General features: G+C 58.3%; 40 protein-coding genes, 1 rRNA gene and 1 pseudogene (1 of these 42 running past the window's edge). 27 read left to right on the top strand and 15 right to left on the bottom strand.

Annotated elements, in window-relative coordinates; all coding sequences use genetic code 11:
• The first annotated feature begins 137 nt into the window (after positions 1 to 137).
• From rrf to recD, 4 genes are all read left to right on the top strand, one after another.
• Positions 138 to 253, top strand: a 5S ribosomal RNA gene (gene rrf, locus MO767_RS08095).
• A 156-nt stretch (positions 254 to 409) separates the two neighbouring features.
• Positions 410 to 3,862, top strand: coding sequence for an exodeoxyribonuclease V subunit gamma (gene recC, locus MO767_RS08090; protein WP_282480096.1), 3,453 nt, complete (start codon positions 410 to 412; stop codon positions 3,860 to 3,862).
• A complete protein-coding gene (gene recB, locus MO767_RS08085; RefSeq protein ID WP_282480095.1) occupies positions 3,859 to 7,545 on the top strand; it encodes an exodeoxyribonuclease V subunit beta in 3,687 nt (1,228 codons plus the stop codon). The genes recC and recB overlap by 4 nt, the downstream gene beginning before the upstream one ends.
• Positions 7,542 to 9,644 carry an exodeoxyribonuclease V subunit alpha gene (gene recD, locus MO767_RS08080; RefSeq protein ID WP_282480094.1) on the top strand — a complete coding sequence of 701 codons (2,103 nt, stop codon included), beginning with the start codon at positions 7,542 to 7,544 and terminating at the stop codon, positions 9,642 to 9,644. The genes recB and recD overlap by 4 nt, the downstream gene beginning before the upstream one ends.
• Here recD and MO767_RS08075 read toward each other — a convergent pair.
• Entirely contained in the window at positions 9,641 to 10,588 is a 948-nt protein-coding gene (locus MO767_RS08075; protein WP_282480093.1) for a LysR family transcriptional regulator, read from the bottom strand. The two genes, recD and MO767_RS08075, sit on opposite strands and share 4 nt — an antisense overlap.
• A 163-nt stretch (positions 10,589 to 10,751) precedes the next feature.
• Here MO767_RS08075 and MO767_RS08070 point away from each other — a divergent pair, with 163 nt between their 5' ends.
• Positions 10,752 to 12,278, top strand: a complete 1,527-nt coding sequence (locus tag MO767_RS08070) for a CoA-acylating methylmalonate-semialdehyde dehydrogenase (protein ID WP_282480092.1) — start codon at positions 10,752 to 10,754, stop codon at positions 12,276 to 12,278.
• Between the two features lie 10 nt (positions 12,279 to 12,288).
• Positions 12,289 to 13,176: a 3-hydroxyisobutyrate dehydrogenase gene (gene mmsB, locus MO767_RS08065; protein WP_282480091.1), complete on the top strand. Its 888-nt coding sequence runs from the start codon at positions 12,289 to 12,291 to the stop codon at positions 13,174 to 13,176.
• A gap of 160 nt (positions 13,177 to 13,336) precedes the next feature.
• Here the strand turns inward: mmsB and MO767_RS08060 are convergent, their stop codons facing one another.
• The 4 genes from MO767_RS08060 to MO767_RS08045 form a co-directional block, all read right to left on the bottom strand.
• Positions 13,337 to 13,681: a cupin domain-containing protein gene (locus MO767_RS08060; protein ID WP_007946320.1), complete on the bottom strand. Its 345-nt coding sequence runs from the start codon at positions 13,679 to 13,681 to the stop codon at positions 13,337 to 13,339.
• 109 nt (positions 13,682 to 13,790) lie between these two features.
• Positions 13,791 to 14,162: a MerR family transcriptional regulator gene (locus tag MO767_RS08055; protein WP_282480090.1), complete on the bottom strand. Its 372-nt coding sequence runs from the start codon at positions 14,160 to 14,162 to the stop codon at positions 13,791 to 13,793.
• A 46-nt stretch (positions 14,163 to 14,208) separates the two neighbouring features.
• Positions 14,209 to 14,784, bottom strand: a complete 576-nt coding sequence (locus MO767_RS08050) for an NAD(P)H-dependent oxidoreductase (protein WP_282480089.1) — start codon at positions 14,782 to 14,784, stop codon at positions 14,209 to 14,211.
• A 45-nt stretch (positions 14,785 to 14,829) separates the two neighbouring features.
• A complete protein-coding gene (locus MO767_RS08045; RefSeq protein ID WP_282480088.1) occupies positions 14,830 to 15,714 on the bottom strand; it encodes a LysR substrate-binding domain-containing protein in 885 nt (294 codons plus the stop codon).
• A gap of 160 nt (positions 15,715 to 15,874) precedes the next feature.
• Between MO767_RS08045 and MO767_RS08040 the strand changes: the two genes are divergently transcribed.
• Positions 15,875 to 16,639, top strand: a complete 765-nt coding sequence (locus MO767_RS08040) for a sulfite exporter TauE/SafE family protein (protein ID WP_282480087.1) — start codon at positions 15,875 to 15,877, stop codon at positions 16,637 to 16,639.
• Here the strand turns inward: MO767_RS08040 and MO767_RS08035 are convergent.
• The gene (locus MO767_RS08035; RefSeq protein ID WP_282480086.1) at positions 16,629 to 16,943 is read right to left on the bottom strand and encodes a putative quinol monooxygenase; all 315 of its coding nucleotides are present in this window, start codon (positions 16,941 to 16,943) and stop codon (positions 16,629 to 16,631) included. The genes MO767_RS08040 and MO767_RS08035 overlap by 11 nt on opposite strands.
• A 160-nt stretch (positions 16,944 to 17,103) precedes the next feature.
• On the opposite strand from MO767_RS08035, the gene MO767_RS08030 reads away from it, so the two are divergent.
• The 8 genes from MO767_RS08030 to MO767_RS07995 all read left to right on the top strand — a co-directional run bounded on the left by MO767_RS08030 (position 17,104) and on the right by MO767_RS07995 (position 25,672).
• Positions 17,104 to 17,694, top strand: coding sequence for an NAD(P)H-dependent oxidoreductase (locus MO767_RS08030; protein WP_282480085.1), 591 nt, complete (start codon positions 17,104 to 17,106; stop codon positions 17,692 to 17,694).
• A gap of 57 nt (positions 17,695 to 17,751) precedes the next feature.
• The gene (locus tag MO767_RS08025) at positions 17,752 to 18,663 is read left to right on the top strand and encodes a LysR family transcriptional regulator (RefSeq protein ID WP_282480084.1); all 912 of its coding nucleotides are present in this window, start codon (positions 17,752 to 17,754) and stop codon (positions 18,661 to 18,663) included.
• A 103-nt stretch (positions 18,664 to 18,766) separates the two neighbouring features.
• Positions 18,767 to 19,660 (top strand): NAD-dependent epimerase/dehydratase family protein, encoded by an 894-nt coding sequence (locus MO767_RS08020; RefSeq protein WP_282480083.1) that lies wholly within the window; start codon positions 18,767 to 18,769, stop codon positions 19,658 to 19,660.
• Between the two features lie 207 nt (positions 19,661 to 19,867).
• Entirely contained in the window at positions 19,868 to 21,313 is a 1,446-nt protein-coding gene (locus MO767_RS08015; protein ID WP_282480082.1) for a SulP family inorganic anion transporter, read from the top strand.
• Between the two features lie 185 nt (positions 21,314 to 21,498).
• Positions 21,499 to 22,848, top strand: coding sequence for a gluconate:H+ symporter (locus MO767_RS08010; protein WP_282480081.1), 1,350 nt, complete (start codon positions 21,499 to 21,501; stop codon positions 22,846 to 22,848).
• Between the two features lie 15 nt (positions 22,849 to 22,863).
• Entirely contained in the window at positions 22,864 to 23,724 is an 861-nt protein-coding gene (locus MO767_RS08005) for a MurR/RpiR family transcriptional regulator (RefSeq protein WP_282480080.1), read from the top strand.
• Between the two features lies 1 nt (position 23,725).
• Positions 23,726 to 25,183 carry a D-aminoacylase gene (locus MO767_RS08000; protein WP_282480079.1) on the top strand — a complete coding sequence of 486 codons (1,458 nt, stop codon included), beginning with the start codon at positions 23,726 to 23,728 and terminating at the stop codon, positions 25,181 to 25,183.
• Between the two features lie 120 nt (positions 25,184 to 25,303).
• Positions 25,304 to 25,672 (top strand): glyoxalase superfamily protein, encoded by a 369-nt coding sequence (locus MO767_RS07995; RefSeq protein WP_282480078.1) that lies wholly within the window; start codon positions 25,304 to 25,306, stop codon positions 25,670 to 25,672.
• Positions 25,673 to 25,732: 60 nt separating this feature from the next.
• On the opposite strand, the gene MO767_RS07990 is transcribed toward MO767_RS07995, so the two are convergent.
• Positions 25,733 to 27,652, bottom strand: a complete 1,920-nt coding sequence (locus MO767_RS07990; protein WP_282480077.1) for a methyl-accepting chemotaxis protein — start codon at positions 27,650 to 27,652, stop codon at positions 25,733 to 25,735.
• Positions 27,653 to 27,911: 259 nt separating this feature from the next.
• Here MO767_RS07990 and MO767_RS07985 point away from each other — a divergent pair, with 259 nt between their 5' ends.
• Both MO767_RS07985 and MO767_RS07980 read left to right on the top strand, forming a co-directional pair.
• Positions 27,912 to 28,583 carry a histidine phosphatase family protein gene (locus MO767_RS07985; RefSeq protein WP_282480076.1) on the top strand — a complete coding sequence of 224 codons (672 nt, stop codon included), beginning with the start codon at positions 27,912 to 27,914 and terminating at the stop codon, positions 28,581 to 28,583.
• 26 nt (positions 28,584 to 28,609) lie between these two features.
• A complete protein-coding gene (locus tag MO767_RS07980; RefSeq protein ID WP_282480075.1) occupies positions 28,610 to 29,443 on the top strand; it encodes a phosphatase PAP2 family protein in 834 nt (277 codons plus the stop codon).
• A 123-nt stretch (positions 29,444 to 29,566) separates the two neighbouring features.
• On the opposite strand, the gene MO767_RS07975 is transcribed toward MO767_RS07980, so the two are convergent.
• Positions 29,567 to 31,006 (bottom strand): glycosyltransferase family 39 protein, encoded by a 1,440-nt coding sequence (locus MO767_RS07975; protein ID WP_282480074.1) that lies wholly within the window; start codon positions 31,004 to 31,006, stop codon positions 29,567 to 29,569.
• Between the two features lie 345 nt (positions 31,007 to 31,351).
• Between MO767_RS07975 and MO767_RS07970 the strand changes: the two genes are divergently transcribed.
• The gene (locus MO767_RS07970; protein WP_282480100.1) at positions 31,352 to 32,224 is read left to right on the top strand and encodes a metallophosphoesterase; all 873 of its coding nucleotides are present in this window, start codon (positions 31,352 to 31,354) and stop codon (positions 32,222 to 32,224) included.
• A 12-nt stretch (positions 32,225 to 32,236) separates the two neighbouring features.
• Here the strand turns inward: MO767_RS07970 and rimJ are convergent, their stop codons facing one another.
• From rimJ to MO767_RS07935, 7 genes and pseudogenes are all read right to left on the bottom strand, one after another.
• Positions 32,237 to 32,803 carry a ribosomal protein S5-alanine N-acetyltransferase gene (rimJ, locus tag MO767_RS07965; protein WP_282480073.1) on the bottom strand — a complete coding sequence of 189 codons (567 nt, stop codon included), beginning with the start codon at positions 32,801 to 32,803 and terminating at the stop codon, positions 32,237 to 32,239.
• 57 nt (positions 32,804 to 32,860) lie between these two features.
• Entirely contained in the window at positions 32,861 to 33,883 is a 1,023-nt protein-coding gene (locus MO767_RS07960) for a HAMP domain-containing sensor histidine kinase (RefSeq protein WP_282480072.1), read from the bottom strand.
• A gap of 9 nt (positions 33,884 to 33,892) precedes the next feature.
• Positions 33,893 to 35,351: pseudogene (locus MO767_RS07955) on the bottom strand (ATPase domain-containing protein).
• A complete protein-coding gene (locus tag MO767_RS07950; protein WP_282480071.1) occupies positions 35,348 to 35,785 on the bottom strand; it encodes a hypothetical protein in 438 nt (145 codons plus the stop codon). Before MO767_RS07950 ends, MO767_RS07955 begins: the two are co-directional and overlap by 4 nt.
• A 271-nt stretch (positions 35,786 to 36,056) precedes the next feature.
• A complete protein-coding gene (locus MO767_RS07945; RefSeq protein ID WP_282480070.1) occupies positions 36,057 to 37,463 on the bottom strand; it encodes a DUF2252 domain-containing protein in 1,407 nt (468 codons plus the stop codon).
• 125 nt (positions 37,464 to 37,588) lie between these two features.
• Complete coding sequence (locus MO767_RS07940) at positions 37,589 to 38,512, bottom strand: hypothetical protein (protein WP_282480069.1); 924 nt, start codon at positions 38,510 to 38,512, stop codon at positions 37,589 to 37,591.
• Between the two features lie 409 nt (positions 38,513 to 38,921).
• Positions 38,922 to 39,590 carry a hypothetical protein gene (locus MO767_RS07935; protein WP_282480068.1) on the bottom strand — a complete coding sequence of 223 codons (669 nt, stop codon included), beginning with the start codon at positions 39,588 to 39,590 and terminating at the stop codon, positions 38,922 to 38,924.
• A 225-nt stretch (positions 39,591 to 39,815) separates the two neighbouring features.
• Here MO767_RS07935 and MO767_RS07930 point away from each other — a divergent pair, with 225 nt between their 5' ends.
• The 9 genes from MO767_RS07930 to MO767_RS07890 all read left to right on the top strand — a co-directional run.
• Positions 39,816 to 41,180 (top strand): hypothetical protein, encoded by a 1,365-nt coding sequence (locus MO767_RS07930; RefSeq protein WP_282480067.1) that lies wholly within the window; start codon positions 39,816 to 39,818, stop codon positions 41,178 to 41,180.
• 57 nt (positions 41,181 to 41,237) lie between these two features.
• Positions 41,238 to 41,468, top strand: a complete 231-nt coding sequence (locus MO767_RS07925; RefSeq protein WP_282480066.1) for an AlpA family transcriptional regulator — start codon at positions 41,238 to 41,240, stop codon at positions 41,466 to 41,468.
• Between the two features lie 372 nt (positions 41,469 to 41,840).
• Complete coding sequence (locus tag MO767_RS07920) at positions 41,841 to 42,542, top strand: inovirus Gp2 family protein (protein WP_282480065.1); 702 nt, start codon at positions 41,841 to 41,843, stop codon at positions 42,540 to 42,542.
• Positions 42,543 to 42,864: 322 nt separating this feature from the next.
• A complete protein-coding gene (locus MO767_RS07915; RefSeq protein WP_282480064.1) occupies positions 42,865 to 43,758 on the top strand; it encodes a WYL domain-containing protein in 894 nt (297 codons plus the stop codon).
• Entirely contained in the window at positions 43,758 to 44,537 is a 780-nt protein-coding gene (locus tag MO767_RS07910; RefSeq protein ID WP_282480063.1) for a hypothetical protein, read from the top strand. Before MO767_RS07915 ends, MO767_RS07910 begins: the two co-directional genes overlap by 1 nt.
• A complete protein-coding gene (locus MO767_RS07905) occupies positions 44,530 to 45,075 on the top strand; it encodes a BREX protein BrxB domain-containing protein (RefSeq protein ID WP_282480062.1) in 546 nt (181 codons plus the stop codon). The genes MO767_RS07910 and MO767_RS07905 overlap by 8 nt, the downstream gene beginning before the upstream one ends.
• 65 nt (positions 45,076 to 45,140) lie before the next feature.
• Complete coding sequence (brxC, locus tag MO767_RS07900) at positions 45,141 to 48,605, top strand: BREX system P-loop protein BrxC (protein ID WP_282480061.1); 3,465 nt, start codon at positions 45,141 to 45,143, stop codon at positions 48,603 to 48,605.
• Positions 48,605 to 52,066 carry a DNA methyltransferase gene (locus tag MO767_RS07895; protein ID WP_282480060.1) on the top strand — a complete coding sequence of 1,154 codons (3,462 nt, stop codon included), beginning with the start codon at positions 48,605 to 48,607 and terminating at the stop codon, positions 52,064 to 52,066. The genes brxC and MO767_RS07895 overlap by 1 nt, the downstream gene beginning before the upstream one ends.
• A 60-nt stretch (positions 52,067 to 52,126) precedes the next feature.
• Positions 52,127 to 53,508, top strand: the 5' portion of a protein-coding gene (locus MO767_RS07890) for a DUF262 domain-containing protein (RefSeq protein WP_282480059.1). 355 nt of this gene lie beyond the right edge of the window; 1,382 of the gene's 1,737 nt are visible here — the first part of the coding sequence; its start codon is at positions 52,127 to 52,129; the stop codon falls past the right edge of the window.

Raw genomic sequence — 53,508 nt, 5'->3', positions numbered from 1 at the left:
AAGCGAAAGAGCGCCAGATTGCGGTGTGTGAAGACGAAACGAACCGAAAGTTCGAGATGCTCACAAAACACCGAAAGCTATCACATACCCAATTTGCTGAAGCGAGACCATCAGGTCACGACTCAGTACCCGAATTTCTTGACGACCATAGAGCATTGGAACCACCTGATCCCATCCCGAACTCAGCAGTGAAACGATGCATCGCCGATGGTAGTGTGGGGTTTCCCCATGTGAGAGTAGGTCATCGTCAAGATTAAATTCCGAAACCCCTATCTGCGTATGCAGGTAGGGGTTTTGTTTTGTTCGCAGGAAAGTTCGTACAGCAATACCGGACAGCTCCCGGCTGCCACAGTCTCCCGACAATGCTAAGGTTCGGCCCTAGCTTTTGTATTTTCCCAAGGAAGCCTTTATGCCGGACGCGACGTCCCTCAGTGCTGGTTTTATGGTGGTTCACGGCAACCGCCTGGACGAGTTGCGCAGCCTGGTGGTCAGCTGGATGCGGCGTTACCCGTTGGCTCCCTTGGAAAATGAAATTGCCCTGGTTCAAAGCAACGGCATCGCCCAATGGCTGAAGCTGGCACTGGCAGAAGACCCTGAAGACGATGACATGGGCGGCTGCGGAATCGCTGCAGCCATCGACGTGCAGCTACCGGGTAGCTTCATGTGGCAGCTCTATCGCATGGTGCTTGGACGTGACGAAATCCCGGTCAAATCCCTGCTCGATAAAGCTCCCTTGACCTGGCGTCTGATGCGTCTGCTTCCGCAGTTGATCAACCAACCGCACTTCGAACCCCAGCAGCGCTTCCTTACGAATGACACAGACTTACGTAAACGCTATCAATTGGCGGAGCGACTGGCGGATCTGTTCGACCAATATCAGGTGTACAGGGCCGACTGGCTTGAAGACTGGGCAGAAGGTCGCCATCAATTACGAAATGGCAGAGGCGAAACCAAACCTCTGACCCCGGCTAACTGCTGGCAGGCAGAATTGTGGCGAGCGCTGTTACTGGATGTGGGGGAACAAGGCATGGCGCAAAGCCGAGCCGGCGTCCATCAACGGTTTATCGAGCGCATCAACAGTCTCGACGTCGCCCCTAGCGGATTGCCTTCACGGGTAATCGTTTTCGGGATTTCGTCACTGCCTGCTCAAGCCCTGGAAGCACTGGCGGGGCTGGCCCGGTTCAGCCAGGTTCTGCTCTGCGTGCACAACCCGTGTCGTCACCATTGGGCGGACATCGTCGCCGATAAAGACCTTTTGCGACATCAATACAAGCGTCAGGCTCGCAAGAGCGGAATGCCGGTTGTGCTAGACCCGCAAACCCTTCACCAGCATGCCCATCCACTACTGGCAGCGTGGGGCAAGCAGGGGCGGGACTATATCAATCTGCTCGACAGCTACGACGATCCCAACAGCTATCGCTCGGCATTCCGCGATGGCCGTATCGACCTGTTCAGCGACAGCCAGCCACAGAACATGCTCAATCAATTGCAGGACGACATTTTTGAGTTGCGTCCATTGAACGAGACTCGCGAGCGCTGGCCAGCTGTAGATCCGGCAAAGGACGAGTCGATCCGTTTTCACATTGCCCACAGCGCCCAGCGCGAAGTGGAGATCCTTCACGACCAGTTGCTTGCACGCTTCAGTGCTGATCCGGAATTAAGGCCTCGCGATGTGATCGTGATGGTCCCGGACATCGACAGCTACGCACCGCATATTCGTGCTGTATTTGCTCAGCTTGAACGCCATGATCCGCGTTTCATTCCCTTCACCCTCGCCGATCAAGGCCAACGTGGCCGAGACCCGCTACTGATTGCTATCGAACATCTGCTCAAACTGCCCGACAGCCGTTTCCCCGTGAGCGAGATCCTCGATCTGCTGGATGTTCCTGCACTACGCGCTCGCTTCGGTGTAGAGGAACGTGATCTGCCGACCCTGCACCGTTGGATCGAAGGCGCAGGCATCCGCTGGGGCATAAATGCCGAGCAGCGCGCGGGTCTCGGTCTACCGCAGGAGCTGGAACAAAACAGTTGGCGTTTCGGGCTGCGACGGATGCTGCTCGGTTATGCCGTGGGCAGTGCCAGTGCTTGCGAGGGTATCGAGCCCTATGACGAGATCGGTGGTCTGGATGCCGCGCTCATTGGGCCTTTGGTCGCACTATTGGACGCATTGGAGATTGCCCACCAGGAACTCTCTCAACCCGCAGCACCCAAACAATGGGGCTTTCGATTGCACGCACTGGTTCAGTTGTTTTTTCTGGCCAGTAACGAGCATGACGACTACGTGTTGGCCCAACTCGAAGAACTGCGTGAAACCTGGCTTGAGACGTGCGAGTCAGTTGGCTTGCATGATGAACTGCCGTTGACCGTGGTCCGTGAAGCCTGGCTCGCCGGTCTCGACCAAGGCCGCCTTTCCCAGCGTTTTCTGGCCGGTGCGGTTAACTTCTGCACCTTGATGCCCATGCGAGCGATCCCGTTCAAACTGGTCTGCCTGCTGGGCATGAATGACGGGGACTACCCGCGTGCCCAACCGCCACTGGACTTCGACCTCATGGGCAGTGACTACCGCCCTGGCGATCGCTCCCGTCGTGAAGATGACCGCTATTTGCTGTTGGAAGCGCTGTTGTCGGCACGTGACCAACTCTATATCAGCTGGGTCGGTCGTAGCATTCGCGATAACAGTGAACGCCCTGCGTCGGTACTGATTGGCCAATTGCGAGATCATCTGGCCAGCGGTTGGCGACTGCATGATGTCGACGAAGATCTGCTTGAGGCCATCACTCAGGAACATCCACTGCAACCGTTCAGCGCCCGCTACTTCCATGCAGGCGATGATTTGTTCAGCTACGCGAATGAATGGCAGGTGCTGCATCAAACCAGTGAGCCGTCGACTGACATTGATGTCCTGGATCCCTACGTTCAGGAGGAGCCGCTGAGTCTCGGTCAACTGCAGGACTTTCTGCGTAATCCTGTGCGGCATTTCTTCAGTCAACGACTGAAGGTGTACTTCGAAGCGGCTGAAGTGCCCTTGGCTGATGAAGAGCCATTTGTACTCGATGCGTTGCAACGTTACAGCCTCAGCGACAGCTTGCTCGAAGCGGCGCTGGGACATCTGGATAGCACCGATCAGATACTGGAAGCACAGGCCAAACGTCTGCAAAACAGTGGGCTTCTGCCCATGGCCGGATTCGGCGAATGCCTTCAGCGAGAGCTGATCGAACCATTGCCGGATCTGTTGCAGCGTTACCAACAGCTTTTGGCGCTATGGCCAACGCCGCTCACCAACGCTCTGCCAGTGAGTCTGGAGTTGCAGGGGCTGCGCCTGGAAGGTTGGCTCAGCGGCCTGCATCAGCGTGCGGACGGTGGTTTGCTTTCAGTCACTACAATCCCCAACAGCATCGGCTCAATCAAGTCTCGCAAATGGCATCGACTGACACGTCCTTGGGTCAATCATCTGGTCGCCTGCGCCAGTGGTATGGCGATGACCACCGCGTTGGTGGCCAGCGACGACAGTCTGCTGCTCGGTCCGATGGAGGAGGGTGCAGCCTTGCGGATTCTGGGCGAGCTGTTAATGGCTTGGCAAGCGGGCATGCGTCAACCACTGCCGATTGCAGTGAAGACCGGCTTCGCATGGCTTGGGCAAACTGATCCGGTCAAAGCCCAGGCCGCAGCCCGCAAGGCCTATGAAGGCGATGGCCTGACCACCGACGGCGAGCGTCGCGAAAGCCCGGCACTCGCCCGGCAGTTCGCCGACTTCGACTCGCTTACCGCAGACGAAACGTTCCCGGATTGGTGCAACGCATTGTACCGGCCGCTGCTTGAAACGCCTTGGCGTTCATTGAGCAGCGAGGAGGCGCGCGCATGACCACAAAACCTCTGGCCTTGGCATTTCCTCTGCGCGGTAGCCAACTGATCGAAGCGAGCGCCGGGACCGGCAAGACTTTCACCATTTCCGCGCTGTATCTGCGTCTGGTCCTCGGCCACGGCGCAGAGTCGAGTGGCTTCGGACGTGAACTGTTGCCGCCGCAAATCCTCGTTGTGACGTTCACCGATGCCGCGACCAAAGAATTGCGCGAACGTATCCGCACACGTCTTGCTGAAGCTGCACGGTTTTTCCGTGATGAAACATCGGCGCCCGATAGCCTTATCGCGGAGCTTCGCGCGGAGTACCTACCCGAGCAGTGGCCGGGGTGCGCAAACCGCCTGGACATCGCCGCGCAGTGGATGGACGAGGCGGCCGTTTCGACCATCCACAGTTGGTGCCAGCGCATGTTGCGCGAGCACGCGTTCGACAGTGGCAGTCTGTTTACACAGACCCTGGAAACCGATCACAGCGATTTGCTGGGCGAAGTCCTGCGCGATTACTGGCGCCTGTTTTGCTACCCGATGCAAGGTGATGCGCTGAACTGGGTGCGCGGCAATTGGGGCGGTCCGGCAGCATTGCTGCCGCGAGTACGTGGTTTGTTCGCCAGTGAGCGAGACAGCGTTGAAGGTAAAGAGCCTGCCGAGCTGATTACGGAGTGTCTGCAAGAGCGACGGGATGCGTTGCTCGAGCTCAAGATGCCCTGGCGCCAGTGGGCGGACGAACTGCTTGCCATTTGTCACCAGGGTATTGCGAGCAAGAGCGTCGACGGTCGCAAGATGCAGGCGCGCTATTTCGAACCCTGGTTCGAAAAGATCAGGGCCTGGGCTGAAGACGAATCCCTTGAGCAACTGGATATCGGCACCGGATTCACGCGCCTGACTCCCGAGGGTATGGCTGAAGCCTGGAAGGGCGAACCACCCAGTCATCCGGGACTGGATGCTATGCCCGGTCTCAAGGCCAGTCTCGATGGATTGCCGACACCTGATGCCGCCGTGCTGCAACACGCCGCCCAGTGGGTTGGCACGCGGTTCGAAGAAGAGAAGCGTCGCCGTGCGGAGATGGGCTTCGATGACATGCTGCTGCGCCTCGACGCAGCGTTGCAGTCTGATGGCGGTGAGCGGCTGGCGACCCTGATTCGCGAGCAGTTTCCGGTGGCGCTGATCGATGAGTTCCAGGACACCGACCCGGTGCAGTACCGAATTTTCGAGAGCATCTATCGCATCGAAGACAACAATCCCGAATGCGGTCTGTTCCTGATCGGCGACCCCAAGCAAGCGATCTACGCGTTCCGCGGTGCCGACATCTACACCTACTTGCGCGCCCGCCAGGCCACCGCTGGCCGGCTGCATACCCTGGATACGAATTTCCGTTCCAGCCATGGCATGGTCCGTGCGGTCAACCATGTGTTCGAGCGTGCCGAGTCTCGCGAGACCGGGCGAGGCGCGTTTCTGTTTCGTGAAAAGAATGGCGAAAACCCGGTACCGTTCCTGCCCGTCGAATCCCAAGGGCGCAAAGAAGTTTTGCACATCGACGGCCAAGTCGTGCCCGCCCTGAACATCTGGCACCTGTGCGCCGATCAGCCGCTGTCCGGCGCGGTGTACCGACAACAACTCGCTGCCGCCTGCGCCAGTGAAATCAGCGCATTGCTCAACGGAGGGCAACAAGGTCGCGCGGGTTTCATACAGGACGGCAAGGACTTCAGAGGTTTGCTGCCAGCGGATATCGCGATCCTGGTCCGCGACGGTAAAGAGGCCCACGCTGTGCGCGGCGAACTCTCCGCTCGTGGCGTGCGCAGCGTCTATCTGTCGGACAAGGACTCGGTGTTTGCCGCCCAGGAGGCCCACGATCTGCTGACCTGGCTCAAAGCTTGTGCCGAGCCGGATGTCGAGCGTCCGCTGCGAGCCGCGTTGGCCTGCATCACGCTGAACCTGTCACTGGCCGAACTGGAACGGCTCAATCAGGACGAACTGGCCTGGGAAGCGCGGGTCATGCAGTTCCGCCATTATCGCGAGCTCTGGCGCAAGCAGGGCGTGTTGCCAATGCTGCGGCGATTGCTGCATGACTTCCAGCTGCCACAGACATTGATCACGCGCAGTGACGGCGAGCGGGTGCTGACCAATTTGCTGCACCTGTCCGAGTTGCTGCAACAGGCGGCCGCCGAACTCGATGGTGAGCAAGCGCTGATCCGTCATTTGTCCGAGCATCTGGCGTTGTCCGGTCAAGCCGGCGAAGAGCAGATCCTGCGTCTGGAGAGCGACGAACAACTGGTCAAAGTCGTGACCATTCACAAGTCCAAGGGGCTTGAGTATCCCTTGGTGTTCCTGCCGTTCATTTGCTCGGCGAAGCCGGTGGATGGCAGCCGTCTGCCGCTGCATTACCACGACGAAAGCGGCAAGGCTCAAGTGACCTTGAGGCCGACAGCCGAGTTGATTGTTCAGGCGGATGATGAGCGTCTTGCCGAGGATCTGCGCTTGCTATACGTAGCCCTGACCCGGGCGCAACACGCCTGCTGGCTCGGAGTAACCGATCTCAAGCGCGGTAACAACAACAGCTCGGTGCTGCACCTGTCAGCATTGGGTTATCTGCTGGGCGGCGGAGCACCATTGGCCGAATCGGCAGGCTTGAAGCGTTGGCTGGAAGACCTGCAGCAGGACTGTCCTGCGCTGAGCTACGGTGAAATGCCTGAAGTGACCGTCGAGCACTACCATCCGCCACACAACGATGCGACGTTGCTTGCTCCGCTGATACCCAAACGCAAGGCCAGCGAAAACTGGTGGATTGCCTCCTACAGTGCCCTGCGCATTGGCGACAGCATGAGCGTGGGTACTGATGAAGCGCCGGAGAGCCCGCAAGCGCAAAAACTCTTCGACGACGAACGCCTCGATCCGCAAGCACCACGAGAAGTGGTGGCCGGTGGTGCTGATATTCATCGATTCCCTCGCGGCCCGAGCCCCGGCACCTTTCTCCATGGCTTGCTTGAATGGGCCGGTGATGAAGGTTTTGTCGCCACGCCGCAAGCGGTGGAAGACGCCATTGCCCGTCGTTGCAACCGTCGTGGCTGGGAGGGCTGGATAACCGCCCTGAGCGACTGGTTGCAGCACCTGCTTACGTCCCCGCTGCATATCGGCAGTGGGCAGGCCCCCGTGGTATTCGAGCAATTGACCCAGTACCGGGTCGAGATGGAATTCTGGTTCGCCAGTCATAAAGTCGATGTGCTCAAGCTCGATGAACTGGTGCGCCAATACACCCACAACGGTGTGGCCCGGGTGGCTGCCGAGCCGGTGTTGCTCAATGGCATGTTCAAAGGCTTCATCGACCTGACATTCGAGCACGACGGCCGCTACTACGTCGCTGACTACAAATCCAACTGGCTGGGCGTCGATGACGCGGCCTACACCGAGCAGGCCATGGAACAGTCGATTCTCGACAACCGTTACGACCTGCAATACGTGCTGTACCTGTTGGCCCTGCATCGCCAGCTCAAGGCGCGACTTGCCGATTACGACTACGACCGGCATGTCGGCGGTGCGCTGTACCTGTTCCTGCGCGGTACGCGCGCGTCCAGCCAAGGCGTGTATTTCGCCCGTCCTCCAAGAGCGCTGATCGAGCGTCTGGACCGGATGTTCCAGGGCAAGCCAGAACCCAAGGCCGAACCCGCCTGGGAACAGGGAGTTTTGCTATGAGTCGCACTTTCGCGGATTTGCTGCCTACTTCGTTGACAGCCGAAAGCCTAGCGGATCTGGCGCCGTTGAGTCGCGCCGATGACTTGCTCTTGTTGCTGACGCGCTGGGTTGAGCGCGGCTGGCTGCGAGCGCTGGACAAAGCCTTTGTCGCTTTTCTTCATGAGCTCGCTCCCGGCGATGATCCACTGGTGCTGCTGGCCGCCGCGTTGGCCAGTCATCAGTTGGGCCACGGTCATGTGTGCCTGGATCTGTTCGAGACGCTCAAGGAGCCGGACTTCGCCCTGTCGCTGCCACCGGAAGGTGATGTGCAAAGCGGCGCGATGTTGTTGCCGTCGCAATTGCTTGAGGCGCTGGACGGTGCTCATTGGTGCAAGGTCCTGGCCTCCAGCAGTCTGGTCGCATTGGCGGTCGATGGTCGCGAGGCCGCGCAGCATCGGCCATTGGTGTTATCGGGCAAACGTCTGTACTTGCGTCGCTACTGGGCTTACGAACGGCGTATCGACACCTCGCTGCGTCAACGCTTGGTCGAACACGAAACCACACCGGATGATTTTTCCCAGCGCCTCACCCGTTTGTTCGGCCCAGCCCAGCCTGGCGCAGTGATTGACTGGCAGAAACTCGCCTGCGCCCTCGCCACCCGCAGCGCGTTCAGCATCGTTACCGGTGGCCCGGGGACCGGCAAGACGACGACGGTCGTGCGTTTGTTGGCGTTGCTCCAGGCGCCGGCAGTGGAGGCTGGCAAGCCGTTGCGCATCCGTCTCGCGGCACCCACCGGCAAGGCTGCAGCCCGATTGACGGAGTCCATCAGTCAGCAGGTCAGGACGCTGGAAGTCGATGAAACCGTACGCGTGAAGATCCCGTCAGACGTTACCACCGTGCACCGTCTGCTCGGCAGTCGTCCCGGTACTCGACACTTCCGTCACCACGCCGGTAATCGCTTGCCGCTGGATGTGTTGGTGGTGGACGAAGCCTCGATGATCGATCTGGAAATGATGGCCAACCTGCTCGATGCGTTGCCGGCCCATGCCCGCTTGGTGTTGCTCGGGGACAAGGACCAACTGGCATCGGTGGAGGCCGGCGCCGTGCTGGGCGACCTGTGCCGCGACGCCGAGGCCGGTTGGTACAGCCCACAGACTCGCCTGTGGCTGCAAGCTGTCAGTGGTGAAAGCCTCGATGCCAGCGGTTTGCAGGAAGACACCCAAGGGACTCATCCGCTGGCCCAGCAAGTTGTGATGCTGCGTCATTCACGCCGGTTCGGCGAGGGCAGCGGCATCGGCCAACTGGCTCGTTGGGTTAACCAGCAGCAACCCGAGGAAGCTCGCAAGTTGTTGGCGGCTCGAAGTCATGACGACGTGTTTTCCCTGTCCCTCAAGGGGGAACAGGACCGGGCGTTGGAACGCTTGCTGCTTGAGGGGCATGGCGGTGGACCGCAGGGTTATCGCCATTACCTGAGTCTCTTGCGCAGCCTGCGACCATCGCTCGACAGCACGCTCGATGATCCCTGCTGGGCCGATTGGGCTCGCCAGGTGCTGCAAGCCTTCGACACCTTCCAGTTGTTGTGCGCCGTACGCAAAGGGCCGTGGGGCGTTGAAGGTTTGAATCAACGCGTGACCGCCGCGCTGCTCAAGGCTCGGCTGATCGACAGCGACCAGCAGTGGTACGAAGGTCGGCCGGTGCTGATGACCCGCAATGACTATGGTCTGGGTTTGATGAACGGCGACATCGGCATTGCCCTCAAGCTACCGGAACGTGAGGGGCCCGAGGCTGGGAAGCAGGTGCTGCGTGTGGCGTTCCCGCGAAATGATGGTCAGGGCGGCGTACGTTTTGTTCTGCCGAGCCGGCTCAATGATGTTGAAACCGTGTACGCCATGACGGTGCACAAATCCCAGGGCTCGGAATTTGCCCATACGGCGTTGATTTTGCCGGATGCCCTGAACCCTGTGCTCACCAAGGAATTGATCTATACCGGGATTACCCGGGCCAAAAACTGGTTCACCCTGATCGAACCTCGCTCCGGCGTATTCGAGGAGGCGGTGCGGCGCAAGGTCAAGCGCTTGAGCGGGTTGATGCTGGAGTTGGATGAGGTGAACGCCAACTAATCGGCGAACAGCATCTCCCGACTTTCACCCATCAACAGACCTTGATTCTGCTCAGTGACCGCGCGGATGTAGTCCCACAGCAGGGTGATCCGCTTGAGCTTGCGCAGGTCCTCGCGGCAGTACATCCAGAACTGTCGAGTGATGTTGATTTCCTCCGGCAGCACCGGCAGCAATCGCGGATCCTGGGCCGCCAGAAAGCACGGCAGAATCGCCAGCGACCGACTTTGCTGCGCGGCGACGAATTGCGCAATCACACTGGTGCTGCGCAGGTTGGCACTGGCGCCGGGCAACACGTTTGCCAGGTACAACAGCTCCGAGCTGAACGCCAGATCGTCGACATAACTAATGAATGAATGTTTGCCCAAGTCAGCCGGGCGGCGGATCGGTGGGTGCTTATCCAGATAATCCTGGGTCGCGTAGAGCTGTAATCGGTAATCGCAGAGTTTGCAGCAGACGTACGGACCATGCTCCGGGCGCTCCAACGCGATGACGATGTCCGCCTCGCGCTTGGACAGGCTGATGAAGTGCGGCAGCGGCAGGATGTCCACGGAGATTGCCGGGTAGGCGTCGACGAAATGGCTTAGCTGCGGAGTGATGAAAAAGCTGCCGAAGCCTTCGGTGCAGCCCATGCGCACGTGCCCGGACAACGCCACCCCGGACCCCGAAACCTGCTCGCAGGCCATGTGCAGTGTGCTTTCAATCGACTCGGCGTAACCGAGCAACCGCTGGCCTTCGGCGGTCAGGACAAAACCGCTGGTCCGGGATTTCTCGAACAGCAAAGTGCCCAACGCCGCTTCCAGCGAGCTGATGCGCCGCGACACAGTGGTGTAGTCGACCGCCAGGCGCTTCGCCGCGGTGCTGGCCTTGCGGGTGCGGGCGACTTCAAGGAAAAACTTGAGGTCATCCCAGTTCAACGAGCCTAGAGACGTGATGTTTTTTTGCATGATGGACCGGCTTTTATGTGCGTTCTTATTAGAAGTTTGCACATCTATACTCCAAAAACAGTCCGACAACCAATTCGCAATACGCGCCTCATCTCAAGGCGACTTTCTCGCCTTGGCTCCCTAGATAGCTCTCTAAATAAGAACAACGTCCCGGAGACCCAACATGAACGCATCGCTCACGCCAAACGAAACCACTGTCCAAACGGTAAAGCTGTTGATCAACGGCGAGTGGGTCGAGTCCCAAACCACCGAGTGGCACGACATCGTCAACCCGGCGACCCAGCAAGTGCTGGCGAAAGTGCCGTTCGCAACCGCGCAGGAAGTCGACGCCGCGATCAGCGCCGCTCATCGCGCCTTCCAGACCTGGAAGCTGACGCCGATCGGCGCGCGGATGCGCATCATGCTCAAGCTCCAGGCGTTGATTCGCGAACACTCCAAGCGCATCGCCGTGGTGCTCAGCAACGAACAAGGCAAAACCATCGCCGACGCTGAAGGCGATATCTTCCGCGGCCTGGAAGTGGTCGAGCACGCTTGCTCTATCGGCAGCCTGCAAATGGGCGAGTTCGCCGAGAACGTTGCTGGCGGCGTCGATACCTACACCCTGCGTCAACCAATCGGCGTTTGCGCCGGCATCACGCCGTTCAACTTCCCGGCGATGATTCCGCTGTGGATGTTCCCGATGGCCATCGCCTGCGGCAACACCTTCGTGCTCAAGCCGTCCGAACAGGACCCGATGTCGACCATGCTGCTGGTGGAACTGGCGATCGAGGCCGGTGTTCCGGCGGGCGTGCTCAACGTCGTTCATGGCGGTAAAGACGTGGTGGATGCGCTCTGCACCCACAAGGACATCAAGGCTGTTTCCTTCGTCGGTTCGACCGCCGTCGGCACTCACGTCTACGACCTGGCCGGTAAACACGGCAAACGCGTGCAATCGATGATGGGCGCGAAGAACCACGCTGTTGTGCTGCCGGACGCGAACCGCGAACAAGCGCTCAATGCGCTGGTCGGTGCCGGTTTCGGTGCGGCCGGTCAACGCTGCATGGCCACATCTGTCGTGGTGCTGGTGGGCGCGGCCAAGCAATGGCTGCCAGACCTGAAGGCACTGGCGCAGAAACTCAAAGTAAATGCCGGCAGCGAGCCTGGCACTGATGTCGGCCCGGTAATTTCCAAGAAAGCCAAGGCACGGATTCTGGATCTGATCGAGAGCGGCATCAAGGAAGGCGCCAAGCTGGAACTGGACGGCCGCGACATCACGGTTCCAGGCTTCGAGAAGGGCAACTTTGTCGGCCCGACCCTGTTCTCCGGCGTAACCCCCGAGATGCAGATCTACACCCAGGAAATCTTCGGTCCGGTGCTGGTGGTGCTGGAAGTCGCGACCCTCGATGAGGCCATCGCACTGGTCAACGCCAACCCGTTCGGCAACGGCACCGGCCTGTTCACCCAAAGCGGTGCGGCAGCGCGCAAGTTCCAGAGCGAAATCGACGTCGGCCAGGTCGGCATCAACATCCCGATTCCGGTGCCGGTCCCGTTTTTCAGCTTCACCGGTTCGCGCGGATCCAAACTCGGCGACCTCGGTCCGTATGGCAAGCAAGTGGTGCAGTTCTACACTCAGACCAAGACTGTCACCAGTCGCTGGTTCGATGACAACAGCGTCAACGACGGTGTGAACACCACCATCAACTTGCGTTAAGGAGCCGGACATGAAAATTGCTTTTATCGGTCTCGGCAACATGGGCGCGCCGATGGCGCGCAACCTGATCAAGGCCGGCCATTCGCTACGGCTGGTCGACCTGAACAAAACCGTTCTGGCAGAGCTGGAGCAACTGGGCGGCAGCATCAGCGCTTCGGCGTGTGAAGCCGCTCAAGGCGCAGAATTGGTGATCACCATGCTGCCCGCCGCGGTGCATGTGCGCAGCGTGTGGCTGGGTGAAGACGGCGTGCTGGCGGGTATCGGCAAGGGCGTGCCGGCAGTCGATTGCAGCACCATCGATCCGCAGACGGCGCGTGATGTTGCCGCGGCGGCGGCCAAGCAAGGCGTGGTCATGGCGGATGCGCCTGTGTCGGGAGGTACAGGCGGTGCGGCAGCCGGGACCCTGACGTTTATGGTCGGCGCTACCCCTGAGCTGTTCGCTACCCTGCAACCGGTGCTGGCGCAAATGGGCCGCAACATCGTCCATTGCGGCGAAGTCGGCACCGGGCAAATCGCCAAGATCTGCAACAACCTGCTGCTGGCGATCTCCATGGTCGGTGTCAGCGAAGCCATGGCGCTGGGCGATGCGCTCGGGATCGACACGACGGTGTTGGCCGGAATCATCAACAGTTCCACCGGCCGTTGCTGGAGTTCGGAGATGTACAACCCGTGGCCGGGCATCGTCGAAACGGCGCCGGCCTCGCGCGGCTATACCGGTGGTTTCGGTGCCGAACTGATGCTCAAGGATCTGGGGCTGGCCACGGAAGCGGCACGTCAAGCGCACCAACCGGTGGTGCTCGGCGCGGTGGCCCAGCAGTTGTATCAGGCGATGAGCCAGCGTGGGGAAGGGGGCAAGGACTTCTCGGCAATCATCAACAGCTATCGCAAACCCCAATAAAACCTGTGGAAGCGAGCTTGCTCGCGATGGGGGCGGCACAGTCAACACTGGTTGTGGATGATCCTCCGCCATCGCGAGCAAGCTCGCTCCCACAATGGCTGCATGTTCCTATCGACATTTACCGGGAAATCACGTTGGGTGATCTCCCGGTTTTTTTGCATCAGGCAAACACGAAATACTTACGCACGGTTTCAACCACTTCCCACGTGCCTTTCATGCCCGGCTCAATGACGAAAATATCACCGGCACGCAGATGGATCGGCTCCTTTCCCTCTGGGGTGATGATGCAGTACCCCTCGCGGAAATCGCAGTATTCCCACTTCACGTATTCCACATACCATTTGCCCGGCGTGCAGATCCAGGTGCCCATGATTTTGCTGCCGTCTTCGCTGGTGTAGGCGTTGAGGTTGACGGTGTGCGGGTCGCCTTCGAGTTTTTCCCATTTGCAGGCGTCGAGCACCGGCAGTGGGTGGGTATCGCGAAGAACGGTAATAGGTGCGGTCATGTGGACTCCGGGGCAGTGGACTAGAGAACTGAAGTCGCACCCTATAGCGCCCGTCCACCGGTCAGTTGTCTGTGCTCGACATTGAGCTGTCCAGAAACGCGCATTGCCCTCAAAGACTGCTCAGCGGGCAATCGAACCGGCTCTGTTCGAGGCTGGCTTCGAACTCGACCAACTGCGAATGCTGCTGCAACAGCGCAGCGATCCGCTCGCTGATTTCCTGCTTCTTGGCGGCAATGACCTGATGGGCCAGTTCCCACGGCATTTGCGGCCCTTGGTGTCCGGCGAAGATTGACTGCAATTCCTTGAGCCTGAAACCCAGCTGCTGCGCGCACTTGATGAAGATCAGCAGGTCTACGCTTTGCTGGTCGTAGACGCGGTATTTTCCCAACCGCTGAGCGGCAGGCAGCAGGCCGATCGACTCGTAATGGCGGATGCTCTTGATCGTGGTTCCGGAGCGTTGCGCGGCTTGGCCGATGTACATGGAAAGTCCCTTTTCGCCGTGGTAACCCGGTGCATTATCGGCAGACTCAGCGGCTGGCGATAGCCTGGGCCTGCAGCAACCAGGTTTCACGCTGGCCAGCGCTGGAACCGAGAATCGGGCCGAACGTGAGCGTGCGTTGTGGCTTGATGCCGCAGAACGCGAGCGTGGTTTTGCGTACCTGATGCAGTCCAGGCATGCGATAGATCCAGCGGTAATACCAGGGTGGCGTGTCCATGGTCACCAGCAAATGGGCGCTGCGGCCGTGCAGGAGTTTGTCGGGAAAGGCTTTGCCTTCGCGGTATTTGAACGCGAAACCCGGCAGGAACACTCGATCGAAAAAGCCCTTGAGCAATGCCGGAATTCCGCCCCACCAGATCGGATAAACCAGCGTCAGGTGCTCGGCCCACACAATGTCCTCCTGGGCGCGGCGCAAGTCGGCTTCCATTGGTTGGACCTGTTGATAACCTTCACGCAGCACCGGGTCAAAGTCCATTGCGCCCAGAAACAACTGGCGCACCTCATGCCCGGCACGCACCGCCGACTGTGCGTAACGCTCGGCGAGTGCGCCGCAGAAACTGTTGCTCGCCGGATGACCCGGAATCACCAGAATTCGTTTGCCCATCGTCTCTGTCCTCGAAGATGAAAGCCCAAGGGTAAAGTCTGCCCCTCAGGGGAGAGTCAAGGCGTGCAGCAAGGCCTTGGCGTAACCAGGCAAGGCGGCGAAATCCCGAGCACAGAGCAACAGTTTGCGCATGGCCCAAGGTTCTCGCAGGGCGAGGCTCTTGAAGGATTGTTCTCCACGCCAGCGCTCAACCGCCGCGAGGGGCACGATCGCCAGCCCGGCCCCCCGAGCGACCATGCGCATCACACCCTCGAAACCGTCGGCACGGATGCGGATTTGCAGGCGTGATCCGGTGTGCAGCGCCTGTTCTTCCAGGTACGCCGCCATCGCGCTGTTGGCGTTCAGACCGACATAGTCGTGGTGCAAGGTATCGTTGAAGCTCACGACACCTGCGTGTGCCAAGGGATGATCGTGGGGCATGATCAGCACCAGCGGATCGTCGCGAAACGGGCGGATCTGCAGGTCATCGGTGTCCACGGCGTCAGAGACGATGCCCAGGTCTGCCGCACCTTGGCGCAAGGCGTGGGTGATGCGCGCACTGGGCAGTTCTTGAAGATCGATGTCGAGGTTGGGGTGGTCGCGAAGGAAGTCCGCGAGCAACTCCGGCAGGTATTCGGTCATCGCTGTGGTGTTACACAGCAGCCGCACCTGGCCTTTGACGCCGTTGGCGTATTCGGCCAGATCCTGCTGCATGCGTTCGGCCTGTTGCAGCAGAACACGGGCGTGTTGCGCCAGGGCTTTGCCGGCCGGGGTTGGGCTGACACCGCGGCGACCTCGCTGCAGAAACTCGATCCCCAATGACGCCTCCATGGCGCGGATGCGCGCACTCGCTGCCGCGAGGGACAAATGGCTGCGAGCCGCGCCAGCAGTGATGTTGCCGCTGTCGAGGATGTTCAGGTAGAGGCGCAGGTCGGTCAGGTCGAAGTGCATCGGTAACCTCTTGATCTGTGTTGTCTGGAAGGCCGCTATCGCGAGCTTGCTCGCGATAGCGGCCTTCAAAACGACGAAGTTTTCAGCCTATTGCTTGACGAGAGGCTGCCTCAGTATATGGCAGATTTTCAAGCGGCCAATCCAGGCCCACGATAGCGCCATGAATACTCTCGCCGCGTTCTATCAAAACCTCGGTCTGACCCTTTCGTTGATGGTCATCGCGACCTTTCTGCTGGCCGGCATGATCAAGGGGGTGATCGGCCTCGGTCTGCCAACCATTGCGATGGGTTTGCTCGGTCTGGCTATGGCGCCGTCGCAGGCTGCCGCGCTGCTGATCATCCCCGCAACGCTCACCAATGTCTGGCAACTGGCATTCGGCGGGCATCTGCGGGGGTTGATCAAACGGCTGTGGCCGATGCTGTTGGCGATCTTCATCGGCACCGGGGCCGGCACGTTGTGGATCGGCATGGCCGGTGGTCATTGGGTCGTGCGGGGATTGGGCGCGGCGCTGTTGCTCTATGCGTTGAGCGGGTTGTTACTACCGACCTTGCGTGTAGGCCGTCACACCGAGCGCTGGCTCGGTCCGCTTGGCGGCCTGTTGACTGGCGTCATCACCTCGGCCACCGGCGTCTTCGTGATTCCGGCAGTGCCTTATCTGCAAGCGCTGGGCTTGAGCAAAGATGAACTGGTGCAGGCGCTGGGTCTGTCGTTCACCGTCTCGACCCTGGCCCTGGCCGCCGGCCTGTTATGGCGTGGCGCGCTGGGTGGTGGCGAGTTAAGTGCGTCGTTGCTGGCGCTGATCCCGGCGGTGCTCGGCATGTTGCTGGGGCAATGGCTGCGCCAGCGGATCAGCGCCGTGCTGTTCAAGCGTGTTTTCTTCATCGGCCTGGGCGTGCTCGGCGGCCACTTGTTGATCAGCGGGTAGCGGAAGACGGGCTAAGCATCTCGATGGCGCGGATATCGAAATCCCGTTCCAGGTACTCATCGCGCTGCTCGAGGAACTGCTTCATGTGCGGCAGGTTCGAGTGCACGTCCAAGTGAGCCTGGGACTGCCAGATCTCGTAGAAGATAAACAGCGTCGGGTCCTGTTTGTCGCGCAACATGTGGTACTCGATGCAACCGGGCTCGGCGCGGCTCGCTTGCACATAAGCGCTGAAAAACGCTTCAAAGGCGTCGGATTTTTCCGGGCGGGTCTTGGCATGCAGGATGAAGCCTTGCATTTCACTCATCAGAAATTCCCTCAAGTTCAGAATCGGCACAAGTTTATGGCAACAATCGGTTGTCGATTCGTGCGTATTGGTCAAATGAATGTTGTGAATCCAGCGCTTATTCCGCGCGAGGCAGATCGTTACTCTGCCGCCATCGAATTCCAACCTTCCGAGACTTCCCATGAAAAAAGTCCTGTTGCTCAATGGCGGCAAAAAATTTGCCCACTCCGATGGCCGTTACAACGCCACCCTGCATGAAGCCGCGCTGAGCGTGCTGGATCGCGGCGGCGTCGACGTGAAAGCCACCTTCATCGACGAGGGGTACGACCTCGCCGAAGAAGTCGCCAAATTCATCTGGGCCGACGTGATCATTTATCAGATGCCCGGCTGGTGGATGGGGGCGCCCTGGACCGTCAAGAAGTACATCGACGAAGTCTTCACCGAAGGTCATGGCAGCCTGTACGCCAGTGACGGCCGTACGCGCTCCGACTCGTCGCAAAAGTACGGCAGCGGTGGCCTGTTGCAGGGCAAGCAATACATGTTGTCCCTGACCTGGAACGCGCCGCAGCAAGCCTTCGACGACCCGACCGATTTCTTCGAAGCCAAGGGCGTGGACGCGGTGTACTTCCCGTTCCACAAGGCCAACGAGTTCCTCGGCATGACCGGTTTGCCGACGTTCCTGGCGGTCGATGTGATGAAGCGCCCCAATGTCGAAGCCGATGTCGCACGCTATGAGCAGCATTTGATCGAGGTGTTCGGTCTGCCGGCGTGAGGTTCCTTTTGCCCCGCATCCAGCTACTATCAAGCCAGTTTTGAATGAGGGGCATCCGTGAAAGCCAGATCCGATGAGTTGCAGATTTTCGTCTGCGTGATTGAATGCGGGTCGATTTCCGCTGCAGCCGAACAGGTCGGGCAAACGCCTTCAGCGGTCAGCCGTACGCTGTCGCGGCTGGAGGCGAAACTTGATACCACGCTGATCAATCGCACCACGCGGCGCATGGACCTGACCGAAGAGGGCAAGTACTTCTTCGAGCACGCCAAGCTGATTCTCGATCAGATGGACGAGCTCGAAGAACGCCTGATTTCACGCCAGCAAACTCCGTCCGGGCGCCTGCGGATCAACGCCGCATCTCCGTTCATGCTGCACGCCATCGTGCCGTACATCGACGAGTTCCGCCGGCTCTATCCGGACATCCAGCTGGAGCTCAACAGCAACGACCTGATCATCGATTTGCTCGAGCAAAGCACTGACATCGCCATCCGCATCGGCACGCTCGCCGACTCGACGTTGCATGCCCGCTCTTTGGGATGCAGTCCGCTGCACATCGTTGCCAGCCCGGCCTATCTGGAACAACACGGTGTACCGGTTGAAGTGGCGGATTTGTCCGGGCACACGCTGCTGGGCTTTACCCAGAACGAAGGCCTCAACCAATGGCCGCTGCGTTACGTTCACGGTGATCGCTGGCCGATTCAGGCTTCAATCAGCGCGTCCAGCGGCGAGACGATCAGGCACTTGGTGCTGGAAGGTCAGGGCATTGCCTGTCTGTCGCATTTCATGACCATCGACGACATCCGCGCCGGCCGTTTGCAGGTGCTGTTGGCGGATTTCAACAGCGGTTATCGCCAGCCGATCAACGCGGTGTACTACCGAAACTCGCAACTTGCCCTTCGGATTCAGTGCTTCCTGGACTTCATCCAAGGCAAGTTGGCGGTTTATGCGAATGCGGATTTCAAGGGCTGATTCGTGACCCCTGCGCAAGAGTGAATTGGGCAACGCTGTCTGTTTCCGCAGGTATCGGTCCTCGATACTGGGTGCATCACTTATTAACGCAGGGAGTTTCTCCATGAACGTATTCGTTACCGGTGCAGCCGGTTTTATCGGCGGCTCAATCGCTACCGGTCTGGTCCAGGCGGGTCACAAGGTTACCGGCCTGGTGCGCAGCAACGAACAAGCCAATGAACTGAGTGCTCTGGGTATCACCCCAGTAATCGGCACGCTTGACGACAGCGCATTGCTGGCCGAACAGGCCCGCGCTGCCGACGCCGTGATCAACGCCGCCAGCAGCGACCATCGTGGCGCGGTAGAAGCGTTACTCGATGCACTTCGCGGTTCCAACAAAGTGTTCCTGCACACCAGCGGGTCGAGCATTGTTGGCGATGCGTCGGGCGGCAAATCCAGCGACGTTATCTATTACGAAGACAACCTGCCGGCACCTACCGTCGACAAGGCTGCTCGTGTGGCCATCGACAACCTGATCCTCGCCGCAGCAAAGGACGGGGTGAACTCGGCAGTCATCTGCAACACCCTGATCTACGGCCATAGCCTGGGCGTCAAACGCGACAGCGTGCAGCTACCGCGTTTGCTGAAACAGGCGCGTAAAAGTGGTGTGGTCCGGCATGTCGGTACCGGCCAGAACATCTGGTCCAACGTGCACATCGAAGACGTGGTTTCCCTGTACCTGCTGGCGCTGACCAAAAACGTACCGGGCACCTTCTACTTCGTCGAAAGCGGTGAAGCGTCGTTTATCGACATGACCACTGCGATTGCCCAAGCGCTGAATCTGGGTGAGCCACAAGACTGGCCGCTGAAAGAGGCCGAAGCCGAGTGGGGGTATGAAATGGCCAACTATGGCCTGGGCTCCAACAGCCGGGTTCGCGGTAAACATGCGCGTGAGTTGCTGGGCTGGGCGCCGAAGCGGACATCGGTGATTGAATGGATTCGTGACGAGATGGTGTGAGTTCGCTCTAGACCGCGTCGCTGCCATCGCGAGCAAGCTCGCTCCCACAGGAGGTCTTCGTCGTACACAAAATCTGTGTCGAGTGGAATTCAAATGTGGGAGCGAGCTTGCTCGCGATTGCGTTTCTGGCGACCCAATAACTGGCCGGGCCGCCCTCAATTCCGTAACATCCGTCCCCTCTTTTCCCGCCGGTATTTTAGGTCAGCCATGAATCCAAAACGTCTGCGCGCCGATACCCTGGCCGGACTCACCACGTCTTTCGCCCTGCTACCCGAATGCATCGCCTTCGCGCTGGTTGCTCACCTCAATCCATTGATGGGGCTTTACGGCGCTTTCATCATTTGCACGTTGACCGCACTTTTCGGTGGGCGGCCGGGCATGGTGTCCGGCGCTGCCGGATCGATGGCCGTGGTGATCGTCGCGTTGGTGGTGCAGCACGGTGTGCAGTATTTGCTGGCCACCGTGCTGCTGGGTGGGCTGATCATGCTGGCGTTCGGATTGCTGAAACTGGGCAAGCTGGTGCGCATGGTGCCGCACCCGGTGATGCTCGGCTTCGTCAACGGCCTGGCGATCATCATTGCCCTGGCGCAGCTGGAGCACTTCAAGAGCGGTGACGTCTGGCTCAGCGGCACGCCGCTGTACCTGATGGCAGGGCTGGTTGCCGTGACGATGGCCATCGTCTACGTGCTGCCGCGCCTGACACGCGTCGTGCCACCCGCGCGGGGGGCGATTCTGGGCGTTGGTCTGGCGGTTTATCTGCTCGGTCTGCCGACCCGCACCTTGGGCGACATGGCGCACATCGCCGGCGGTTTGCCGACCTTTGCGCTGCCAGACATTCCCTGGACCCTGGAAACCCTGCGCATCATCGCTCCCTACGCGATATTGATGGCGTTGGTCGGTCTGCTGGAAACCCTGCTGACCCTGAACCTCACCGACGAGATCACCGAGAGCCGTGGCTTCCCGGATCGTGAGTGCGTGGCGCTGGGGGCGGCCAACGTGGTCTCTGGTGTATTCGGCGGTATGGGCGGTTGCGCCATGATCGGCCAGACGGTGATCAACCTCAGTTCCGGCGGTCGCGGTCGGCTGTCCGGTGTGGTGGCCGGTGCGCTGATTCTGCTGTTCATATTGTTTTTGTCGCCGCTGATCGAGCGCATCCCGCTGGCCGCCTTGGTCGGGGTGATGTTCGTGGTGTCGCAGCAGACGTTTGCCTGGGCTTCGTTGCGGGTGGTGAACAAGGTGCCGCTGAACGACGTGTTGGTGATCATCGCGGTAACGGTCATTACGGTGTTCACCGATCTGGCCACTGCAGTGCTCTGCGGGATCATCATTGCGGCGCTCAACTTCGCCTGGCAGCAGGCTCGCGAGCTTTATGCCGACAGTCATCTTGAAGTGGACGGCAGCAAGCTCTACCACCTACATGGCACGCTGTTCTTCGCCTCGACTACGCCTTTTCTCAATCAGTTCGACCCCGCCAACGACCCACCCGTAGTGACGATCGATTGTCGCCACCTGAGCTTCGTCGACTACTCGGCGTTAGCCGCGCTAAAAACGCTGCGTGAACGCTACGCGAAGGCCGGCAAGCACTTGCGCGTGCTGCACTTGTCCGAACGCTGCAAAAAACTGCTCAAGCGCGCTCGCGTGAATCACGACTGACGCCCAGCCGGCAGGCGTGATGAAAATCCGCCTGCCTGATTTTCATAACACACGACCCCGCATACCTCTGCGCGACAACCCTTATCCCTTCACGAAAATTACTTTCACCTCGTTTGAAAATCACACCTCGAAATGTTTTATGAGTTTCACAACCCATTCGACGTGACCCTTTCGAGGAGTACCGCATGACACCTTCCTTCGGCTATTGGCTGCTGGTTTATGCTGCCATCGCCATCATCGCGCTGATCGTTCTGATTGCCCGTTACCGGCTCAATCCGTTCATTGTCATCACCTTGGTGTCCATCGGCCTGGCGCTGCTGGCGGGGATGCCACCGTCGGGCGTGGTGGGGGCGTACGAGGCGGGTGTCGGCAAGACACTGGGGCATATCGCACTGGTTGTCGCGCTGGGCACGATGCTCGGCAAAATGATGGCCGAGTCCGGAGGCGCCGAGCAGATGGCGCGAACGTTGATCGATCGCTTCGGTGAGAAAAATGCGCACTGGGCGATGGTTTGCATCGCTTTCCTTGTAGGACTGCCGTTGTTCTTCGAGGTCGGTTTTGTACTGCTGGTGCCGATCGCATTTACCGTGGCGCGGCGCGTGGGCGTTTCGATTCTGATGGTTGGTTTGCCGATGGTCGCCGGGCTCTCGGTGGTCCACGCGCTGGTGCCGCCACACCCGGCGGCGATGCTGGCGGTGCAGGCTTATCAGGCCTCGGTGGGGCAGACCTTGCTCTATGCAATCCTGATCGGGATTCCGACCGCGATCATCGCCGGCCCCCTCTACGCCAAGTTCATCGTGCCGCGCATTCAACTGCCGGAAGATAACCCGCTGGAGCGTCAGTTCCTTGAGCGTGAACCGCGCGACAGCCTGCCGGGTTTCGGCATCACCATGGCGACCATTCTGTTGCCGGTGGTGCTGATGCTGATCGGCGGCTGGGCCAATCTGATTTCCACGCCGGGCAGCGGTTTCAATCAGTTTCTGTTGTTCATCGGCAATTCGGTGATCGCCTTGCTGCTGGCGACCTTGCTGAGCTTCTGGACGCTTGGCCTGGCCCAAGGCTTCAACCGCGAATCGATCCTGAAATTCACCAACGAATGCCTGGCACCGACTGCCAGCATCACTTTGCTGGTCGGCGCGGGCGGTGGCTTGAACCGGATTCTGGTGGACGCCGGCGTCACCGACCAGATCGTCAGCCTGGCCCAGGTATTCCACCTGTCGCCGCTGTTGATGGGCTGGCTTTTTGCGGCACTGATGCGCATCGCCACCGGTTCCGCCACGGTGGCCATGACCACCGCGTCGGGCATCGTCGCGCCGGTGGCCATTGGTCTGGGTTATCCCCATCCAGAGCTGTTGGTGCTGGCGACAGGCGCGGGGTCGGTTATCTTTTCCCACGTCAATGACGGCGGTTTCTGGTTGATCAAGGAATACTTCAACATGACCGTCGCCCAGACCTTCAAGACCTGGACGGTGCTCGAGACCCTTATCTCGGTCGTCGCCTTCGGTCTTACCGTTGGCCTTTCTTATCTGCTTTAGCCGGAGTCGCCCGCCATGGACATCCTCTACCAGATCCGCGCCCGTCAGGATTCCTTCAGCGCGGGCGAAGGACGCATTGCTCGGCTGATGCTCGACGACGTAGGATTTGCCTCCGCCGCCAGTCTCGATGAGCTGGCGCTGAGAGCGGAAGTCAGCACCGCCACGCTCTCGCGTTTTGCTCGCACCGTCGGCTGCCGCGATTTGCGCGATCTGCGGCTGCAACTGGCCCAGGCCAGCGGCGTCGGCAGTCGGTTTTTGGACCCGGCGGGCACGCCCGAGCAGTCGGCGTTCTATGGGCAAATTGTTGGCGATATCGAATCGACCCTGCGCCAGCATCTGTCGGCGTTCGACGAATCACGTTTTGCCGATGCGGTGAAACTGCTGGGCAAGGCGCGGATGATTCACGCCTTCGGCATGGGGGGATGCTCGACCTTGTGCAGTGATGAACTGCAAGTGCGGTTGGTGCGATTCGGCTACCCGATTGCGGTGTGCCACGACCCGGTGATGATGCGTGTCACCGCCGCCAGCCTTGATGCCGAACGCGTAGTCATTGCCTGTTCGCTGACCGGCATCACCCCCGAACTGCTCGAGGCTGTCGAGCTGGCACGCAGCTACGGCGCACGAATTCTCGCCATCACTCGGGCCGACTCCCCGCTGGCGCAATTGGCTGATGTGCTGCTGCCGCTGCAAGGCGTCGAAACTTCCTTCATCTACAAACCCACGGCGGCGCGCTACGGCATGTTGCTGGCCATCGACGTGCTCGCCACCGAGCTGGCGCTGGCCAATCCTGAAGACAATCAAGAGCGTCTACGGCGGATCAAACTCGCCCTCGACGACTACCGCGGCGGCGACGATCACTTGCCGCTGGGAGACTGACATGATGTACGACACGCTGATTCGCAACGCCCTGATTATCGACGGCAGCAACGCGCCCGGTTACCCCGCCGACGTGGCGATTCTGAACGGCCGCATCGAGCGTATCGGCGACTTGCGCGATGCCTGCGCCACCGAAGAAATTGACGCCGCCGGCCGCGTGTTGGCGCCAGGTTTCATCGACGTGCACACCCACGACGACACCGTGGTGATCCGCCAGCCGCAGATGCTGCCCAAGCTCAGCCAGGGCGTGACCACCGTGATTGTCGGCAACTGCGGGATCAGCGCGTCGCCGGTGAGTTTGCGCGGCGATCCGCCCGACCCGATGAACTTGCTCGGCACTGCCGCAGCGTTCGTTTATCCGAGGTTCAGCGACTACCGCGCAGCCGTCGAAGCGGCGAACACCACGCTGAACGTGGCCGCACTGGTCGGTCACACGGCGCTGCGCAGCAATCACCTCGACGATCTGTTGCGCACTGCCACTGCGGATGAAATATCCGCGATGCGCGAGCAATTGCGCGAGAGTCTTGAGGCCGGTGCCTTGGGCTTGTCCACCGGGCTTGCCTACGCCAACGCCTTCTCGGCTTCCACCGATGAAGTGATGCAACTGACCGAAGAGCTGAGCGCGTTCGGCGCGGTTTACACCACGCACTTACGCAGCGAATTCGAACCGGTGCTGGAGGCCATGGACGAAGCATTCCAGATCGGCCGTCATGCGAAATCCCCGGTGATTATTTCCCACCTCAAATGTGCGGGTGCCGGTAACTGGGGGCGGAGCCCACAGCTATTGGCATCGCTCGAAAACGCGGCGAAAACCCATCCTGTGGGCTGCGATTGTTATCCCTATGCGGCGAGTTCATCGACGCTGGACCTCAAGCAAGTCACCGATGCCCATCGCATCACCATCACCTGGTCAACGCCGCACCCTGAAGCGAGTGGCCGTGACCTGATGGACATCGCCGCCGAGTGGGGCGTGCCACTACTTGATGCCGCCCGGCGCCTGCAACCGGCCGGCGCGGTGTATTACGGAATGGACGAGGCGGACGTACGAAGAATCCTCGCGCATCCGCTGTCGATGGTCGGCTCTGACGGATTGCCGGAAGACCCGTTCCCGCATCCACGCTTGTGGGGCGCATTCCCACGCGTGCTCGGACATTTCAGTCGCGATGTAGGGCTGTTTCCGCTGCACACCGCCGTGCACAAGATGACCGGTTTGTCGGCGGCGCGATTTGGCTTGAAGGAACGTGGCGAAATCCGTGAAAGACATTGGGCGGATCTGGTGTTGTTTGATCCTGTGACCATTCGCGATGTGGCGGATTTCAATGATCCGCAACGGGCGGCGGAAGGTATCGATGGGGTTTGGGTCAACGGTGTCTTGAGTTACAGCGACGGGCAGGCGAACGGCAGAAGGGAAGGGCGGTTTCTGGCGCGGCAAGGGGACTTGCGTGATGGTTTCCAGTAACCATTCCGAGTGCTGCGTCACAGTGATGGCATATTGCGACTAAAGAAAGCCATTACCAAGCCGAAGCGCTGACATCTCGCCCAGCTACACTCTGGGTCTTATCCGTCTGGGAGCAACTCCATGAGCTTTGGCAAAACCACCCCGATCCTGCGGATTTTCGATGAAATCAAGGCCGTGGAGTTCTACGTCGAGTTCCTGGGATTCAAGATCGATTGGCAGCATCGTTTCGAGCCCAACTTTCCGTTGTACCTGCAAGTCTCCCGTGGTGAGTGCGTGCTGCATCTGTCCGAACATCACGGCGACAGCACACCGGGCTCGGCGTTGCGGATCGAGACCGATGAGCTTGAGGCATTCCAGCAACAATTGCTGGCCAAGGAATATACGTTCGCACACCCACAGATCCAGGCCATGCCCTGGGGGAGCCAGGACATGACCATCAGCGATCCGTTTGGCAATCGGTTGGTGTTTACCAATGCGATTTGTGTGTAAGGCCGTTCGGCAGTTCTGATGATCGTTCCCACGCGGGAGCATGGGAACGATAAGGCGTGATTACACCCGGAAGTGGCTAACCATCATCTGCAACTGATTGCCCAACCGCGCCAGTTCAACACTGGACGCAGCCGTTTCGTCGCTGGCGGCGGCGGTCTGTTCGGACACGTCGCGCACGTTGATGATGCTGCGGCTGATCTCTTCGGCCACGGCACTTTGCTGCTCGGCAGCGGCGGCGATCTGCTGGTTCATCGACTGGATGTTGGACACCGTGCGGGTGATGTTTTCCAGTGACACACCAGCCTTGCGCGTCAGGGCGACGCTGCTGTCGGTGAGGGCGCGGCTGTTGTTCATCACCGCCGACACTTGTTGCGTGCCGTTTTGCAGACCGGCCACCAGGCCTTCGATTTCTTCGGTGGATTTCTGCGTGCGCTGAGCCAGGCCACGGACTTCGTCGGCAACCACGGCAAAACCACGACCGGCTTCACCGGCACGGGCCGCTTCGATGGCGGCGTTGAGCGCCAGCAGGTTGGTCTGTTCGGCCACGGCCTTGATCACGTCCATGACGCTGCCGATCTTGTCGCTTTCCTGTTGCAGCACGCTCATGGCTTCAGTGGAACGCGCCACTTCAGTGGCCAGGCGTTCGATCTGGGCGATGGCTTCGTTTACCACCTTGTCGCCTTCGCGGGCTTCGCCGTCAGCAGCGGCCGCCGCCTGGGAGGCTTCTTCGGCGTTGCGCGCGACTTCCTGCACGGTGGCAGTCATCTCGTGCATAGCGGTAGCCACTTGGTCGGTTTCGATTTTTTGGCTGTTCACCCCGGCGCTGGTTTGCTCGGTCACGGCAGACAGTTCTTCGGCGGCGCTGGCGATCTGGGTGACACCGTCGCGGATGCCGCTGATCAAGTCACGCAGGGTCACGCCCATGCGAGCGATGCCTTGTTGCAACACGCCGAGTTCGTCGCGGCGAGTCACTTTGACGTCCTGGGACAGGTCGCCGCTGGCAATGCGTTCAACCACGGCCAAGGTGTCGCGCAGCGGGCCGGTAATCTGACGGGTGATGATCACGGCAGCAATGATGCCCACCAGCAACGCCAGCAAGGTGCTGATCAGCTGTAGTGTGCGAGCCTGGGCGCTTTCGACGTCACGGCGGTCGAGTTGGATCTGATACAGCTGATCACTCAGGGTCACGATGGCGGCGCCCTGGTCGGTCATTTCCTTGCGTGCCTGCACCGCATCGGTGTTGGCCGCTTTATAAGCCTGCAAGGCGCTGCGGTAGTTGGTCAGTGCGGTTTCCAGCTGACGCAGGGCATCTTGCTGGGTGTCGGCGAAATGCACGTTGAGGGGTTTCAGGCTGGCGATTGCCACGTCCAGTTGGCCGACGGCTTTTTGTTCGGTGTCGGCGTTGGTGGTCGCGGTGTAGCCGCGCACTTCGTAGCGGGCCAGCAAGAAGGCTTCCTTGGCCGCCGTGATGGCCAGGAATTGTTCGAAGCGCTGGTCGCTCAGAGGCATTTGCTGCACGCGGGTGTTGATGGCGTTGATCAGCGTGTTGGCGGTCTCGGCATTGGCGCCCATGGCGTCGCGCGCGCTATTGCCGGTGCGGTAGGCGCTGCGCATTTTATTCAAGGACGTCTTGTAGGCGTCGATGACGGCGCCTTGCTCTTTGAGCAGCTTGAGGTTTTCCGGGCTCTTGAATTTCGCCAGCAGCGTTTGTTGCTGAGTGGAGAACGCCTCGAGCGTGGTCTGGACGTTCTGTGCGGCGGTTTCGTCGCCGTTGGTCAGCATGTATTGCAGGCGAACCACACGCAGCTTGGTCAGGCCGGCATTGAGCTGGGTGATGTCGCTCATCCAGTTGCTGCGGTCAATCAATCCGCCCAGGCTCGTCCAGCCGGTCAGGGCGAGGACGCAGGTCAGGGCCAGGACCAGGCCGAATCCCAAGCCCAGCTTCATGTTCACGCTGATATTGCCGAACCAGCTATTCATCAAAAGTCCTCCAGGAACGTTGTGCTTCTAGATCGTCGGTTGGCTGGAAGATTGTTGTTTTTGGTAGCCAGCAAGGTGTGTAGCAGGACTGTATCGGCAGCCATTGCGAGAGCTGAATGGTTTTTGTAGGACCGATGTGTCACAAGACTTCCGTGCAGTCTTAAGCTTTTTTTCACATGCGTTTCACCGACTGCCGACGCCAGCCTCTCTACTCTCGCCGCACCGAAGAAAGTGATGCGTGCCGGCGAGGCGGTTTGATGTGGTATTGAGACTGAGTCTGTTCGGGGTAAAACGCTCGATTGATCTGAGCCGTTTGGCCCGCTATCGCAATGCGACTGTCGTGTTCACCTCGGCGCTTTTGGTGATTGCGCTGACGGTCTGGCTTTTGCTTCCTGCCGCTGTACCGGACCTGGCCCACGGCAATGTGGCCGGCGCCCGGGCGTTGGCGGCCGACTGGGCCAAGGGCAACGTAATTGTGCTGGTGCGTCACGTTGAACGCTGCGATCATTCCAGCGCCGCCTGTCTGAGCGGTAACGATGGCATTACCGCTCGCTCTCGCAGCGTCGCGGTGGGGGTCGGTGCACAGTTCGAGCAACTGGGGCTGAGCAGGGCTGACATCTACAACAGCCCCCTGACCCGTACAGCGCAGACCGCCGGCTATATGTTCAACAAGGTCGGGGCCGGTGAAGAATGGTTGATCAATTGCAAGGGCACCATGCTGCGCGACGCTCTGGCGCACAAGGTGGCCGGGCGAAACCTGATTCTGGTGACCCACAGCGAATGCATGTCACAACTTGAGAAAGACCTCAAGTTGCCGGCCTCTACGCTGGGTTATGGCGCTTCTTTGTTTATCTCGGCCGAAACGCCTCAGGCGCCGCGGATGCTCGGTTTCATCGAAGCCTCGGACTGGCACTCGGTGACCACCGAATGAATTCACTTTCTGGATCAGGACACACGATGTTGACTTCTTCCCGCTACCGCTTTTACTGGGTGAACTTCGGCATTCCACTGGCCTGTGCGGCCGTGGTTTTCCTGCTGTTCGACCTGACCAAAATCGACATCGCGTTCAATGATCTTTTTTATGACCCGATCACAAAGACGTTTCCGCTGGATCATATCCAACTGTTCGAAAAGATCACCCATAAATGGGCTCGGATCATCCCGAACTGGACCGGTGAGATAGCGATCATCGGCGCCTTGCTGTCGTTTCTCTGGCCGCGCCTGAAGGCGGAAAAGCATTCGAAAATCATCGCATTCCTGGAAAAAATCAAAGTCGCGCCAGTGCTTCGGTTTGCGAGCAAGCATCGTCGGGACTTCCTCTACGTGGTGTTCGCGTTCTCCATCAGCACCGGTGTGATTCACTACCTCAAGGGCCACACCAGCGTGTACTGCCCGGTCGAAACGACCCAGTACGCGGGGAAAATCGAGCATAAGGAGTGGTATCAGAATTTCGATCTGCTGAAAGTTGCCGGCAAGGGGCGCTGCTGGCCGGGTGGGCACGCCTCGGGTGGTTTCACCATGCTCGCGCTGTACTTTGTGGCGCGCCGCTACCGCTGGCGCTATTCCAAAGCGATCATGTACGGCTCGCTGTTGCTCGGTTTTGTCTACGGCACGACGCGGGTTGTGCAGGGCTGGCACTACATGTCCCACACCTTGTGGGCCGGGATCTTCGTGTGGCTGGCGTGTTTGCTGACAGCCCTGGCGTTCTACGGGCGGGCGCGGCTCGAGCAGCCGGTGCTGCAAGCGCATGAGCGGTCTGAAAGCGTTGCACAGACGCAGACGGTTAACTGATTCAAAAGGCCTGAACAACAAAACCCGCCAACCCTGAAGAGGGGGGCGGGTTTTTTGTTTTCTGTCCCGTGGAGCGGTGGTTGGGAGAGGGCCTTCGGTGTGACTGAACCGCCGGCAGAGGACTCACTCCCCGACGAAGTAATACGCCTGGCGCCCCACCATCATGATCTTCAGCACCTTCAACGGAGCGGCCGGTTCGCTCTCACCAGACATCACCGCCACATTGCCCGGCGACGCCCTCAAAAACTCATGCAGCTGCGCCTCGGTGTCCAGTCCCTTGATCACCCGTTGGGTGTAGAACACGGTGGCACCGCCTAGCCGTTCATTGGCCTGGAACAGCGCGACTTGCTGCCCATTGGCCTGTAGCGTCTGAATGTGTTCGGTCAGGGGCAGGAAGGACAGTTCGACGTCGGCCCGGGGCATTGCCCATTGCGCGGTGGCCAGGTAACTGGCGATCACCACCGTGAGCAAACCGGCGACCACACCTTGTCGGTGCCGGGCAATACGGCCGATCAGGCTCGAGGCGCCTTCACGGGCCTTCAGCCTTTGGAGCAGGACGTGGGCATATTCCGCCGCAATCACCGCGGCGGCGGGCGTCATCGACATCAGGTACACGGTGCGCTTGCTCGATGCCAGCGTCAGCACGACGAACTGCGCCAGGATCCACAGGGTAAAAAACAGCAAATAACGGTTGGCCATCAGGCTTTTGCGAAAGTGCCACAACCCCAGATACACCAGAATGTTCCAGGGCAGGAACGCTTGCGGAAGCTTGGCCAGGTAGTAGTAGAACGGTTCGTAATGCCCGGCTTCGACGAAAGAGCCGCTGAATCGGCCGACGCTGTTGGTCAGCAGTACTTCGCTTACGGCATGGGCACCATCGCGTTGGTACAGCGCAGCGAGCCAGATCAGCAGCGGGATCAGCCCCAGCAGTGTCAGCAGCCCTGGTCGTAGCCAGGCGGCTACTTTCAGGCGTTTGTCCATCAGGCTCTCGGCCAGCAGGAACGCGAGGATCACCACCCCGGGCATCGCCAGTCCCAATACACCTTTGCTTAAAGTGGCGATGGCAATCCCTGCGGCAAACAGTAATGCGTTGCCCATCGTGGCGTGCCGTTGTCCCTGGAAAAACGCCAACAGCGCCATGGTTACGCCGAGGGCGAGCAAGGCGTCCTCACCGACACCGCGCACATTGCTCCAATAACTGGCCATGGTTGCCAGCAGGATCCCGGCGGTCCAGGCAATCGTCTTCGGCCGGCCGAACCGGCGCAGCATGGCGTACAACACCATCACACTGAACAACCCGGCAAACGCCGACGCCAGTCGAACCGCCCACGGCGTGCCACCGAACACACGGATCGCCCCGGAGTCGAGCCACAGGCTCAGGGGCGGTTTCTCCAGGAAGGATTCGCCGAACAGGCGCGGTGTCACCCAGTCGTCATCCAGGTACATTTCCATGGCGATCCCGGCGACCCGGGCTTCGGTAGAACCTTGCAATTGATGGTTGCCAAAGGCGAAGAAAAACAGCAAGCAACCAAGCAGGAAAAGCAATGGGGCTGGACGCGACATAAGGTTCTGGCCATCGACGAAAGGGGGCCGAAAAAAAGCGGGCTAAAAAAAGTATACGGGGCGAATTCTTAACAAAGTGTGAACAACTGGTGTGATCTATTAATGGCAAATGTCGACCCCTGCTTTCCCTTAATGCCTGGCTGGCCATGCCAAGTGAGCCCTTGATTGAAACGACCCCAAACTCCATCACCCGCCGCAAAACGTTTTGTCCCCGGAAAGGCTGTTCGCAGGCTAAGCATCGTCGCAATCATCTTGCTGATTGGCGCAGCGATAGTCGGGTACTGGATATTTACACCGCCGGCGCCGTTTGTTCCGTTGAGTGGTCTGGACCCTTCCGCCGTGTCGATGATTGCCTTGGGCGACCAAGGCAGCGGTGATCTGCAACAGTGGCGAGTGGGTCAGGCCATGGAGCGAGTCGCGGCCAGAGACGGGCGGCTGGACATGGTCGTGTTGTTGGGCGACAACTTCTATGGCAAACCGCTGACCAGTACCCACGACCTTGGCTGGCAAATGAAGTTCGAGCGCGTCTATTGGGGCCAGTGGCTGAGTCATGTGCCGTTTTACGCCGTGCTGGGCAATCACGATTACCCCAAGTCGCAAAAGATCGAACTCGAATATGGCCAGCAGCGCAAGGGCTCGGGTCGCTGGCAGATGTCGAGCAACTTCTACGTCAAGGATTTCGGCAGCGTCGATGGTCGACCGTTGGTGCGAATGGTGTTCCTCGACACCTCGGCGCCACGGGAATCCTTTCAGCATCAGATCGACATGCTTGACCAAGCCTTCCAGCAACCGGGACCGGCACCTGTATGGCGCATTGCGGCGGCCCATCACCCGGTCCGCAATCATGGCCAGCATGGTGAGGACAGTGAACTGGTCAACCTGTTGTTGCCCGCACTGGAACGCAACAAGGTCGACGTGTTCCTGGCCGGGCACGACCACAATCAGCAACTGCTGCTACGCGCGGCCGAGCCAGCCTGGGTGGTTTCCGGGGCCGGGGGCCAGAAACTCTACGCCGTTGGCGCCGCAGCGCAGGACACCTCGTTTGCCACCGCACATGCCGGTTTTGCCAAACTTGATTTGAATCCCCGCCAATTGCGGCTGAACTACTATGACGATCGAGGCAACCTGGAGACCGGTTATCGTTGGGACCGGGATTGTCAGTGGATGGCCAAAGGCTGCCTGTTGCCCGACGTTGCGCAAAAGATGGTCGTGCAATAACAGGATGAGCGCTTAGCGGTACCCGGCATTCGGCGCCGGGTTGATCAACGCTGTCAGCACATGATCCTGCCAGCGTCCGGCGATACTCAGGTAGGCTTTGGCATAGCCCTCGCGTTCAAAGCCCAGGCGCTCCAGCAACCGCGCACTGCGTTCATTGCCAGGGATGTAATTGGCCATGATCCGGTGCAGCTTCTGCTCATCGAACATGTAGCCGATGCCGGCTTCCAGTGCTTGCTGCATCAAGCCCTGGCCCTGATGGGTTTGGTCGATGTGGTAACCGAGATAGCAGGCCTGAAACGCCCCGCGAGTGATGCCGCTGAAGTTGCAGGCGCCGATCATCTGGCCGTTGTCCGGATCCAGCAACGCGAAATGCACCGCCAGACCGGCGTGGAAAGCGCTGGCTTGCACCTCAAGGCGCGGGCGGATGCGTTCAGGGCTGTGGTAATCGGCGGGACGAATCGGCGACCACCGGGCGAGGTGCCTCTGGTTGCGCCGGTAGAAGTCGCTTTCCAGCGCCGCCTGTTCAGGGTCGAGCACCGCCAGCGTCAAGCGTTTACAGGGCAGGGACAACAGCGGCATAGGGCGCTCCGGTTCACGGGGATCGTCGCGCAAGCATTGCGTGGTCAGCGGGGAAACTCAAATCACCAGCGGCAATGTCACGATAGAAGTGCTGCCTTTGCTGTTGCCGTCACTCATGCCGATCACGGTGCCGCCATGGGCTTCGACCAACTCGCGCACCACCGTCAGGCCGATGCCAAGGCCTGCACCGTTGAAGCCGATGGCGTGAACGTCTTGCACAAACGGCTCGAAGATAAACGGCAGCGCCTGGGCGGAAATGCCGATGCCGTCATCGCAAATGCTCATCTGCAGCGCGTCGACTTCGGCGGTCACCGACAGCGTGACATTGCCGCCCGCCGGTGTGTACTTGGCCGCATTGCCCAGCAGGTTGCCGAGAATCTGCGTGAGCCGCACCGGGTCGCCGTTCACCGCCAGCGCGCACGTAGGCAGTTCAGCGGTGAAGTGCAAATGGTGAGCGGTCATCACCGGGCTGCACACTTCGATGGCCTGTTGGATGATCTGCACCATGTCCACGATGCGGCAATCGAGGCGCAACTTGCCGGTGCTGGCGCGGGAGACGTCGAGCAAATCGTCCACCAGCCGCGACATGTGCTGCACCTGGCCTTCGATCAGCGCCTGCATGCGCGGCAGTTCCTCACTGGGCACACGCACCAGTCGGCCGGCGATCATGCTGATGGGCGTCAGCGGATTGCGCAGTTCGTGAGCCACCTGGGTGAGGATGTTGCGTTGTTGTTCCAGGGTGTGCTCGGCCGTGGCTTGCAGGTCTTGCGCGCTCAGGGCTGCGATCACCAATTGCGCGTTGGCTTCGCGCATCTCCAGGAACAGGCGTTGTTCTTCCTGCGTGCGTTTTGGTGTTTCTGCATCGGACTGCGCCAGCAAAATCGCCAGCACCAGTTGCTGATTGGCCTCGATCAGTTGCTCGACCTGCTGGCTATCGACCAGACGGGTGTTGGCATCGCTCAGCTCTTTTTGCAACGCCGCGAGCACCGCCCGCGCTTCAACAGTTTTCTGGCCGAGCAGGAACAGTTCGCGAGCGGCAGTGGCCATCGTTTGCTCGTTCTTGCCATTGGCCTCACTCATGGTTTTTGCTCATCCGTCGTCTTTGCCCAAACGGTGCCGGGTAGGGCGGCCACCGAGTAAGCCTTCCTGGTCTGGCAACATCTCGCCGATGTGCAGGCCGCTATCGTCGATGTGGTACAGGCGCAACTCATCGGAATGGGCGCTGGCCCGCACCTTGACCACGGCCATGATGCGCAGCAATCGGCTCTGCACTTCAATGTAGCGCTGAACGACGATTGCGTCAGTGAGAAATGCTGTGCCGTAAGGGCTGAAACGCAGGTCGGTGTAGCGGTCTTCCAGCTCCGAGGTCATCAACACGCTGACCCCGGCGCTCGTCAACGCAGTGACCATGCGCGACAGCGACTCGCGGAAATCTTCGCGGAAGGTCGGCGCCAGCGCCAGTTCGAAGCCCGACAACGAATCGATCACCACGCGGGTGGCTTTCAGTCGGCTGATCTCACTGAGCAGCAATTGCACGATCTCGTCGATGGACAGGTCCGGGGCGCGGCTGTCCACCAGACCGACCTGTCCGCTTTGAATCAGGCCCGTCAGGGTGGCGTTCTGGGAGTGATTAGGCCGTTGCTCGAACACCGCGATCACGCCGGTTTCACCATTTCTAGCGCCTTCGGCCAGGAAGGTGGACGCCAGAATACTTTTGCCCGAGCCCGACGGCCCGGCCACCAGCAAGGAATAACCACGGGGCAGACCGCCGCCAAGCATCTCGTCGAGCTGTGGCACGCCCATTTTCAGGCGCTTGATGGGGAACTCCAGCGGTGCTTCAACCGGGTTGAGGGGCGCAGGTGCAAAGACCTTGATCCCCGACGTCGCGATACGGAAGGTGTGCAGCCCTGGCAGCGTCGGCTGGCCGCGCATCTTCATGATTTCCATCTTGCGCACCATGGAATTGCGCTGAACGCTCTGGCGCAGCCAGATCAGGCCATCGGCCACGGTGAAGATCGGGTTGGTGTCGGTTTCGGTGAAGTATTCGCCAATAAGGAAGGTCGTCGCCTGCCAGGTGGTCATCAACATGCCCAGTTGCTGAACGAACTGCGGCAGGTTGTTGTTCGGGTTGTCCTGGGTCTGGCTGGCCAGCACCACCGAACGGAACGAGTCGACGAACACCAGTGACGGAGTTAGCCTCCACCTCGCTGACGATGCGCCGCAGTACTTCGTCCAGATTCCCGGCCAAGGTGTGGTCAGCCAGGTTGATGTAGCGGATCGACTGGTTGATCGCTTCGCTGTCGAAAAAGTCGAATTGCTGCTGGTAACGCAGCATCTTCAGCGGCGGCTCGCCGAGCACCGTAAAAAACAGCGCCGGGCGCTCGGGTGTCGCCAGGGCGAACATCATCTGATGCGCCAGGGTGGTTTTGCCACAGCCAGGCGGGCCTGCGATCAGGTTGAACGAAAACTCCGGCAATCCTCCGCCCAGCACCTCGTCCAGTCCTGGCACGCCGGTGGCCAGGCGGTTGATAGTCACTTTGGTGCTCATGGCGAATTTTCCTGCGAAGGGGTGTCGCTCAAAGAAGGTTCCCACACGCCACGAAGCAAACGTGCGGTGAGCGAGGGCCCGATCAGCGTGGTCAGCAGCTCGTAAAACGTGGTCAGCAACACGTCACCGAAAAACAACGCATCGGCTTCGCTTTGCTCAACGAGTACGGACTTGAGGGCAGTCAGATCCAGAGAGGCCGCCTGCACACTGTCATAGGTGCCGGCCAGGCGCGGATGCCTAGAGGCGCACAGATGAAGGCTGCGGCGATAAAGCGCAACAACCCCTTGCTGGCCGATGATGGGCGTGAGGGCTGCGTCCATATCCTGCAATATTGATGCGATCGCTTGCGCGACTGTTGCAATGTCAGCGTTGGGGCCAACGCGGTGCACCAGAGAAGCTACGATCTGGCGGCTCTCTTCGCTTAGCGTGGACATGGCTAACTGATATCTGATGGACAGTGCTTGATGGTACACCCTATGGCGGTGTCGGGAGTGGTTTGCGTCAGGGTATTGCGGCAGAGTCCGAAAACATGCCTCTTTCTAGTGCATGGGGAAACAAAACAGCAGGCAAAAAAAAGCCCGCGGGAGGGCGGGCAAACCGTAGTTTCTTGAATGAGCGAGCGCAATGTACCGGTTGATGAGCGATTGTGGGGTGAAGAAAAATTCATGTCGATGAGTGCCCGCCGTTTCACGCACGGAGACACGCCTAGGGCAAATGATCCGCCGCAAAGTCCGCTTCCGAACGCGCCCGCAAACGGCCCTTGCGGCAGGCTTGCTGGAATCGTTCGAAGTCGCGCTCATTCTGCGCGGTGTAGCTTTGCGCATACTTCAACAGTGCGTCGGCCAGCGCATCGCTCTTGCCGATGTAGCCGCTGATGTGTGCAGCGTTCCCGGACGATTTAGCGTGGGCGCGTGCCAATGCACGACCACAAACGCGTCCGTAGGCGGCGAAGGTGTCCGCGTCGAACGTCTCGAGTTCAGCCGAGACTTTCATGTCGCGCAACTGGCGCACATAGAAGTGTCGACCGCTGGGGCCGGTGGTCCAGCCGAGGAACAGGTCACTGGCCGATTGCATCAACCGTTGGCCATCGACCACGCGCTGACCGTTGTGCCGAACCCGCGATTTAGTTTTCACATAACCGGCAAGCACCGAACGACGTGCTTCCTTGAACTGCAGGAACAGCGGGAACTCCTGATCATCGGCCAGCAGGGCAACCAGGCATCGAGTCCCGACGCTGCCCACACCGACCACTTTGAACGCCATGTCGTGGGCATGAAAACGCGACAACAGCTCGCGACGGTCGGCTTGCAGCGTGCCGGGATAGTCGCGCATGAACGCGTCGTAAAGCGCACGCCAGTCCGACAGGCGCAGCCAGTCGTCGTCGGCATCCAGCAGCGTGGTGTTTTCGTGTAAATGGAAAATTTCCGGCAGGTCATCGCGAATGATCAGTCGGCCATGCGCGTCACGTTTACTGATTTTCGGCAGCAGTTCGGCATGGGTGCGATGTTCGGCTTTTTCGATGGCGCGCTCTACATGCTCCAGGGTCGCTTTGCTCGCTTGCTGGCGCAGGTCGTTGTAACTGATGGATTCGTACCAGGTTTCCAGGGCGCTTTGCTCGGCACATTCGAGCATGGTCTGTTGGTAGGCGCCGACCACCTGGCGGCAGACAGTTTCTTCGACCGTGTCGCCATGGCGCAGATCGCGCGCCGCCACCACGAAACTTGCCACCAGCCGTTTCAAGTCCCATTCCCAAGGGCCGGGATGGGCTTCGTCGAAGTCGTTGACGCTGAACAGCAGATTGCGTTCCGGCGTTGCAAAACCGCCGAAGTTCATCAGGTGACTGTCGCCGCAGATGGGCGATACCAGCCCCATGTTGGCTGTTCCGGCCAAGTCGTGGGCTTGCAGCAGCGCGTTGCCGCGATAGAAGGTGAACGGCGAGACCAGCATGCGGCCGTAGCGCAACTCGACCAGTGACGTGATGCGGCCTTCACTGGACGTTTTGATCAGCGGCAGCGGGTCGCGATCTATTTTCCCCACGGACGCCTGCGAACCGCGGGAGCAGTTCTTGCGAGCATCCTTGCCTTGCTTCAAACGGTCTTTGAGGGTGGTCATGGGGGCTCGTTTAGTGGGGGTTTTAGACGTGTGAGAGATGAGTGTAGAAGGGCTTCGGGTCTTCATCCGCAGTGTTTAGGCTTTGACCGTGGGGGCGAAAGGGAGCAACTCCCAACCGGCGCCCTTCAATACTCCGTCACCCCAAAAACTCTCAAAACCCACCCGGCCTCACCAGGCATCAAGGTGTACTGAACCTGCCGAACTTTCCCCGTCCTGCCCGCATCGGCATCGGTGCTGTCATAAACCGGGAACCGCTGCACCAACGCATTTTCCACCACGGCAAACTCATCCTCGCCCTGGTAGCCCACCGCTGTTTTCGGGTTCTCGCTGACAGGTGGCAGATAAATCTCGCTCAGCGACTTCTTGCGGTTGGCAGCGTAAGCAATGAGCTCGCCCGGCATCCCGCGCCCCGGTGACCTGATGAATACGTAAATCTCTGGGGAGCCATTGCGATCAAGGTCGGCGACCTCTGCTCGGACGATGGGGCCGGTGAGGGGGCGTACGATCTCTGAGTTATCGATTTCCAGACCTTGGGGGGCAATGTGTAGAGCACGATTTCCATCGACCGACACGCTCGTCACGTGAAAGCCAATGCCCTGCAATTCAAGTGTCTGGTCGAACGGCTGGTTGCTGTCCGTCGCATCACCCGGGCTCAGGCTTAATGAAAGGCTGTAGTTGGCCACTTCATTGCGCCGAGCGGCGTTGCGCATCAGGTATACCTGAACCGTATATTCGCCATCGGCGGGCAATGGTCCCAGAAAGTGATTGCCCATGATCGATCCGTTAAACAACGCATAGTCCGAACCTTTTGCGGTGATGTTGAAGTAGGCAGAGGCGTTGGAAGACTTGAAGTCCACGGTCATCATTTGGCCGGCCTTCGCGTTCAGGCGGTACTGCGCGGTGAGCGGGCCTTTGATGGATCGGGTGAACCTGGCGGTGTCGGAGCCCTTTTTGAAGGTGACCTGCTCGACATGAGGAGCGATCTCGGTGGCGGCGTGTACAGGCACAGAAACCAAGGCGGCCAGAACGGCTGCGATCCATACGTTCATGTTGATCTTCCTGAGTGCGTTGGTTGCTCAAGCGGTTGCAGGTTAACCCGCAGCATAGGCTCCGTTGCGTTGAGTCGCCGACTAATACGTTGATTACAGCTCACTCGATGTGAGCGTGTGCTTGAAATGCGAGCCTTATCGCGGGCAGGCCTGCTTTTGCCGGGGAGGGTGATGCTGCCTACAGAAATGACCAAACCCCAGATGCAACAAAACCCGCACTTGGCGGGTTTTGTTTTGCTTCGTATTTGGTGGGCCGGGGTAATTTGAACAGGTTATCTAACTATATGATAAATAATAAAAAGTGCCGGTTTGAATTTTTCGTGGAATACTTTATGGAATACCACCATGCTGGATTTGAACTCAGGATGTCGCGTGTGGCTTGGATTGCTATTCTGGTTTTGGTAGCTCGTTACGTGGAGCGCTCGTTGGTCAGGTCGTCTCTGAAGGCGATGTAGCCTATAGCGTCTTTGAGGTCCTTCATTCTGGGCTCAACAAGCCCAGCGATATCTTCGTCGCTGGCTGTAGGTGGCTTTTCGTCAGGCCACATCAGCTCCCACCGGCTAAGAAGCTTTAGATATCGCTCTGCGTGTTTCAATGCCTCGTCCCGCTGAGCTGTCAGAGATGCAGCTACTTGGCCAGCAATTTTGCGCTCTCTTGAGACTGACTCCTTGAGCTGCTTTTCGTAATTCCTCTCGACTTCAGCAGCTTGCCCCTCCCGTTCTACAAGCGAAGCGATCACTGCCGTCTCGTTTGCATTGTACCGTTTGGCAATGGATCTCAGTTTCGTGATGGTTTCTTTGCCAAGCGTAAATGTAAGCGGTTTTCTACCGTTGCTGTCGGATCTGTAGCGACGCTGCCGGATGGCCCCCTGGAGCTTGATGACTAGCCCTGGTCTGTCCTCTTGGATCTGTCTGATGGCGACAACGGTGTTTTCATACGATGAGAACCGGTCAAACACATGCCCATCTAGCGATTCCAAATACCTAGCATCAAGTCGTTTCCTGAGGTAGTTGGCTGCCCATTCCCATTCATCATCCTGCTTGCGCAGCCACTTCAGCGATTTCTCATTTTCTGACATTCCATCCTCCGGCGGGCCGTTTGGGCTATGTACGTAAACCTGGCGCATGAGATGAATTTATACCGTCACTGTAACGATAGGCAACCGTTAGCTGTTTCGTTAGTAAAGCGTCATTGATTCGTTATTATAACGTTATGTTGCGTTATTTGAGATGTTATTGTTATAGGATGCCGTATATATAGGGTATATTTACGGTATAAAATTTGGTGATGCTAGGGGGGATGTATGCTTTCTAAGCCGCTTGGCGTGAGTCTCAGATTCTGTGAGCCGGATGCTAAGTTTTTCTTCGTGGCTTTCTGGGCGCGTTACGGCGCTGAGGCGCCTAAGCCTTCTTCGCTGAAGCAATTGGCTGAGGAGCTGAGGCTTTCGGCACAGGCCGTTTCAAAAGCTGTCGCTCAGCTGGTTGAAATGGCGGTGTTGCGTGTCGTCACGCAACCTGAAGGAAAGGGCCGGCCAAAGTGCGCCTACTCGGTGAGCAAAAGCGTTCAGGTGGAGCTGCGGGAGGTCGAGGAAAGGGAACTGATCCATCTCGACTTGATAGAGCAGGTTTTGGGTGGCGAACGTATCAGAGCAATCTGGCCTGGCTGGACCAGCGATCCGCAGGTTGCCTCAGAGCCTCGTGCCCGCTTGCAGGGGGAGAAACGAGTTGCGCCAGTGCGCACCGGGCAACTCAGTTTAGCAAATCGCTTACTTCTCATGATTTTACTGAGTCGCGCAGATCCGTTTGGGATTGTCAGGGGGCTGAGCAGCAAGGAGATCTGCTTGCTCACAGGGATGGACGGTGCTGCTCTGAAGCAGCGCTTGCGAAGGCTTACCGAGCTGGGGTTTATCCGGAGGCAGATACCAGGGGTCGCGAGCCCGATTTTTACTGAGAAGCTCAAGAGCATCTATTTACTGAACCTGAACCACCTTCAGCTTTCACCTGATCGTGATGTGGTTTGCACCGCAGTGCATCAGGGATTCGATGATCCGGCTATCGACTGTAAATTTATGCCTAGTGTCCGGTTCGATCGTGACTCCTTCTTAAAGCGCTTGGAACACTTGACACCTGTCAGTGTGCTGCGCCTTTTGAGGCGAGCTCCCAATCACGTATTTGATCAACTTGAGTTTTTTATCTGTGACTGCGTTTCGGGATTTTTGTCGCGCTGTTGGGTTGAGGCTGATCCTGTCAGCTGGAGAAAAAAGGTGCGCGGTGTTGATGTCACTGTGAAAGAGAGGGTGGTGGCTTTTTTCCGAGTGCCTATGTTTGACCCGAAAGGTAAGCCAGTCTTGGATCACGACGAAATTGTCGACTTTTTTCAGAGACTGATGTTCGATCTCGCCGACGAGTTTGTTCGGCGCTTTTCTCAGCTCTTGACCGTATCCTTTGCCGAGGCCAGATATATTTTGGTGCCGGCGCATATGCCGATTGGCCATCAATGCATTGCTCTCTTAATTCTGAGGTCTGCGGGTTCTGACATTGCCAATCATTGGACAATCACCAAGGGGGTCGGCGAACCAGTGGTGACATGTGTTTCGAGGGAGGTGGATATTCCATTGGAGCTGCGTGAGAAGTCGGGGCTGCTCACGTCGGCACGAGCACCTGAGTAATAGGCGGTTTTTTTATAAGCCTCCTGCACATCCTCTGAGCCATAGAGGAGCCTGCTCATGCGAATCATCCGATTAAAAGAAGTCATCGATTCGACAGGTCTTGCCCGGTCGACCATCTACAAATACATCGCGGAAGGCACCTTCCCGAAGCCCGTTTCGCTCGGCGACCGCTGCGTCGGTTGGGTAGACAGCGAGGTGCACGATTGGATCTTGGCAAGGATCGAGGAGCGTGATCTGGCAGAGGGCACTGCAGTACGGTCCACTGGCCACCTGAGTATGGCCAGCTAGAAACCAGCATAAGCGCCATGACCGGCTATGGCAGGTCATGGCGCTTATGCTGGTTAGGGCGGAATCCCCCGTCGGACGCCCCAGCAGGGCGAGCAATATGATGGTTTATTTCCGGAGTAGACCCCCTGGAGAAATTCACGGCGTGGCCGTGAAAAAACACCTCGCGATCACGGTGCAGCCGAGAGCATCATTTGCGGCACGAGTATTATGCTTTTACTAGCACTTCCTACCCGTAGGGTTCACCGGGTTGCTGAAGCGGGCTGCAAGCACTGACCACTACATATCCAGTCGAAGTCAGGCAGCAGTACGAGGTAACGGTTAAAAATTCCACATGATGAAGATCGGTATGAAACTCAACCAGGAGTCATGCCCATGCTTCGTCATCCCGATACCACCAGCCGCTACCCACTTCGTCATCCAGGTAACACCAATCTCCACCTGTACCGCCAACCGACCTACCGTGGTCTTCCCTTGATGGTCGACAAGGGGCCATTTGTAGACGAGTACCTATCCAGTCTCCTGGGCGTTATCCAAATGGCACTGACTCAGTATCCGAGGGTCATGGCATTCCGGGTGGATCTAACCCTGCCGAGGGATAAAGATCTGCCTGTCTACGCTAACACCAACAAGGTCATCAGCAGGTGTATCGAGTCCTTTAGCGCCAAGATCGAACACCACCGCAGTCAGCTGCGTGAGCAAAAGAAGGACACTCGTGATTGCAGGGTTCGCTATGCCTGGGCAAGGGAGGTTGGAATGATGGGAAGGCCGCACTACCACCTGGTATTCCTGCTGAATCATGATGCTTATCACAGGCCGGGGCGGCTGCAATCTGCGAGGCGAAATCTCGTTGCGCGTCTGCAGGAGGCGTGGGCTAGCGCGTTGGGGCTATCGGTCGATCAGGTCGAAGGGCTGGTTCACATAACAGACAATGCTACGTATCGGATATACCGGGACGTCCCCGAAGACAAGGTGGATGAGCTACCAGAGTTGTTCCGGCGAGCCAGCTACCTATGCAAGGAGGCTACGAAGTCCTACGGGGATCGTCAGCGTGGATTCGGCACCAGCAGGGGATAAATCAGATATCTGGCCTTGCAACGAGAAGGGAGGGTACCAACATGCCCGGCTTGGCTGAGCAATACATCCGTTTGTGGATGGTTGCAGATAGGTCGGGTAATACGGTTGTCTCAATCAGATCGCGCCCGTCGACAGCGCAATAGGGGCAGCATCTGGAATAAGGTGTGCTTTGACCATGGCTGCTAGGCCAGGACCTTTACTGCCTCAGGTTACTCTCTTGAGTATCGCCCATTTCCTAATTAGCTCTGGCTTGTCACTGTCGTCATCGTTATCATCATTTTTAGTATGACTGATTGCGTAGTTCAGACGAGGACATTGATAGATGCCGACGACGGCGACGGGTGAGACTTCACCAAACCAGCGCGAACGCCTGTGGCAGATCGACTTTCTGACACGCTTCAGAGGTCAGATTACAAGGCAGGACTTGGTGCAGCGCTTTGGTATTGCCCTGTCTAACGCCACCCGCGACTTTGCGCTTTATCGTCAGTTGGCACCGGACAATCTGGATTACGATCACAGCGACAAAGTCTATCGGCGCACTAGTCACTTCCAGCCACTGTTCACCTACGATCGTGAGCACACCCTGCAAACCTTAACCCTGGGTCAGGGGGTGGGCTTAGAAGCCTGCGCTCAGCCAATCCTTGTCGATGCTGCTCCTACGCTGAACCAACCTAACCTGGAAACACTGGCCGCTATGTCGCGGGCCATTTATGCCGGCAAAGCGTTGTCTATTGCTTACGTGTCGATTAGTAGTGGCGAAACATTCCGCGAAATTGTGCCTCACAGCTTGGTCAATACCGGTCTGCGCTGGCATGCCCGCGCCTATTGCCGCAATCATGCTGAGTTCAGGGATTTTGTTCTTACCCGCATAACAGCAGTGGATGGCACGGCAGCGCCGGTCAATATTCCAGTTGAATCCATCGCTCAGGATCACGACTGGCAAGCCATCGTCAGCCTTGAGCTGATCCCGCACCCCAGGGCAGCCTACACCCGTGCCATTGAACTGGATTACGGTCTCGAATCCGAGCAATGCATCAAACTGCCAGTTCGGGCAGCAATGGCCGGTTATCTGTTGCGGCGTTGGGGTGTCGACTGCAGCCCCGAGGCGACATTGAACCCCGAGGAATATCAACTGGCACTGCGTGACCCCAAGAGAGTCGCAAGCCAGGTCAGGCTGTCCATCGCTCCAGGTTTTTCTGTGGAGACCGGCTACTGATGAGCTCGACCGAGTCCCAACAAAAATTCGGCTTCAAGTTCGGCCGCAACGGAGCGCACTCCGCCCGCACCATGATGCTGGCAGAAATTACCGAGCTTTTTCATGGGCGCGTCGTTGAGGCTATCCCCGCGCAATACCAGGAAGATATTGAGCTATTCAACGTCCTGCATAAGCCAACCGAAAAGGCGCGCAAGCTGACCTGGCGTCATCTCGTCGACCTGTATGGCATGGATACCCATATCCCACTTTTCCGGATATTCCGTCGTCTGTGGGAAAACGACGAATCGGCAAGACCTATGCTCGCGTGTCAAATGGCACTCGCTCGGGACCCGTTGCTACGTCTGTCCCAAGGCAAAATCCTTTCGCTCGTGCCAGGCCAATGGTTGCCACGTGAATACATGGAGCAAGCGCTGGATGAGCAATGTCCAGACCGCTACAGCCCAGCGATGCTCAAATCTCTGGCGCAGAACGTCAACGGTACTTGGACTAATGCAGGTTTTCTCCAAGGGCGCAGCAAAAAGCACCGTGCCGAGCCAGATGTGCGTCCGGTCAACGTGGTGTTTGCCTTGTTCCTCGGTTATTTGCAGGGGGCAAGCGGCAACCGGCTATTTACCTGCGAGTGGACCCGCGTACTCGGCTGTCGCCTAGAACGGCTGCTGGAGTTGGCTCGTCTGGCTAGCTACAGCGGGCTGATTAACTTCAAACACTCCAGTGAAGTGGTGGAAGTGACCTTCCCCGACTACCTGAGCAAGGAAGAGGAGTCTTGGTTGCATGAGTAACAGACTGAACCGCCTTATCAAGAGTTACGCCAACCATATCAGCCTGCCTTGGATGAAGGGTTTGGCCAACGAGCAGCGAGTGTTATTCGCCGTTTATCACAAAGAGGACGAGCTCAAACTGCGCGCCAGGGTTGAAGAGTTTCGCCTGGCCACTGAAAGCACCGGCCACCTCTGGTTGGAGCTGGATATTACCCGTCTGTTCTCTGATTGGATGGCCAAGCAGAAATACCGCGAAGACTACTTTGAAGACCCAGACAGCCTAACGCCGAAGTACAAGACCTTCGTCCGCCAATCGGTGGAGGTGCTTGCGGAGCAAATCCAGACTAGGACCGACGACAAGACCCTGGTCGCTTTGGTTGGATGCGGCACTCTGTTTGGTTTTGCCTCGGTCTCTGACTTCGTCAAACAACTGGCTGAGCACGTTCCGGGGCGCTTGTTAGTGCTGTTCCCCGGCGAGTACAGAAACAACGGCTACAGCCTGCTCGATGCCCGCGACGGCTGGGGCTACCAGGCCACGGCGATCACCGCTGATAACTAAACACCGACGCATACAGAATTTAACGCTCAGATTGGCGCAGTAAGCGCAAAGGGAGTAGGCACAGGATGTTGAACCGCGAGATTTACCAGCTCGACCCCCAGCAAAATCGTCTGGAAAACAACGGCGTCGCCGAAGTAAAGGATGACCAGTCAGCGCAGGCACTCAAGACCCTGCGCTACGAGCTGCAAACTTTCGTCTGCGATGGTGAGTACCAAGCCGGTCTCGACAAGATTCTGTCTGCTTACCTGCGCAATTTGGGCAGCCAGCACGAACAGCCTGGCGTGTGGATCTCTGGCTTCTTCGGTTCTGGTAAATCGCACCTGGCCAAAATGCTGCGTGCGCTGTGGACTAATCAGCCGTTCAGCGATGGTGTCTCTGCCCGCGATATCGCCGATCTGCCACAAGAGGTCAAAGATCACTTCAAGGAGCTGAGCAACGCCGCCAACCGCCACGGCGGTCTGCATGCCGCCTCTGGTACGTTGGGCTCTGGCGCCAACAACAACGTCCGCCTGGCGCTGCTCAACATTGTGTTCAAATCCGCAGGCCTTCCAGAGCAGTACCATCAGGCCCGTTTTGTGCTGTGGCTGAAAAAGCAGGGTATTTTCGATCAGGTTAAAGCCAAGGTCGAAACAGCAGGTGACAGTTGGGACGACGAGCTGGAAGACCTCTACGTTTCCCGTAGCATCGCTGGAGCTCTGCTTGAGGTGGACAGCACCCTGGGTAACGACGTCAAAGAGGTGCGTCAGCTTCTGCGCGAGCAGTACCCTAATGTTCAGGATGTCACTAACCAGCAGATGGTCGATGCTATTTACGACGCCCTAGCCAAAGAAGGCCAGTTCCCGCTCACCCTGGTGGTACTCGATGAGGTGCAACAATATGTCGGCTCCGATACCGACAAGGCGCACCAGGTCCAGGAGGTGGTAGAAACCTGCTGCAAGCATTCGGTCTTTCAGAACAAGTTACTGTTTGTCGCCACAGGGCAAAGTGCTCTGTCCGGCATGCCTAATTTGCAGCGCCTGCTTGGCCGTTTCCAGATTCCGATTCAGTTGTCCGATACCGATGTCGAGTCGGTGATCCGCAAGGTCATCCTGCAGAAAAAAGCTTCGGCCAAGCCGCAGCTGGAGCAGGTACTGCAATCACACTTGGGCGAGATTTCACGTCAGCTGCGCGGCACCAAAATCGAGCACCACCAGGATGACGAAAAAGTCATGCTGGCCGATTACCCGCTGCTGCCGGTACGCCGCCGCTTCTGGGAGCGGGTGCTGCGTATCGTTGATACCACTGGGACCGTCTCGCAATTGCGTAACCAGCTCAAGGTCATTCACGAAGCCGCCCAGGCCACCGCCGACCTGCCGCTGGGCCATGTGGTGCCGGCTGACTTCATTTACAACCAGATCGCAGTCAATCTGCTGCAGACCGGCGTTATCTCCAAAGAAATTGCCGAAACCATTGGTCGCCTGTCCGCCGGCGATGCTGACGATAAGCTCAAGTCGCGCATTCTCGGTCTGGTGCTGCTGATCGGTAAATTGCCTTCCGATCCGACTGCTGACTGCGGGGTGCGGGCTACCGCCGACATGCTGGCTGACCTGCTCATTGATGACCTCAATAACGGCAAAGATTCCATTCGCACCAGTGTGCCCAAACTGCTTCAGGTATTGGCCGACGAAGGCCTGGTTATGCCTATGCAAACCAGCATCGGCACTGAGTTCCGCCTGCAAACTCAGGAGAGTGCGCAGTGGTACGACACTCTTCGACAGGAAGAAGCCGACCTGCGCGGCAATATGCAACGTATCGAAAATATCCGCGTAGACCTGTTGCACAAAGAACTGCGCCGCCAGGTAGCCCAGGTGCGTCTCACCCAGGGCAAGTGCAACGAGCCGCGCCAGGTTATCCCTTGCTTTGACTCCGAGCTGCCCAAAGACGCTAAAGAAAAAGTCTACGCCTGGGTACAGGACGGCTGGAGTATTGATGAAAAGAGCTTCTTTGCCGATGCACGCAGCCGCCAGCCGGGCGAGCCGACTATTTTCGTCTTTGTACCAGCGCGCAACCGATCCGAGCTGACCAGCGCGATCATTACTGAGAACGCCGCTCATGCCACTCTGGAAAAACGCGGCATCCCCAATACCGATGCCGGCAAAGATGCCCGTAGCGCCATGGAAACCCGCTACCGTGATGCGCAAAAGCAGGTACAAGCACTGCTGCGCGAAATTTTCGACGGCGTGCAAGTGCTTCAAGCCGGTGGTAACGAAGTAGACGGCAACACGATTGCCGACCGGGTAGAAACTGCGGCTAAAGCCTCGCTAATTCGCCTCTACCGCGACTTCGATGCCGCTGACCATACCGGCTGGGGTAAGGTGTATGACCGCGCCAGCAAAGAGGGTGGGCAAAATGCCCTGGAAGCACTGAGCTACAGCGGTGATGCCGAGCAGCAGCCCGTGTGCGCTGCCATTAAGCGCTATATCGGTGTGTCGAAAAAAGGTAACGAGATTCGTGAGCACTTTCTGGCTGCCCCATACGGCTGGCCGCAGGACGCCATCGACGGAGGCCTCACCATTCTGATGGCCACCGGCATTCTCATCGCCTACGACAACCGCAATAACATGGTTACCGCCACAACGCTGGATCGCAAGCAGATCACCCAAACCAGCTTTAAGCCGGAAAGCATCACCATCCGCCCTGTAGATCTGATCAAAATACGCGGTGTACTCAGCAGCAGCGGCATCGATTGTCAGCCCGGTGAAGAAGCTAGCAAGCTGCCACTTCTAGCTGAAAAAGGCCGTGAACTGTCCAAGCGCGCCGGGGGGGAAGCCCCTCTGCCGAAAATCCCCGACAGCCGTATTTTCGACGAGCTGGCGCGCCACTCCGGTAACGCACAACTCAAGCATGTACTGGATGAGCAAGATGCGATCAAAAAGGCGGTCAAGGAATGGGCCGCCACTGCCCTGCGCATCGAAGCACGGCGCAGTGATTGGGCGCTGCTCAAAAGCCTGCTCGACCTCAGTCGTGGTTTGTCTTTCCATGCCGCTATCCAGACCGAGGTGGATGCCATAGTCAGCCACCGGTCTTTGCTGGATGATCCCAATCCGGTATCTGGCTTGGTCCAGCAGTTGGTCAATAAGCTGCGCGATGCCATCCAGTTCCATGTGCAGGCCTATCAGGATCGGTATGCCGAGTACCTGGCCCAACTGCAAGCCGACAGTCACTGGCTGCAACTCAGCGAGCAGCAACAGAGCGACATCCTCGGCAAACGTAAACTGCTTACCTTGGCGCAACCGGCGCTTAACGACGCCGAGGCCATTATCGACAGCCTCAATGACGTCAGCCTGGAGCAGTGGACCGATCGCACCGAATCGCTGGCCAATAAATTCGATAACGCGCGCATGGAGGCCGTGCAGCTGCTGCAGCCCAAACTGCAGCGCATCAGCTTGCCACGCAAAACCTTTGAGACAGAGTCCGATGTCGACACTTGGCTGACTGAAGTCAAACAACAGATTCTCGACAAGCTCAATGATGGACCGGTGACCTTCTGATGATTCGACAGCCCCTCGACAAAGCCCTACGCCGTACCCTGGAAACCACCGTTGTCAGAGCCCGCGACATCGCCGAACAGGCTGCCACCCAGTCTCTAAAACGACTGGGCGTAGGTGATGCCAAACCGGCTGACTACCTGAGCGATGAGCAGCGCAAGCTGCGCACCCGCTTGCGCTCTCATGGCCGTCAGCTAGGTGATAGCAAAGATGCCAACGGCCAGCAATCTATCTACAAGCTTGTCACCGAAGTCGCCTACGAACATTGGCACCGCATGCTGTTTGCGCGCTTTCTGGAGCAGAACAGTCTACTTATGTATGACGAGCACACGTCGCTGACCTTGGCCGAATGTACCGAGCTGGTGCAAGACCCGGATGTGGCTCGCGACGAACTGGAACGCCACTGTCAAAGTGGCTGGGAGCTGGCTGGGGTGCTGGCCTCCAAGATGCTACCGCAGATCTTCCGCATCGACTCGCCGGTGTTCGAGCTGGAGTTTGCCCCTGAGCACCAGCGTAGCCTGGAGCAGTTGGTGATTGGCCTGGCCCTGGAAACCTTCCAGGCCCAGGACAGCCTTGGCTGGGTTTATCAGTTCTGGCAGAGCAAGCGCAAAGAAGAAGTCAACAAGTCCGAAGTGAAGATCGGTGCCGACGAGCTTTCGCCGGTGACCCAGCTGTTTACCGAACCCTATATGGTCAGCTTTCTGCTCGATAACAGTCTAGGGGCATGGTGGGCCGGGCAGCGCCTGAGTGACAGCGACTGGCAGCACGCCAATAGCGAACAGGAACTGCGCGACAAAGCCGCCATCCCGGGCGTGCCTTTGCGCTTTCTGCGCTTTGTTCAAGATGAGACAACCCAGCAATGGAAACCCGCCTCCGGCACCTTCGATGCATGGCCCAAACAGCTGAGTGAGTTGAAAGCCCTCGACCCGTGCTGTGGCTCAGGCCACTTTCTGGTCGCTGCCTTCTTGATGCTGGTACCCATGCGCATGCAGGCCGAAAACCTCATGGCCCAACAAGCTATTGACCGTGTGCTGAGTGAGAACCTGCATGGCCTGGAGTTGGATCAGCGCTGTGTGGAGTTGGCAGCCTTTGCTGTAGCGCTGGAAGCGTGGCGTTACTCGAACGCAGGTGGTTACCGCCCATTACCCGAGCTGCATTTGGCTTGCTCTGGTCTGGCGATTAGCACCTCTAAAGAGGAGTGGTTGTTACTGGCTCAAGATATTAGTGATCTGAGGGGCGTTCTTGGCGAGATTTATGAACATTTCAAAGATGCGCCAGTGCTCGGCAGCTTGATTAATCCGGAATTAAGTCTGGGTAAAGGTTCTCTTTTCGAATTAAAGTGGCAAGAAGTTGGCCCTCTCTTAACTAAAGCGTTGGCGAATGAAAAAAGTGACGAATATTCAGAGATGGGGGTAGTTGCCAAAGGGCTTTTTAAAGCGACGTCATTGTTGGCGGAGAAATATTCACTCATCCTTACGAATGTTCCATTTTTGGCAACAAGAAAACAGAATGATATTTTGCTGAGTTACTTGGAGAAGTATCATTATGATGAGCGGTTCGACTTAGCGGTAGCCATGATGTCTAGAATCTTGGCCCTGTTGTGCCCTGGAGGTGCTGCTTCAATTGTCACGCCACAAACATGGCATTACTTGAGCTCCTACAAGAGCTTTCGAGAACGTTTAGTTAATAATTACTTTCTGCGCTCATGCGTAAGGTTGGGCACTGGTGCATTTGAAACAATTTCTGGTCAAGTTGTCAATGCGAGCTTAACCATTGTTGTGAATTCAAACAAAAGTTGCGGCTCGCAGTACTCTGCGATAGATGTGTCTGAGGATAATTCTGTTCAGTTGAAGGCTCGCGGACTGATAGGTCGTAATTTTGCATTGGTTGGGCATGATGCTGTGGTGGCAACTAAAGACTTCCCAATATTGATGAAGGAGGAAAGCGGAGTAGAGAGCCTGGAAGATTTCAGCTCTGCCCTTGCTGGTGTCGCCACAGGCGATAGTCTGAGATTTTATAGAGCGATTTGGGAAGTTCAAAATCTGAAGCCAAACTATGAGTTTCTTCATGGGTCTTTGGAGAGAACATCGCACTGCGGTGGATTTTCTCAAGCGATACTTTGGGAGGAGGGGGAAGGGTCGCTCTATGAGTTTGTGCTGAGTATGAAACATCTTAACTCAGCTGCTCAAAGGTGGAAAACTGGGCAAGATGCATGGGGTAAGATGGGTGTTTCCGCATCTAGAATGGGCAACATAGTTCGAACGATCTATCGTGGCTCTATTTTTGATCAAAATCTTGCTGTGATCGTGCCTAAAAATGAGAGTGATCTTCCTGCAATTTGGGCTTATTGCGAATCAGACGAATATCTAAAGAACCTTAGAAATGCTAATCCAAATTTAGCAATTTCTTCCTCTACAGTAGCAGAGGTTCCTTTCGATCTTGATTACTGGGCTCGCATTGCCGAAGAGCGATATCCCAATGGGTTACCTCAAGCATATACCAATGACTCGACCCAATGGATCTTCCATGGCCACCCCTGCGGTTCGGTTATCTGGGACGAGCAGGCCAAGTGGACTGCCCACGGCGAACTGCGTGTTGATGATAGCGTGCTGCAAGTTGCGATTTCCCGTCTGCTTGGCTACCGCTGGCCGGCGGAGTTGGATGGAGAGATGGATCTGGCCGTAGAACAACGTGAGTGGGTAAAGAGCTGCCAGGCACTGGATGCCTATGTGGACGACGATGGCATAGTCTGCCTGCCCGCAGTGCGCGGCGAAAAAGCCGCCGACCAGCGCCTGGAAGCTCTGCTGCAAGCCGCCTACGGCAGTGCCTGGACCACGCCCCTGAAAAACCGTCTGCTGGAAACCGTCGGCAGCAAATCCCTCAGCTTGTGGCTACGCGATAAGTTCTTCGAACAGCACTGCAAAATGTTCCAGCACCGGCCATTTATCTGGCACATCTGGGACGGACTCAAAGACGGCTTCAGCGCCCTGGTCAACTACCACAAACTCGACAAGTCCGGCCTCGAACGGCTGATCTACACCTATCTAGGTGACTGGATCCGCACCCAGCAAGCCGGCATGGCCAACGGAGAAGACGGGGCTCAGGAACGGCTGCTTGCTGCCGAAGCGCTCAAGCACGAGCTTGAAGCTATCCTCGAAGGCGAAGCACCCTACGATATCTTCGTGCGCTGGAAGCCCCAGGCCGAACAACCCATCGGCTGGACCCCTGACCTAAACGACGGCGTGCGCCTCAACATCCGCCCATTCCTGAACGCTCGCAGTGTCGGCAAAAAAGGTGCGGGCATTCTGCGCTGGATGCCCAACATCAAATGGGCCAAAGACCGCGGCAAAGACGTCGAATCCGCCCCCTGGTACACCCTCGGCCTGCAATACGACGAAGGCGAGGGTGCCCGGATCAATGATCACCATTTGTCCTTGGCGGAAAAACAGGCGGCAAGGAGCTAGCCTATGATCAAGTCCGTTTACAACTACCCGGTTTCCACCCTGCTCGATATCGAGAGCGGGGTGGTTTATGCCATCCCGCGCTACCAGCGTGAGTACACTTGGAGCCGGGCGCAGTGGGATGCGCTGTTCGAAGATCTGTTGGACAACGAGCTGCATTATTTCCTCGGCTCGATCATCTGCATTAACCAGTCGCAAGATGCCCTGACGGTGCAAAGCCTGGAGCTGGTCGACGGACAACAGCGTATGACAACGCTATCTTTGCTGCTGGCGGCTGTCTATCAGAGCTACCGCACCCTGCCGAATCTGGGCATGGAACAGCAGATTGAGCTGTACAACCTCAAGCACAAACTGGTGCTGAAGAAAAAGTCGGATCAGCCACGCCTGATCCCTCAGGTGCAGAACAACAACCAACAGGACTACTTCGCGGTGCTCGGTCAAACCGGCATTTTGGACGATGTGGAGACTGTGCCGAATGCCGGAAACCGGCGAGTGATGAAAGCCTTCCGGCATTTTATCAGCCGCATTGAGCTGTACCTGGAGCACTGCGCTGACCCCATTGCCAGCTTGCAGGCCCTGTTGGAAAAAGTTAACACCGCCACTCTGGTTAAGATCGAGGTCGCCGGGCATTCCGATGCCTATACCCTGTTCGAGTCGCTGAACAATCGCGGTGTACCGCTGACGGCTATTGACCTGATCAAGAACAAGTTACTGGCAGTGCTGGAGTCCAAAGACCCTGGCAGCATCGACAAGCAGTACAACCGTTGGAAAAAGGTGATTGACGCCCTGGGTGATGACTACGCCGTGCAGGAGCGCTTCTTCCGCCAGTATTACAACGCCTTCAAACCCGATTTGAAGGATGTCATTTCAGTACCGGTGGCTACCAAGTCGAACCTAATGCAGGTGTATGAAAAGCTGATCGCGCATAATGCCGAGGGCTTTCTGCATGCCATGATTCGTCTGTCCAACAGCTATGCTCAGATTGTTGGCTACCGTGCAGTGCCAGATCAGCCCAAGCTTTCCAACCTGCTGCTCTCGTTGGATCGTATCCAGGGTGCCGCTGCTTATCTGCTGCTGATGGTGCTGATGGAGCGGCAAACCGAGTTGGAGCTGCAACAAGAACACCTGGAACAGATTGTGGGCTTCTTGATTGCCTTCTTTGTTCGCCGCAACACGACAGACCTGCCGCCTACCCGTGATCTGACCCGTATTTTCATGGATGTGGCTGAGGCGATCCTGGCGCTGCGTGCTGGCGATGTGGTCAGTCATATTCAGCACAGGCTCAAAGCCGATAGCGCCAGTGATGAGCAGTTCGAGAAAAGCCTCAAAGGTCCTATCTACGAGGACAACAAAGCGGTCTGCCGCTTTGTGCTCTGCGCCCTTGAAGAAAGCCGCATGACCCGCGAAACCCAGGTCGATTTGTGGGTTCTGAAAGGCAAGCAGTA

This window comes from Pseudomonas sp. UYIF39, assembly GCF_029963765.1.
Taxonomy (GTDB): domain Bacteria; phylum Pseudomonadota; class Gammaproteobacteria; order Pseudomonadales; family Pseudomonadaceae; genus Aquipseudomonas.
The sequence above is the reverse complement of the archived record's forward strand: the minus strand, read 5'-3'. Positions and strand labels throughout refer to the sequence as shown.

Excerpts from the sequence above, each read along its gene's own strand:
- MO767_RS07920 (WP_282480065.1), top strand. The coding sequence starts at position 41,841 with ATGCTTCGTCATCCCGATACCACCAGCCGCTACCCACTTCGTCATCCA.
- MO767_RS08070 (WP_282480092.1), top strand. The coding sequence starts at position 10,752 with ATGAACGCATCGCTCACGCCAAACGAAACCACTGTCCAAACGGTAAAG.
- MO767_RS08005 (WP_282480080.1), top strand. The coding sequence starts at position 22,864 with ATGGACATCCTCTACCAGATCCGCGCCCGTCAGGATTCCTTCAGCGCG.
- MO767_RS08060 (WP_007946320.1), bottom strand. The coding sequence starts at position 13,681 with ATGACCGCACCTATTACCGTTCTTCGCGATACCCACCCACTGCCGGTG.
- MO767_RS08050 (WP_282480089.1), bottom strand. The coding sequence starts at position 14,784 with ATGGGCAAACGAATTCTGGTGATTCCGGGTCATCCGGCGAGCAACAGT.
- MO767_RS08000 (WP_282480079.1), top strand. The coding sequence starts at position 23,726 with ATGATGTACGACACGCTGATTCGCAACGCCCTGATTATCGACGGCAGC.
- MO767_RS07910 (WP_282480063.1), top strand. The coding sequence starts at position 43,758 with ATGAGCTCGACCGAGTCCCAACAAAAATTCGGCTTCAAGTTCGGCCGC.
- MO767_RS08030 (WP_282480085.1), top strand. The coding sequence starts at position 17,104 with ATGAAAAAAGTCCTGTTGCTCAATGGCGGCAAAAAATTTGCCCACTCC.
- recC (WP_282480096.1), top strand. The coding sequence starts at position 410 with ATGCCGGACGCGACGTCCCTCAGTGCTGGTTTTATGGTGGTTCACGGC.
- MO767_RS08020 (WP_282480083.1), top strand. The coding sequence starts at position 18,767 with ATGAACGTATTCGTTACCGGTGCAGCCGGTTTTATCGGCGGCTCAATC.
- MO767_RS08015 (WP_282480082.1), top strand. The coding sequence starts at position 19,868 with ATGAATCCAAAACGTCTGCGCGCCGATACCCTGGCCGGACTCACCACG.
- mmsB (WP_282480091.1), top strand. The coding sequence starts at position 12,289 with ATGAAAATTGCTTTTATCGGTCTCGGCAACATGGGCGCGCCGATGGCG.
- MO767_RS07930 (WP_282480067.1), top strand. The coding sequence starts at position 39,816 with ATGCTTTCTAAGCCGCTTGGCGTGAGTCTCAGATTCTGTGAGCCGGAT.
- MO767_RS08035 (WP_282480086.1), bottom strand. The coding sequence starts at position 16,943 with ATGAGTGAAATGCAAGGCTTCATCCTGCATGCCAAGACCCGCCCGGAA.
- MO767_RS07905 (WP_282480062.1), top strand. The coding sequence starts at position 44,530 with ATGAGTAACAGACTGAACCGCCTTATCAAGAGTTACGCCAACCATATC.
- MO767_RS08045 (WP_282480088.1), bottom strand. The coding sequence starts at position 15,714 with ATGCACTTCGACCTGACCGACCTGCGCCTCTACCTGAACATCCTCGAC.
- MO767_RS07945 (WP_282480070.1), bottom strand. The coding sequence starts at position 37,463 with ATGACCACCCTCAAAGACCGTTTGAAGCAAGGCAAGGATGCTCGCAAG.
- brxC (WP_282480061.1), top strand. The coding sequence starts at position 45,141 with ATGTTGAACCGCGAGATTTACCAGCTCGACCCCCAGCAAAATCGTCTG.
- recB (WP_282480095.1), top strand. The coding sequence starts at position 3,859 with ATGACCACAAAACCTCTGGCCTTGGCATTTCCTCTGCGCGGTAGCCAA.
- MO767_RS08055 (WP_282480090.1), bottom strand. The coding sequence starts at position 14,162 with ATGTACATCGGCCAAGCCGCGCAACGCTCCGGAACCACGATCAAGAGC.
- MO767_RS07975 (WP_282480074.1), bottom strand. The coding sequence starts at position 31,006 with ATGTCGCGTCCAGCCCCATTGCTTTTCCTGCTTGGTTGCTTGCTGTTT.
- MO767_RS07970 (WP_282480100.1), top strand. The coding sequence starts at position 31,352 with ATGATTGCCTTGGGCGACCAAGGCAGCGGTGATCTGCAACAGTGGCGA.
- MO767_RS07995 (WP_282480078.1), top strand. The coding sequence starts at position 25,304 with ATGAGCTTTGGCAAAACCACCCCGATCCTGCGGATTTTCGATGAAATC.
- MO767_RS07935 (WP_282480068.1), bottom strand. The coding sequence starts at position 39,590 with ATGTCAGAAAATGAGAAATCGCTGAAGTGGCTGCGCAAGCAGGATGAT.
- MO767_RS07915 (WP_282480064.1), top strand. The coding sequence starts at position 42,865 with ATGCCGACGACGGCGACGGGTGAGACTTCACCAAACCAGCGCGAACGC.
- MO767_RS07940 (WP_282480069.1), bottom strand. The coding sequence starts at position 38,512 with ATGAACGTATGGATCGCAGCCGTTCTGGCCGCCTTGGTTTCTGTGCCT.
- recD (WP_282480094.1), top strand. The coding sequence starts at position 7,542 with ATGAGTCGCACTTTCGCGGATTTGCTGCCTACTTCGTTGACAGCCGAA.
- MO767_RS07950 (WP_282480071.1), bottom strand. The coding sequence starts at position 35,785 with ATGTCCACGCTAAGCGAAGAGAGCCGCCAGATCGTAGCTTCTCTGGTG.
- rimJ (WP_282480073.1), bottom strand. The coding sequence starts at position 32,803 with ATGCCGCTGTTGTCCCTGCCCTGTAAACGCTTGACGCTGGCGGTGCTC.
- MO767_RS07980 (WP_282480075.1), top strand. The coding sequence starts at position 28,610 with ATGTTGACTTCTTCCCGCTACCGCTTTTACTGGGTGAACTTCGGCATT.
- MO767_RS07990 (WP_282480077.1), bottom strand. The coding sequence starts at position 27,652 with ATGAATAGCTGGTTCGGCAATATCAGCGTGAACATGAAGCTGGGCTTG.
- MO767_RS08010 (WP_282480081.1), top strand. The coding sequence starts at position 21,499 with ATGACACCTTCCTTCGGCTATTGGCTGCTGGTTTATGCTGCCATCGCC.
- MO767_RS07925 (WP_282480066.1), top strand. The coding sequence starts at position 41,238 with ATGCGAATCATCCGATTAAAAGAAGTCATCGATTCGACAGGTCTTGCC.
- MO767_RS08075 (WP_282480093.1), bottom strand. The coding sequence starts at position 10,588 with ATGCAAAAAAACATCACGTCTCTAGGCTCGTTGAACTGGGATGACCTC.
- MO767_RS07895 (WP_282480060.1), top strand. The coding sequence starts at position 48,605 with ATGATTCGACAGCCCCTCGACAAAGCCCTACGCCGTACCCTGGAAACC.
- MO767_RS08040 (WP_282480087.1), top strand. The coding sequence starts at position 15,875 with ATGAATACTCTCGCCGCGTTCTATCAAAACCTCGGTCTGACCCTTTCG.
- MO767_RS07960 (WP_282480072.1), bottom strand. The coding sequence starts at position 33,883 with ATGAGTGAGGCCAATGGCAAGAACGAGCAAACGATGGCCACTGCCGCT.